Annotated in this window: 55 protein-coding genes and 1 tRNA gene (1 of these 56 running past the window's edge); 28 read left to right on the top strand and 28 right to left on the bottom strand. The window is 65.6% G+C overall.

Features of this window, described 5'->3' with window-relative positions; all coding sequences use genetic code 11:
• Positions 1-52, bottom strand: the start of a protein-coding gene (gene egtD, locus K2Y56_RS08520; protein WP_292506943.1) for an L-histidine N(alpha)-methyltransferase. Its footprint begins 923 nt before the window's first position; only the first 52 of its 975 coding nucleotides appear in the window; its start codon is at positions 50-52; its stop codon lies off the left edge, out of view.
• A 43-nt stretch (positions 53-95) separates the two neighbouring features.
• Positions 96-1,358, bottom strand: coding sequence for an ergothioneine biosynthesis protein EgtB (gene egtB / locus K2Y56_RS08515; protein ID WP_292506942.1), 1,263 nt, complete (start codon positions 1,356-1,358; stop codon positions 96-98).
• Positions 1,359-1,546: 188 nt separating this feature from the next.
• Here egtB and murI point away from each other — a divergent pair, with 188 nt between their 5' ends.
• Positions 1,547-2,431 carry a glutamate racemase gene (murI, locus tag K2Y56_RS08510; RefSeq protein WP_292506941.1) on the top strand — a complete coding sequence of 295 codons (885 nt, stop codon included), beginning with the start codon at positions 1,547-1,549 and terminating at the stop codon, positions 2,429-2,431.
• 177 nt (positions 2,432-2,608) lie between these two features.
• Positions 2,609-3,226 (top strand): 30S ribosomal protein S4, encoded by a 618-nt coding sequence (gene rpsD, locus K2Y56_RS08505; RefSeq protein WP_292506940.1) that lies wholly within the window; start codon positions 2,609-2,611, stop codon positions 3,224-3,226.
• 114 nt (positions 3,227-3,340) lie between these two features.
• Here rpsD and K2Y56_RS08500 read toward each other — a convergent pair whose 3' ends face one another.
• Positions 3,341-3,619: a hypothetical protein gene (locus K2Y56_RS08500; RefSeq protein ID WP_292506939.1), complete on the bottom strand. Its 279-nt coding sequence runs from the start codon at positions 3,617-3,619 to the stop codon at positions 3,341-3,343.
• A 110-nt stretch (positions 3,620-3,729) separates the two neighbouring features.
• The gene (locus K2Y56_RS08495) at positions 3,730-4,503 is read right to left on the bottom strand and encodes a cold-shock protein (RefSeq protein ID WP_292506938.1); all 774 of its coding nucleotides are present in this window, start codon (positions 4,501-4,503) and stop codon (positions 3,730-3,732) included.
• 357 nt (positions 4,504-4,860) lie between these two features.
• Here K2Y56_RS08495 and K2Y56_RS08490 point away from each other — a divergent pair, with 357 nt between their 5' ends.
• The 5 genes from K2Y56_RS08490 (at position 4,861) to K2Y56_RS08470 (ending at position 8,091) form a co-directional block, all read left to right on the top strand.
• A complete protein-coding gene (locus K2Y56_RS08490) occupies positions 4,861-5,328 on the top strand; it encodes a response regulator (protein ID WP_292506937.1) in 468 nt (155 codons plus the stop codon).
• 132 nt (positions 5,329-5,460) lie between these two features.
• Positions 5,461-6,561: a Ppx/GppA phosphatase family protein gene (locus tag K2Y56_RS08485; RefSeq protein WP_292506936.1), complete on the top strand. Its 1,101-nt coding sequence runs from the start codon at positions 5,461-5,463 to the stop codon at positions 6,559-6,561.
• On the top strand, positions 6,558-7,277 hold the full coding sequence (locus K2Y56_RS08480) for an RlmE family RNA methyltransferase (protein ID WP_292506935.1): 720 nt from the start codon (positions 6,558-6,560) through the stop codon (positions 7,275-7,277). Before K2Y56_RS08485 ends, K2Y56_RS08480 begins: the two co-directional genes overlap by 4 nt.
• Positions 7,278-7,392: 115 nt before the next feature.
• Positions 7,393-7,650: a hypothetical protein gene (locus tag K2Y56_RS08475; RefSeq protein WP_292506934.1), complete on the top strand. Its 258-nt coding sequence runs from the start codon at positions 7,393-7,395 to the stop codon at positions 7,648-7,650.
• A 201-nt stretch (positions 7,651-7,851) separates the two neighbouring features.
• Complete coding sequence (locus tag K2Y56_RS08470; RefSeq protein ID WP_292506933.1) at positions 7,852-8,091, top strand: hypothetical protein; 240 nt, start codon at positions 7,852-7,854, stop codon at positions 8,089-8,091.
• Between the two features lie 100 nt (positions 8,092-8,191).
• Here the strand turns inward: K2Y56_RS08470 and K2Y56_RS08465 are convergent, their stop codons facing one another.
• The 5 genes from K2Y56_RS08465 to K2Y56_RS08445 form a co-directional block, all read right to left on the bottom strand.
• Positions 8,192-8,890 (bottom strand): Crp/Fnr family transcriptional regulator, encoded by a 699-nt coding sequence (locus tag K2Y56_RS08465; RefSeq protein ID WP_292506932.1) that lies wholly within the window; start codon positions 8,888-8,890, stop codon positions 8,192-8,194.
• A 305-nt stretch (positions 8,891-9,195) separates the two neighbouring features.
• Positions 9,196-9,810 carry a hypothetical protein gene (locus K2Y56_RS08460; RefSeq protein WP_292506931.1) on the bottom strand — a complete coding sequence of 205 codons (615 nt, stop codon included), beginning with the start codon at positions 9,808-9,810 and terminating at the stop codon, positions 9,196-9,198.
• 523 nt (positions 9,811-10,333) lie between these two features.
• Positions 10,334-10,409: transfer RNA gene (locus tag K2Y56_RS08455), tRNA-Phe, on the bottom strand.
• Positions 10,410-10,512: 103 nt separating this feature from the next.
• On the bottom strand, positions 10,513-10,719 hold the full coding sequence (gene yacG, locus K2Y56_RS08450) for a DNA gyrase inhibitor YacG (protein ID WP_292506930.1): 207 nt from the start codon (positions 10,717-10,719) through the stop codon (positions 10,513-10,515).
• A complete protein-coding gene (locus tag K2Y56_RS08445) occupies positions 10,716-11,372 on the bottom strand; it encodes a Maf-like protein (RefSeq protein WP_292506929.1) in 657 nt (218 codons plus the stop codon). The genes yacG and K2Y56_RS08445 overlap by 4 nt, the downstream gene beginning before the upstream one ends.
• Before the next feature lie 477 nt (positions 11,373-11,849).
• Here K2Y56_RS08445 and msuE point away from each other — a divergent pair, with 477 nt between their 5' ends.
• From msuE to K2Y56_RS08410, 7 genes are all read left to right on the top strand, one after another.
• Positions 11,850-12,419: an FMN reductase gene (msuE, locus tag K2Y56_RS08440; protein ID WP_292506928.1), complete on the top strand. Its 570-nt coding sequence runs from the start codon at positions 11,850-11,852 to the stop codon at positions 12,417-12,419.
• A gap of 12 nt (positions 12,420-12,431) precedes the next feature.
• A complete protein-coding gene (locus K2Y56_RS08435) occupies positions 12,432-13,388 on the top strand; it encodes a sulfonate ABC transporter substrate-binding protein (protein ID WP_292506927.1) in 957 nt (318 codons plus the stop codon).
• A gap of 5 nt (positions 13,389-13,393) precedes the next feature.
• On the top strand, positions 13,394-14,224 hold the full coding sequence (locus K2Y56_RS08430; RefSeq protein WP_292506926.1) for an ABC transporter permease subunit: 831 nt from the start codon (positions 13,394-13,396) through the stop codon (positions 14,222-14,224).
• A gap of 33 nt (positions 14,225-14,257) precedes the next feature.
• Complete coding sequence (locus K2Y56_RS08425) at positions 14,258-15,118, top strand: ATP-binding cassette domain-containing protein (protein ID WP_292506925.1); 861 nt, start codon at positions 14,258-14,260, stop codon at positions 15,116-15,118.
• 24 nt (positions 15,119-15,142) lie between these two features.
• On the top strand, positions 15,143-16,306 hold the full coding sequence (gene ssuD, locus K2Y56_RS08420) for an FMNH2-dependent alkanesulfonate monooxygenase (RefSeq protein WP_292506924.1): 1,164 nt from the start codon (positions 15,143-15,145) through the stop codon (positions 16,304-16,306).
• Between the two features lie 25 nt (positions 16,307-16,331).
• Positions 16,332-17,303, top strand: coding sequence for a sulfonate ABC transporter substrate-binding protein (locus K2Y56_RS08415; RefSeq protein WP_292506923.1), 972 nt, complete (start codon positions 16,332-16,334; stop codon positions 17,301-17,303).
• Between the two features lie 281 nt (positions 17,304-17,584).
• Positions 17,585-19,198: a TolC family protein gene (locus tag K2Y56_RS08410; protein WP_292506922.1), complete on the top strand. Its 1,614-nt coding sequence runs from the start codon at positions 17,585-17,587 to the stop codon at positions 19,196-19,198.
• 122 nt (positions 19,199-19,320) lie between these two features.
• Here K2Y56_RS08410 and K2Y56_RS08405 read toward each other — a convergent pair whose 3' ends face one another.
• The 4 genes from K2Y56_RS08405 to K2Y56_RS08390 form a co-directional block, all read right to left on the bottom strand.
• On the bottom strand, positions 19,321-21,441 hold the full coding sequence (locus K2Y56_RS08405; protein ID WP_292506921.1) for a peptidase domain-containing ABC transporter: 2,121 nt from the start codon (positions 21,439-21,441) through the stop codon (positions 19,321-19,323).
• A 5-nt stretch (positions 21,442-21,446) separates the two neighbouring features.
• Positions 21,447-22,748, bottom strand: coding sequence for an HlyD family efflux transporter periplasmic adaptor subunit (locus K2Y56_RS08400; protein ID WP_292506920.1), 1,302 nt, complete (start codon positions 22,746-22,748; stop codon positions 21,447-21,449).
• Entirely contained in the window at positions 22,745-23,647 is a 903-nt protein-coding gene (locus K2Y56_RS08395) for a hypothetical protein (protein WP_292506919.1), read from the bottom strand. Before K2Y56_RS08395 ends, K2Y56_RS08400 begins: the two co-directional genes overlap by 4 nt.
• A 540-nt stretch (positions 23,648-24,187) precedes the next feature.
• Positions 24,188-24,364, bottom strand: coding sequence for a hypothetical protein (locus K2Y56_RS08390; RefSeq protein ID WP_292506918.1), 177 nt, complete (start codon positions 24,362-24,364; stop codon positions 24,188-24,190).
• A gap of 244 nt (positions 24,365-24,608) precedes the next feature.
• Between K2Y56_RS08390 and K2Y56_RS08385 the strand changes: the two genes are divergently transcribed.
• Both K2Y56_RS08385 and K2Y56_RS08380 read left to right on the top strand, forming a co-directional pair.
• Entirely contained in the window at positions 24,609-24,806 is a 198-nt protein-coding gene (locus tag K2Y56_RS08385; RefSeq protein ID WP_292506917.1) for a hypothetical protein, read from the top strand.
• A gap of 343 nt (positions 24,807-25,149) precedes the next feature.
• Positions 25,150-26,472 carry a UDP-glucose/GDP-mannose dehydrogenase family protein gene (locus K2Y56_RS08380; RefSeq protein WP_292506916.1) on the top strand — a complete coding sequence of 441 codons (1,323 nt, stop codon included), beginning with the start codon at positions 25,150-25,152 and terminating at the stop codon, positions 26,470-26,472.
• Positions 26,473-26,503: 31 nt separating this feature from the next.
• Here the strand turns inward: K2Y56_RS08380 and K2Y56_RS08375 are convergent, their stop codons facing one another.
• From K2Y56_RS08375 to K2Y56_RS08360, 4 genes are all read right to left on the bottom strand, one after another.
• Positions 26,504-27,097, bottom strand: a complete 594-nt coding sequence (locus tag K2Y56_RS08375; RefSeq protein WP_292506915.1) for a hypothetical protein — start codon at positions 27,095-27,097, stop codon at positions 26,504-26,506.
• Positions 27,098-27,149: 52 nt separating this feature from the next.
• A complete protein-coding gene (locus tag K2Y56_RS08370; protein ID WP_292506914.1) occupies positions 27,150-27,746 on the bottom strand; it encodes a hypothetical protein in 597 nt (198 codons plus the stop codon).
• Between the two features lie 108 nt (positions 27,747-27,854).
• The gene (locus K2Y56_RS08365; RefSeq protein ID WP_292506913.1) at positions 27,855-28,715 is read right to left on the bottom strand and encodes a universal stress protein; all 861 of its coding nucleotides are present in this window, start codon (positions 28,713-28,715) and stop codon (positions 27,855-27,857) included.
• Positions 28,716-28,803: 88 nt separating this feature from the next.
• Positions 28,804-29,892 carry an acyltransferase gene (locus tag K2Y56_RS08360; protein ID WP_292506912.1) on the bottom strand — a complete coding sequence of 363 codons (1,089 nt, stop codon included), beginning with the start codon at positions 29,890-29,892 and terminating at the stop codon, positions 28,804-28,806.
• A gap of 197 nt (positions 29,893-30,089) precedes the next feature.
• On the opposite strand from K2Y56_RS08360, the gene K2Y56_RS08355 reads away from it, so the two are divergent.
• Positions 30,090-30,791: a DUF4142 domain-containing protein gene (locus K2Y56_RS08355; RefSeq protein WP_292506911.1), complete on the top strand. Its 702-nt coding sequence runs from the start codon at positions 30,090-30,092 to the stop codon at positions 30,789-30,791.
• Positions 30,792-30,885: 94 nt separating this feature from the next.
• Here K2Y56_RS08355 and K2Y56_RS08350 read toward each other — a convergent pair whose 3' ends face one another.
• The 3 genes from K2Y56_RS08350 to K2Y56_RS08340 are packed head-to-tail and all read right to left on the bottom strand — an operon-like array spanning position 30,886 to position 32,880.
• Positions 30,886-31,557: a carbonic anhydrase gene (locus tag K2Y56_RS08350; RefSeq protein WP_292506910.1), complete on the bottom strand. Its 672-nt coding sequence runs from the start codon at positions 31,555-31,557 to the stop codon at positions 30,886-30,888.
• Between the two features lie 33 nt (positions 31,558-31,590).
• Positions 31,591-32,100: an NUDIX domain-containing protein gene (locus K2Y56_RS08345; RefSeq protein WP_292506909.1), complete on the bottom strand. Its 510-nt coding sequence runs from the start codon at positions 32,098-32,100 to the stop codon at positions 31,591-31,593.
• A gap of 9 nt (positions 32,101-32,109) precedes the next feature.
• The gene (locus K2Y56_RS08340; protein ID WP_292506908.1) at positions 32,110-32,880 is read right to left on the bottom strand and encodes a DUF429 domain-containing protein; all 771 of its coding nucleotides are present in this window, start codon (positions 32,878-32,880) and stop codon (positions 32,110-32,112) included.
• Positions 32,881-32,961: 81 nt separating this feature from the next.
• Between K2Y56_RS08340 and K2Y56_RS08335 the strand changes: the two genes are divergently transcribed.
• Positions 32,962-33,360 (top strand): DUF3775 domain-containing protein, encoded by a 399-nt coding sequence (locus K2Y56_RS08335; protein WP_292506907.1) that lies wholly within the window; start codon positions 32,962-32,964, stop codon positions 33,358-33,360.
• Positions 33,361-33,367: 7 nt separating this feature from the next.
• Here the strand turns inward: K2Y56_RS08335 and K2Y56_RS08330 are convergent, their stop codons facing one another.
• Entirely contained in the window at positions 33,368-33,715 is a 348-nt protein-coding gene (locus K2Y56_RS08330) for a hypothetical protein (protein WP_366848481.1), read from the bottom strand.
• A 237-nt stretch (positions 33,716-33,952) separates the two neighbouring features.
• Here K2Y56_RS08330 and K2Y56_RS08325 point away from each other — a divergent pair, with 237 nt between their 5' ends.
• A complete protein-coding gene (locus K2Y56_RS08325; protein WP_292506906.1) occupies positions 33,953-34,627 on the top strand; it encodes a transglutaminase-like cysteine peptidase in 675 nt (224 codons plus the stop codon).
• A gap of 96 nt (positions 34,628-34,723) precedes the next feature.
• Positions 34,724-35,077 (top strand): hypothetical protein, encoded by a 354-nt coding sequence (locus K2Y56_RS08320; RefSeq protein WP_292506905.1) that lies wholly within the window; start codon positions 34,724-34,726, stop codon positions 35,075-35,077.
• 29 nt (positions 35,078-35,106) lie between these two features.
• Here K2Y56_RS08320 and K2Y56_RS08315 read toward each other — a convergent pair whose 3' ends face one another.
• The 4 genes from K2Y56_RS08315 to K2Y56_RS08300 all read right to left on the bottom strand — a co-directional run bounded on the left by K2Y56_RS08315 (position 35,107) and on the right by K2Y56_RS08300 (position 40,325).
• A complete protein-coding gene (locus K2Y56_RS08315; protein WP_292506904.1) occupies positions 35,107-37,299 on the bottom strand; it encodes an EAL domain-containing protein in 2,193 nt (730 codons plus the stop codon).
• Between the two features lie 145 nt (positions 37,300-37,444).
• Positions 37,445-38,590 carry an ABC transporter permease gene (locus K2Y56_RS08310; RefSeq protein WP_292506903.1) on the bottom strand — a complete coding sequence of 382 codons (1,146 nt, stop codon included), beginning with the start codon at positions 38,588-38,590 and terminating at the stop codon, positions 37,445-37,447.
• 24 nt (positions 38,591-38,614) lie between these two features.
• Positions 38,615-39,076, bottom strand: a complete 462-nt coding sequence (locus tag K2Y56_RS08305; RefSeq protein WP_292506902.1) for a DUF4112 domain-containing protein — start codon at positions 39,074-39,076, stop codon at positions 38,615-38,617.
• Between the two features lie 94 nt (positions 39,077-39,170).
• Positions 39,171-40,325, bottom strand: a complete 1,155-nt coding sequence (locus K2Y56_RS08300; protein ID WP_292506901.1) for an aminotransferase — start codon at positions 40,323-40,325, stop codon at positions 39,171-39,173.
• 373 nt (positions 40,326-40,698) lie between these two features.
• Between K2Y56_RS08300 and K2Y56_RS08295 the strand changes: the two genes are divergently transcribed.
• The 7 genes from K2Y56_RS08295 to zwf all read left to right on the top strand — a co-directional run bounded on the left by K2Y56_RS08295 (position 40,699) and on the right by zwf (position 52,742).
• Complete coding sequence (locus tag K2Y56_RS08295) at positions 40,699-41,190, top strand: lipocalin-like domain-containing protein (RefSeq protein ID WP_292506900.1); 492 nt, start codon at positions 40,699-40,701, stop codon at positions 41,188-41,190.
• A gap of 156 nt (positions 41,191-41,346) precedes the next feature.
• A complete protein-coding gene (locus tag K2Y56_RS08290; RefSeq protein WP_292506899.1) occupies positions 41,347-41,487 on the top strand; it encodes a hypothetical protein in 141 nt (46 codons plus the stop codon).
• Positions 41,488-41,773: 286 nt separating this feature from the next.
• Entirely contained in the window at positions 41,774-43,165 is a 1,392-nt protein-coding gene (locus K2Y56_RS08285) for an MdtA/MuxA family multidrug efflux RND transporter periplasmic adaptor subunit (RefSeq protein ID WP_292506898.1), read from the top strand.
• Between the two features lie 40 nt (positions 43,166-43,205).
• Positions 43,206-46,325: an MdtB/MuxB family multidrug efflux RND transporter permease subunit gene (locus K2Y56_RS08280; protein WP_292506897.1), complete on the top strand. Its 3,120-nt coding sequence runs from the start codon at positions 43,206-43,208 to the stop codon at positions 46,323-46,325.
• Positions 46,322-49,636, top strand: a complete 3,315-nt coding sequence (locus K2Y56_RS08275) for an efflux RND transporter permease subunit (RefSeq protein ID WP_292506896.1) — start codon at positions 46,322-46,324, stop codon at positions 49,634-49,636. The genes K2Y56_RS08280 and K2Y56_RS08275 overlap by 4 nt, the downstream gene beginning before the upstream one ends.
• On the top strand, positions 49,636-51,150 hold the full coding sequence (locus K2Y56_RS08270; RefSeq protein ID WP_292506957.1) for an efflux transporter outer membrane subunit: 1,515 nt from the start codon (positions 49,636-49,638) through the stop codon (positions 51,148-51,150). Before K2Y56_RS08275 ends, K2Y56_RS08270 begins: the two co-directional genes overlap by 1 nt.
• Positions 51,151-51,236: 86 nt before the next feature.
• Positions 51,237-52,742: a glucose-6-phosphate dehydrogenase gene (zwf, locus tag K2Y56_RS08265; RefSeq protein WP_292506895.1), complete on the top strand. Its 1,506-nt coding sequence runs from the start codon at positions 51,237-51,239 to the stop codon at positions 52,740-52,742.
• Here zwf and K2Y56_RS08260 read toward each other — a convergent pair.
• The 3 genes from K2Y56_RS08260 to K2Y56_RS08250 form a co-directional block, all read right to left on the bottom strand.
• On the bottom strand, positions 52,668-53,504 hold the full coding sequence (locus tag K2Y56_RS08260) for a restriction endonuclease (protein WP_292506894.1): 837 nt from the start codon (positions 53,502-53,504) through the stop codon (positions 52,668-52,670). The two genes, zwf and K2Y56_RS08260, sit on opposite strands and share 75 nt — an antisense overlap.
• A gap of 324 nt (positions 53,505-53,828) precedes the next feature.
• Positions 53,829-54,329 carry a MucR family transcriptional regulator gene (locus K2Y56_RS08255; protein ID WP_292506893.1) on the bottom strand — a complete coding sequence of 167 codons (501 nt, stop codon included), beginning with the start codon at positions 54,327-54,329 and terminating at the stop codon, positions 53,829-53,831.
• Between the two features lie 411 nt (positions 54,330-54,740).
• Entirely contained in the window at positions 54,741-55,376 is a 636-nt protein-coding gene (locus K2Y56_RS08250) for a class II aldolase/adducin family protein (protein WP_292506956.1), read from the bottom strand.
• Positions 55,377-55,782: 406 nt separating this feature from the next.
• Here K2Y56_RS08250 and K2Y56_RS08245 point away from each other — a divergent pair.
• Positions 55,783-56,168 (top strand): CoA-binding protein (locus tag K2Y56_RS08245; RefSeq protein ID WP_292506892.1); only part of this gene is annotated, 386 nt, incomplete at its 3' end.

Here is a 56,168-nt window from a genome sequence, read left to right as displayed (position 1 = left end):
GCGGAACTGGTTCAACCGGCGCGGCATCGGTGAAGACGGGGTTGATGGTCAAGGGGTCGTCTCCAGCTACGCAGGGTGAAACGCTGCGCCGATCTTCAGGCGCGATAGTCGGACAGCCGGAGCCCAGTGAACTGCCAGCGCTGATGCGGATAGAAGAAGTTGCGGTAGCCGATCCGTGCATGGCCAACCGGCGTCGCCACTGACGAGCCGCGCAGAACGAACTGGTTCGACATGAACTTGCCGTTGTACTCGCCGAGCGCGCCTGAGACCGGGCGGTATCCGGGATAGGCGGTGTAGGCGCTGCGGGTCCATTGCCAGACTGAGCCGAAGGCGTCGGCGAGCGTGCCCTCACGGGCCGCGACTTCCCATTCGAACTCCGTCGGCAGGTCGCGCCCTGCCCAACGGGCAAATGCATCGGCCTCGTAATAGCTGATGTGGGTGACCGGCAAAGCTGGGTCGACGGGCATGAGGCCGGCCAGCGTCATGGTCATCCAGACGTCCGTTTCGCGGCGCCAGTAGCCGGGCGCTTCCCAGCCTTCCGATTGGGCTGCGATCCATCCATCCGAGAGCCAGAGCTCCGGACGAGTATAGCCGCCATCTTCCATGAAGGCCTGCCACTGCTCGTTGGTGACGAGTGCGCGGTCGATGGAACACGGCAGGATAAGCACGTCGTGGCGGGGGGATTCGTTGTCGAACGAGAAACCATCGCCCTCGTGGCCGATGCGGGTCACGCCGCCTGGTAGTTCGACCGTCCCGGCGGCCGGTTCAGGACGCGGAAAACGCCACTCGCCGTCGTAGGCCGGTGCGAGCGGGTTCTGACCGAAGGCGTGAAGGATATCGGTGACCAGCAACTCTTGGTGCTGCTGCTCATGATAAAGGCCGATCTCGACCACCGGCAGCATGGCCTCGAACGCCTCGTCCGATGCTTCTACGAGGAGTGTCTCGACCGCCCCGTCCACATGCGCGCGATACGCGCCCACTTCCTCTGACGTCGGGCGCGTGATGAGGCCACGCATGATCCGCGGTTGGCGCGGGCCGGCGGCGACGTAATAGGAATTGAAGAGGTAGTGCAGCCGCTCGTCATAGATGCGGTAGGCCGGCAACTGCTCGCGCAGCAGGAACTGCTCGAAGAACCACGTCGTGTGGGCCCGATGCCATTTGGTTGGGCTCGCATCGGCCATGGACTGGACCTGCTGGTCCTCCGCCGACAGCGGAGCTGCCCGCCGCTCGGTCTCGTCACGGACATGCCGGAATGCGGCAATCCAGGCTGCGCGATCGAGCGGCCGCGCCGATAGCGGCGGCGGCGGAAAGGCAGGGCGGGCGGGTCGAGAGTCGCGTAGAGCGGCCGTGGCTGCCATGTCGAACCATCCTCCATCGGGTGTGGAGGACATATGTTCCCGCGGCGTTTCGGCAACGGCCGCGCTGCGGTTACCTTTGCCGCGGCACTGCCGGACGCCGATACGGAGCCTTTTTCTTGCCCCGGTAAGCTGCCCTTAACCGCATGGCGCCGACATTCGTGTGTCATCGGGTGTCGCGCGAGACTCTCATGCCGATCGATCTCATGGCTGGAACCACTGCACTCGGGGCGGCGACGGAATCCATCCAGGAGCCGACGATTCTCCTGTTCGATTCAGGACTTGGCGGCCTGACCGTGTTCGAGCAGGTGCGCCGGGCAAGACCCGATGCCCGCTATCTCTACGTCGCAGACGACGCGGCTTTTCCTTACGGACGCCTTCCTGAGCCCATACTTATCGAGCGGGTCATCGCCGTCATGGAACGGCTGATCGGAAAGCATGCGCCGGATCTCGTCGTCGTCGCGTGCAACACCGCTTCGACACTCGTGCTGCCATCCCTGCGAGAGCGCTTCACGTCTTCCTTCGTCGGCGTCGTCCCTCCGATCAAGCCAGCGGCGGCGGCGACGCGCTCCAGTCTGATCTCGCTGCTCGCAACGCCTGGTACGGTGGCGCGAGCCTATACCCACGATCTCATCGCGACCTATGCTTCCGCCTGCAATGTCACGCTTGTCGGTGCACCGAACCTCGCCAATTTCGCCGAAGCCGAGCTAGCCGGTTCGGCAGTCGACGATGAAGCTGTTTCGCGTGAGATTGCCGGCTGCTTTGTGACAGCCGATGACGGACGCCGCACCGACGTGGTCTGCCTCGCCTGCACCCATTACCCGCTCTTGCTGCCAAGATTTGAGCTCCTGGCCCCGTGGCCAGTGACCTGGATCGACCCGGCTCCCGCGATCGCGAAGCGTGTCCTTCACCTCCTCGGAGCGTCTCCGCCCGAGCCAGACCGGATGAGCAAGCCGGTGCGTGCAATATTCACCGGTGGAGAAGGCGTAAGCACCGCACTGCGTCACTCGCTGGCCAGCCGAGGTCTGCGCGAAGTTGCGATCGAGGCGATGCCGCTGAGTGGCATCGCCTCCTGATTCAATTGACCCAAGGCTGCTTCTGAAGTACGGACGCGCTGCTGGCGGGGCTCCGATGAGGGGCCCCGTCGCATTTTCATACGCACCCGTGGGCGGCTTCGCGTCGCCCTGTCGTCCCGTTTCATCCGGGAAGAGGAGGGCGCGTTCCTCGTATCTCACTCGTTGAGAGGAATCGCGATGTCGAAACGCATTCAGGCGAAGCACAAGCTCGATCGCCGCATGGGCCAGAATATCTGGGGCCGCCCCAAGAGCCCCGTGAACCGGCGCGAATATGGCCCTGGCCAGCACGGTCAGCGCCGCAAGGGCAAGATGTCCGACTTCGGCACGCAGCTGCGCGCCAAGCAGAAGCTCAAGGGCTATTACGCCAACATCACCGAGAAGCAGTTCCGCCGCTACTACGCCGAGGCGATCCGTCTACGCGGCGATTCGGGCGAGAACCTCGTCGGCCTGCTCGAGCGCCGCCTCGATGCCGTCGTGTACCGCGCGAAGTTCGTACCGACCCCGTTCGCGGCGCGTCAGTTCGTCAACCACGGCCACGTCAAGGTCAACGGCGTGCGCGTCAACATCGCGAGCTACTTGGTGAAGCCGGGTGACGTGATCGAGGTGAAGGAAGCCTCGAAGCAGCTCGAGATCGTCGTCGTCGCTACGCAGCTCGCCGAGCGCGATGTCCCTGACTACATCGAGGTCGACCACTCCAAGATGACCGCCCGCGTGACCCGCGTGCCCGGTCTCGGCGAGGTTCCCTATCCCGTCCAGATGGAGCCGAACCTCGTGATCGAGTTCTACTCACGCTGAGTTCTGCGACGCGGTTTTTTCCGCTGTCGAGAATTGAAAGGGCCGCCCTGGGCGGCCCTTTTTTCGTCGTCTGGTCTCACACACCCGGCCGTGCCGGTGCGAAGGACCGTCCGATCAGGGAGAAGGTTTCACAGTCGTGCTCGACTGAGGCACGGCCTTCATGGCGCGCGCCGCGCTGGCAGCGCTCGGCGGCAGGTTCACCTCGTTGCCTGACGAGGAGTCCGGCGAAACGGACTTGAATGCCTCAGGGCTGTTCTGGCGATCGCGGCCGAAGGCGTAGCCCGCATTCACCCCGCCATATAACCCCGTGAAGTCGTCGGCTTTCGCTGTGCTCCCTCGATCGATCGAGAGAGCCGTCAGACAGGCGATGGCGCAAAGAGTCCGTCCAGGCATGCTTTCGCTCACTCCGGATTCCAACGAGAAACGGCGACCTCTCGGCCGCCGTTCTGTACCTTGCAGATCATGATGACGGTAACGGGGCGAACCCTATCACCAAGAGACGATCAATCGTCGACCTGAACGCTCTGGGCTTCGCGGCCCTTCTGACCTTCGACGACGCCGAGTACGACCTGCTGGCCTTCGGCCAGCGAATCGAGGCCAGCACGTGACAGGGCCGAACGGTGAACGAAGACGTCCTTGCCGCCGTCGTTGACAGACACGAAACCGAAGCCCTTGGCCGGATCATACCACTTCACAGTGCCGGTCATCTCGGTGGAGGGGCCGCTGGCGAAACGCCCACCACCGCCACCGCCACCGCCGCCACCGCCACCGCCGTAGCGGTCGCCACCGCCACCGCCGCCATAGCCGCCACCGCCGCCGCCGTAACGGTCACCACCACCGAATCCGCCGGTGCGGGGTCCGCGGGCCTCACGCGGCGGGGGAGCCGCTTCAGCCGTGGACGTGTCGACGCTGGTCACGTCGGTCACCTGGGGACCCTTCTGGCCTTGAGCGGTATGAACCGTCAGGCGGGTGCCCGGAAGGAGGTCGGCATGACCCGCAGCCTCGACGGCGCGGATGTGGAGGAAGGCATCGCCCGAACCGTCGGCCAGCTCGACGAAACCGAAGCCCTTCTCCTTGTTGAACCACTTGACCGTCGCGTCGCGCTCCGGTCCGGAGGGGGCTGCCGCTGCGCGCGGGGGACCACGGTCGAAACCGCCGCCACCGAAGCCACCGCCGAAGCCACCGCTCGGGGGAGCCTGATCCGGCCACCGAGGCTCGGCTCCACCCTCATCGAAGCCGCGCTTCTGCGGCCCCCTGAAATCACGACCACGTCCCATCGAAAGCTCGCCAAAAACCGTTCCGCCGTCCATTAGTCTTCAAGACACCGTGAACGCGCCGTCCCAGACAGGCCGCGAAACACAGAATCGTTACCCTCGGCAGCGGTAACCAAGAATAACGCCCTAGTCCTGACCGAAAGCTGCCGCAATCGCAAGACGCATCTGGTGTCGGAGTGGCCCGTTCCTGCACTTTCCGGCCTAGCCTCCCGCTTTTTTGCAGGTTCGCGCAACCCTTCTGCAGATGGCTGCGAGGATACCGGACGATTCGAGCGATCACATTAGGAAAGAAAAAAGGCTGGCCGGGCTAGGGTTTCGGTGACGCGCTGAAGAGCCTGCGCGAGGCCGAACACACGATCGATGATCGCAACCCCGTCATTTCCCGACCTGTCGGCCCTTGTCGTCGACGAAAGCCTGTATATCCGGCGTATCGTGCGCGACATGCTCATGCGCGTCGGGATCAAGCGGGTTCTCGAGGCTCCGGACGGCGCTGAGGCGCTCGGCGTACTGGCCGAGAGCAAGCCCGACCTCACGATCATCGACTGGGATCTCGCGATCCTCTCCGGCGAGGAGTTCATCCGCCTCGCCCGCACGCCGATGACGTCTCCCTCGCCGACCGTGCCGATCATCTTGATGCTGGCGCAGCCGCGCCGCAACGTCGTTGATCGCGCCATCTCCATCGGCGTCAACGAGATCATCGCCAAGCCATTCTCTCCGAAGACGCTTTGGTCGCACCTCGACGAGGTGATCAACCGGCCGCGCCCCTTCTCGCAGGTCAAGAGCCTGTTGCGACCGGTGCCGCGGATGGCGGCTGGCGGCAAGGGCTGAGGGCTCCCCGGCATTGTCCCGGAGCGCTGCCGCAGGAACTCTTTGCAGTTCCCCGCAAGCCCTGTAGTTTCGGTCACGAATGATGGCCGGGGCGGCGCGCCCCGAGCCGCGACCGAGGAATCTGGCGCCCCGATGAGGGAAGAGAGTGCGGCGACACTGCCGGCCCCGCCCGCCGGCCAGCCGACGGGCGACGAGGTTTCCGGTGCCCGGCTCGTCACCTCGGGCGGCCCAACGCGTATTGGCCGCCGCAATGCCTATGCGGCCCTCGATCTCGGCACCAATAACTGCCGCCTTCTGATCGCGGAGGCTGCCGCATACGGCTTCCGGGTCGTGGACGCCTTCTCACGGATCGTCAGGCTCGGGGAAGGGCTCGGCACCTCCGACAGGCTGAGCGAGGCCGCGATTGCCCGTACTCTCGAAGCCCTCAGGATCTGCCGCTCGAAGATGGAAGCCCGCGGCGTCGTCCGGGCCAAGATCATCGCCACCGAAGCCTGCCGTCTCGCCGTGAACGGCGCAGATTTCGTCGAGCGTGTGCGTGACGAGGTCGGCCTCGATCTCGAGATCGTCGATCGCCAGACCGAGGCCTATCTGGCCGTTACCGGCTGTGCCGCGCTGGCCGATCCTTACGCGGAATCCGTGGTGATCTTCGATATCGGCGGCGGATCCACCGAGATCGCATGGCTCGATGGCGCCGCCACCAACCCTTCGACCGATCCGACGTTGCGCATCCGCGCCTGGGATTCGCTTCCCGTGGGCGTCGTGACGCTGGCCGAGCGCCATGGCGGTGCCGAAGTGACGCGGCTGATGTTCGAAGGCATGGTCGAGGAGGTCGCGGACCTCCTGTCGCGGTTTGCCATCCGTGCGGCCCCCGCGGCCAATGCCCGCCATTTCCACCTGCTCGGAACCTCCGGCACGGTGACGACCCTCGCCGCCATGCATCTGCGCCTCGCCCGCTACGAACGTCGACGCGTCGACGGGCTGTGGATGAGCGACGGCGAGGTCAGCGGCGCGATCGACGATCTCCTCGATACGCGGCTCGACCAGCGAGCCGACAACCCCTGTATCGGACGAGACCGCGCCGACCTCGTCCTCGCCGGCTGCGCCATCCTGGAAGCGATCCGCCGCGCTTTTCCGTCTGAACGCCTGCGGATCGCTGATCGCGGCCTGCGTGAAGGTCTGTTGATGAACATGATGCGTGAGGACGGCGTCTGGCGCCGTGGATCTGGCCGGTGACAGACAGGAGAGGCGCCGGAGGCGGCCTTCGCGGCGAGCTCAAGCAGCGGGTGAAGACCGGTCGCGGGCGCACCGCGTCGCAGAAGCGATGGCTGGAGCGCCAGCTCAACGACCCCTACGTAGCACGGGCCAAACGCGAGGGTTACCGATCCCGCGCGGCGTTCAAGCTCCTCGAGATCGACGAGCGCTTCAAGATCCTGAAGCCCAACCAGCGGATCGTCGATCTCGGCGCAGCGCCGGGCGGTTGGTCGCAGGTAGCGGCGAAGGTCGTCGGCCCCGGCGGCCGCATCGTCGGGATCGACCTCCTGGAGATCGAGCCGATGGTGGGGGTCGAATTCATTACCCTCGACTTCCTCGATCCGGCGGCGCCGGAACGGCTCACGGACCTCCTGGGCGGGAAGGCGGATCTTGTCCTGTCCGACATGGCGGCGAATACGACAGGCCACAAGCAGACCGACCACCTGCGCATCATCGGCCTCGCCGAGACCGCGGCTGAATTCGCACGCGAGATCCTGGCTCCCGGTGGCGCCTATCTCGCCAAGGTTTTCCAGGGCGGTACCGAAGGTACGCTGCTTGCCGACCTCAAACGAGATTTCGCGGTGGTCCGCCATGTGAAGCCGAATGCTAGCCGTGCGGATTCGAGCGAGTTGTACGTCCTCGCGACCGGCTATCGCGGCCAGAGCCTGCAGGACCGTACGATCGAAGAGAAGAGTTGAGGCGATCCCGACAGACGGATGGTTCTTGGTGGGGAACCCCGCGTGGCTGTGAGCGCTGTTCAAGCCGATGGCCCCATGCAGGCCAGTTCAAGGTGATGAACCAAGAGGTGGCACGATGCCCCGATATTATTTCGGTACGCAGATCGGCGAGGTCCATATTACCGATCCGAGTGGGCAGCAGCTTCGTGACGCCGACCATGCCTGGCAGACGGCCCGCGATACGATCATGGCGACGTTGCGTGAAGCGAAGGATCAGCCTCGACTGTTCTCGGCCGTCCTCGTGGTCACGGACGAAGATGGAGAGATCGTCTTCGAATTTCCGTTCGCCGAAGCGATGGCGTTAGAGACCACCCAGGATGCCGTCTTGCACTGACCATCCGCATTGAACGCTTTTTCAAATAGAGTCTCGACGGTTAGCTTATCGACACGGTCCGTTCCGCTTCCGAGAAACGATCCTTTCGGGCGTTCTGGCGCCGAAGGTTCCGTCCGCCGATGACGATCGGATATGCGTGATCTGGAAACCGGCCCCGTTACTGGAAGTTAAAAGTGAGAGGTCTCGGTCGGGAGTCATAGTGTGCCGCGTTATACGATTGACACGAATGACGACGAATTGCTGGTCGAAGGCGACGATGCCGAAGGCCTGACGGATGTGGAGGCGGCTCGGAGAGCTGCGCTCTCGGTGCTGCCCGACATGGCTCGCGAGAAGCTCCCCGATGGAGACAGGCGAACCTTCTGTGCCAGCGTTCGCGACGAAGAGGGACGCGTAGTCTACAAGGCGACCCTCACGCTCGTCGGAGAGTGGCAAACCTTGTGATCGCAGCAAGGGGCGATGCGACTGTCGGCGACGCTCGCGGCTTCCAGGGCAATTCATTCCTTCATCGTCGGCCAAGTTTTGATAGCCGTGCGCGGTTCGGTCAGTCGTCGAGATGAAGATAGGCCGGGTCGTATTGCGCCAATCTCACCAGCGCCCCCCAGTCGCGGATCACCAGATCGTTGCCATGGTATGCGATCAGCCCGTTGGCTCTCAGGTCTTGCAATACGCGATTGACGTGGACGTTCGACACGCCGATCGCATCGGCGATCTCGTTTTGGGTCGGCGCCATCTCGCAGCGGTACTCGCTGGCGAGGCCAACCGCATGCAGCTTCAGGTAGATCTCGCAGAATAGGTGGGCGATGCGGCCATGGGTCGACCGGCGGCCGATATTCGTCATCCACTCGCGTGCGATCGATGAATCGATCAGGGTGTCGCGCCAAAGCGCCATCGTCAGCCCGGGAAAGCGGGCCGTGAGATCCCGAAGGGCATCATGGGGGATGAAGGCGACTGTCGAGGGCGTCAGAGCCGCAAGGTTGTGATCCATCACGCGCAGGTGCAGGCTCTGCAGATCGGGAATATCGCCTGGCACGTACAGCGAAAGGATCTGTCGCTTGCCGTCGTCGAGGAGCTTGTAACGGAAAGCCCAGCCCTGCAGGAGCAGGCAGCATTGCGACGGCCTGTCGCCTTCGCGCACGATGTCTTCATGCGCGTCGATTCGCTTGCGGGTTATGGGGAGGCTGTCCAGGGCCTGCCGCTCATCGGGTGAGAGCTGGGCTATGCTCTCTAGCTTTCGGATCATTGGAACGATGTCGGCGCCCGATGCAAAGGCCATGTATGCTGCACGGGGGTTGCAGGCGAAAGCGCACGCGGCTCCCCTCATCCGCGCCTGCTATCGATAGCGGATGATGAGTGAAGCTATCACGAACCGAAATGACCTCGGCAAGAGTTCGCCTCCTGTCACAAACCTCCTGGTGGTTGTACGCCTCTAGCCGCCGCGAAGCCGCGGCTCCGTCCATCGAACCTTGGAGAACCCCGGAGCCCCTCTGAAGCAGGTGCTATCCTCGCGAGAAGTCGCGGCGCGTGAGCGCCGCGTCGACGAGAACGTCATTTCGGCATCAGATCCTGGGCCTGCTTGACCGCCTCGCGGCAAGACCCGTCTCCCTTGGCATTGAGGTCCACCGCCCGCTGCAGTGCCATCTTTGCCTGGGACGTCTTGTCCTCTGATGAGAGGCTCGCTCCGGCCGATGCTGTTCCGCCCTGGGCTGCCGCTGCGGCGGCCGTAGGCCTGTTCTCCGACTGACGGCGGACATCTTCCGGTGAGGTTGCGATCCGGCCGCTCCCGACCGCATCCGCCTGACCCGCTCCGGTGGCAGCGCCCACCGATCCGGAAACACCGCCGACTGTGCCCGGCGATCCACCGCTTTCGCGGGAGGCGCCGCCCTTCTGTGCCCGATCCGTCTCCGACGTTCCGATAGGTTTATCCGTGCTACCTGTCGTGCCGGCTGTCGCGCCTTGACCGGACGTATTGCTCGGACCCTTCCGCTGGCCGTAATCGGGTTCGGATACCGGTGCCCCAAGGCCGACCTGGGTACCAAGCGTCCGTTTCACCTTGGCAATATCGTCGGTGCAGGGGCCGCCTTCCTGCGCATGGGAAGCCACACTCGACAGGCTGGCAACCGAGAGCACCGCCGCTCCGAAGATCATGTTGAACCGCGCCATGTGCTTTCCTCCAAGCATTATCGTGATTTCTCATCAACCTCCGACAGAAGGGAGGTGTTCATCGTGGAGGATGCCGATGCGTCGAGCAGCAACGATGCGGTGACGTCACGTCGGCGGCCGGACCATTCCAGACCCCATGACCGTGAGAAGAGGAACGTCGGGTCTGGGGGCGAGGTTGGCCGTTAGTGGAGGGAGGCCGCAATGACGGATCGGGAAACGACGAAGCCGGCTGACGAGGCCGTACCGGGAACTGAGGGCACCGGCGAAGACCTATGCCCAGCTTGCAGCGGGTCTGGAAGCATCGACTCGCGGCCCTGTGTCGATTGCGATGGCACGGGCAAGATTACGAGCGGGATCGGCGGAGGGTGAGCGCATAGCCGCCCAATTCGCGGGTTTGGATTGGCTCTCTGCGAAGGGCGCCCGCACCCGGGTCTTGTCTGAACACGACGGTACGCAGCCGAAACTCGTCTCCGGCTCAGCATGTTCGACGATTGCCGGCGATCGGCGAGGCTCAGTAGGAGCGTGGTGCCCAGGGACGGAATCGAACCGCCGACACTGCGATTTTCAGTCGCATGCTCTACCAACTGAGCTACCTGGGCAAAGGCAAAACCGCTCGGCGGCTCGGCCTGAGTGGCGCGTATAAGGAGTGAGAACCGCCGTGTCCAGCCTCGTCGTGCACGGTCCCTTTGGAGCGTTTCCGGACTATTGCGACGGTTCGGTCCCTCCCGGCTTCGGGGCGTCCTCTTCTTCGTCGATCGGGGTCGGGATAGCGTAGCGGTCCGTCAGCCAGCGTCCGAGATCGACGTCGGCGCACCGCGCCGAGCAGAACGGCTGGAACTCGGGTTTCGCCGGCTTGGCGCAGACAGGGCAAGGCGGAGTTGCCACCGGCGAAAACTTTCGATCGTTCATTCGACGGCTCCCCACCTCTCGCGTATCGGAAATCCCTCGCCCTCGAGCAATGCCAGCGTCTCGTAGAGCGGAAGGCCGACCACGGCACTGTGCGAGCCCACCAGCTTCACGACGAAGGAGCCGGCGAGCCCCTGGATGGCATAGCCCCCCGCTTTGCCGCGCCACTCCCCCGAAGCGAGATATCGTTCGATGTCCCGCGAGGAGAGGCGCTTGAAACGAACGCGTGTCTCGACCAGTCGTTCGCGACGCTGATCCTTCGGCGACAGCATGCAGATCGCCGTGAAGACGCGGTGCTGGCGCCCGGACAGAAGCCGCAGGCAATCGGCAGCCTCGTCCGGCAACTCGGCTTTGGGCAGGATTCGCCTGCCCACCGCGACGACGGTGTCCGCCGAGACGATGTAGGCCTCGCGCATGTCGTCGCGCCGGCGCGCGGCCTCCGCCGCGACCGTCAGCTTGGCACGAGCGAGACGACGAGCATGTTCGCGCGGCGATTCGCCCTTCAGCGGGGTCTCGTCGACATCTGCCGGCAGCAGCGCCGAGGGCTCGATGCCGGCCTGCTGCAGCAGCGCGAGGCGGCGCGGGGAGGCGGATGCGAGGACGAGCCGGTTCTGCTGAACGGCGGGGGCGGGGACGGGCGGCTCGGTCTGGTTCATCGTGGCAGGCAAGCCGGCATGGTGTGTCTGGTCCATCGCAGGAAAGGGGAAGCCGGTCGATGCCGGGGTGCCCCAAGTCGGGCGGCGCCTCGGCGGAGCGGCGGGACGCTACTGGAAAGCGGGCGGCTTGTGAACGCGCAGCCGCGACGACCCGGTCGGCGAGGGAGGAGCGACAAGAGCACCGAGTTCGATGTGCGTATGCCCATCGTGCGCATCACGGGCCGCCCGGGGGGGCTCGCACAGAATGTTCTAGCCATCTGCATGCAGGCAATAACTTTAGTCTTCCGATGTCAGAAAATAAATAAATCAGATCTTTTGACACGGAAGTCCCGGTGTTTATCTTCCAGGAAGATCGAAAATCGATCGATGTAGGCAGCTTCTGCTTCACTTCAGGGTGATAGAGGGCTGCAATACGGTCGGCATGCAAACCGGAAACAAGCCGGTTCGATCTCATCCTCATCGTTAGAGACGCCCCTGATGCCCCTTCGGATCGTCGCCTTTTCCGGCAACACCCATCGTCCTTCGCGGACGCGCGCTCTCGTCGAGACCATCGCGGCGGAGGTCGGGCGGCTGCGGCCGGCCGAGTGCAAGATCTACGATCTCGTCGATGCGGGGCCGGGGATCGCCGTGGCGAGCCGCTCGGCGCTGCCGCTTCCTGCAGCGCGGATCATCGAGGCGATCGAAGGCGCCGATGCGCTGATCGTCGGAACGCCGGTCTACAAGGGTTCCTACTCGGGCTTGTTCAAGCACATCTTCGATTTCGTCGAGCCGGACGCGCTCGCGGGCAAGCCGGTCATTCTCGCCGCCACTGGCGGTGGGGCTCGCCACGCCCTCGTCGTCGAGCATGCCTTGCGGCCGCTCTTCGGATTCTTCACTGCCCATACCGCGCCGACCGCCGTCTATGCCGGCGATGACGACATCGTCGACGAGGTCGTGGTCGATGGAGGGGTACTGGCACGTGCGCAGGCCGCTGCGGCCGATCTCGGCCTTCTTCTCGATGCGGGCCGGCTGTCGCTGGCCGGCCTCGCCGCCGTCGCCGCACGCTAGGACCGGGCTCACATGCTGACCCGACGCTCACTTCTGGCGACCGCGCTCGTGGGCGCTGCCCTGCCGCATGCAGCCCGCGCTGCGGACACGACCTTCCGCATCGGGTACCAGAAGAACGGCATCCTCGTCGTCGCCAAGGAACAGGGTGCGATCGAGGCCAAGCTGAAGCCCCTCGGCGTCACCGTGAGCTGGGTCGAGTTTTCCTTCGGCCCGCCGCTCCTCGAAGCCCTCGGCCTCAACAGCATCGCCTTCGGACAGACCGGGGACGCGCCGCCGATCTTCGCACAGGCGGCTGGGTCGAATCTCGTCTATGCGGCGGCCCAGCCGGGCGGCGGTTCGGGCTCGGCGATCCTCCTGCCGAACGGCTCGCCGATCCGAACCCTGGCCGAGCTCAAGGGCAAGCGCGTCGCCTTCGCCAAGGGATCGAGCGCACACAACTTCATCATCGCCGCGCTGGAGAGCGCGGGACTGACCTACAAGGACATCGAGCCCGTCATCCTGGCGCCTGCCGACGGCGCCGCCGCCTTCGCTCGGGGCGCTGTGGATGCCTGGACGGTATGGGACCCCTACTTCGCCATTGCCGAGCGGGGGGAGGGCGTGCGGGTCCTCGTGCAGGCCTCGGACATCATCCCGACGAACAACTTCTTCCTCGCCAACAAGACCTATGCCCAGGCCAATCCGGCCATCGTCGCCGCCGCCATCGAGGCGCTCAGCGAGGTCGCCGTCTGGTGCGAGGCCAACAGGAGCAAGGTCGCGTTCAGCCTGTCGAAGGTCACCGGAGTGCCCCTCGATGCCACCGAGCGAACGGTCGGGCGCATCCGCTACACCATCGCGCCGATGAACGCCGGCGTCGTCGCCGAGCAGCAGCGCATCGCCGACCGCTTCCACGCCCTCGGCGTGATCCCGCGACCGATCCGCGTCGCCGACATCGTCTGGACGCCGCCCGGCGAAACGCCGGGGAACGGGTGAGCGCCATGGCTGATTCCGCGATTCCCTACCCGACCCGCAATACTGTTCTGCCGTCCCGGATCAGGCTTCCGCGGCTCGACCTGCGGGGCTTGGTGCCCTGGCTCCTGCCGGCGGCCGTGATCTTCGGCTGGCAGGCCGCCGCCTCGCTCGGGCTCGCCTCGACCCGTTTCATGCCTGCGCCCCTCGACGTGGCGGCCGCCGGCTGGAATCTCGGGCGTACCGGAGAACTCTGGACCAATCTCTGGGTCAGCTTCGCGCGGGCCGCATCCGGGTTCCTGGTGGGTGGCGGCATCGGACTGGCGTTCGGGCTCGCCAACGGCCTCTCCCGGATCTCCGAGAGGCTCACCGACACGACGCTGCAGATGGTGCGCAACGTGCCCCATCTCTCGCTGATACCCCTGGTGATCCTGTGGTTCGGCATCGACGAGGGCGCCAAGCTCTTCCTCGTGGCTTTGGGCGTGTTCTTCCCGATCTACGCCAACACGCTGCACGGTATCCGCTCGGTGGATCCGCAACTCATCGAGATGGGCCGGGTCTACGGCATGTCGCGCTTCGAGCTGTTCCGCCGGGTGGTTCTGCCCGGCGCGTTGCCCTCGATCTTCGTCGGCCTTCGCTATGCCCTCGGCGTCATGTGGCTGACCCTCATCGTCGCCGAGACGATCGCGGCCAATTCCGGCCTCGGCTACATGGCGATGCAGGCCCGCGAGTTCATGCTCGTCGACACCGTCGTGCTGGCGATCCTGATCTATGCCGCCCTCGGCAAAGCCGCCGACAGCCTGACGCGGCTCCTCGAGCGGACCTGCCTCTCCTGGAACCCGGCCTATCGCAACGCCTGATCCGCCAGACCCGCGCCCCTCGACGAGATCACCATGACCGCATCCGCAGCCTTCCATTTCCGCGACATGGCCGGCCAGAATCGCGCTGAGCAGGCAAGGACCGAGCGGGAGGGGAACGAACGAGCCCGTTTCGCCAGCGGCCCACCCCTTCGCCAGACGGAGGGCAGAGGCTCGGCCGTGACGCTGCGGGGCGTCACCAAGGCGTTCGAGGGCGGCGCGCCGGTCATCAAGAATCTCGACCTCGATATCCCGGCGGGGCAGTTCGTTGCCATCGTCGGCCGCTCCGGCTGCGGCAAGAGCACCCTGCTGCGGCTCATCCTCGGCCTCGAGACGCCTAGCGCCGGAGAGGTCACGGTCGGTGACGGGAGCGGGCGTTCGACGCAGCGGATCATGTTCCAGGAGCCGCGCCTCCTCCCCTGGGCACGGGTCATCGACAACGTCGCCGTCGGGCTCGATCGCAGCGGCGGCCGGGTGCAGCGCCGGGCGCGGGCCAGTGCGGTGCTCGACGAGGTCGGGCTCGGCGCGAAGGCCGGCGTCTGGCCCGCGACCTTGTCGGGCGGTCAGCGCCAGCGCGTGGCCCTGGCGCGCGCCCTCGTCAGCCGCCCCGCTCTCCTCGCCCTCGACGAGCCGCTCGGCGCCCTCGACGCCCTGACCCGCATCGACATGCAGTCGATGATGGAGCGGATCTGGCGGACGCAAGGCTTCACCGCCATCCTCGTCACGCACGACGTCGGCGAGGCGGTGGCACTCGCCGACCGCATCCTCGTTATCGAGGCCGGTGGCATCGCCCTCGACGTTCCCGTGGACGCCGCCCGGCCGCGTCGCCGCGGCGATCCTCATCTTGCGGCGCTGGAAGGCCGCATCCTCGATCATCTGCTCGGCCGCCGCGCCTGAGCATCGTTCCCTTTGGAGTTACCGATGACCGGACAGACCGACGTTCTCTGGTTCCTGCCGACACATGGCGACGGGCGCTATCTCGGCGCCGCCGAGGGCGCCCGCGAGGTCTCGCTGAACTATCTGCGTCAGATTGCGCAAGGAGCCGACGACCTCGGCTATTACGGCGTGCTGCTGCCGACAGGCCGCTCCTGCGAGGATTCCTGGGTCGTCGCCTCCGCGCTGGTGCCTCTCACCAAGCGCCTGCGCTTCCTCGTCGCCGTCCGCCCCGGCCTGCAGGAGCCCTCCATGGCCGCGCGCATGGCCGCGACGCTCGACCGGCTTTCCGAGGGCCGCCTCCTCATCAACGTCGTCACCGGCGGCGATCCGGTGGAACTGCGCGGCGACGGCGTCTTCCTCGACCATGACGAGCGTTACGCCGTCACCGACGAGTTCCTCCACATCTGGCGGGGCCTGATGGCCGGCGAAACCGTCAGCTTCGAGGGCAAGCATCTCAGGGCCGAGAACGGCCGGGTTATCTTCGGGCCGGTGCAGCAACCCTACCCGCCGCTCTATTTCGGCGGCTCCTCGCCGGCAGGGATCGAGGTCGCAGCCGAGCATTGCGACGTCTATCTCACCTGGGGCGAGCCCCCGGCCGGCGTCGCCGAGAAGATCGCCACGGCCCGTGCCGCCGCCGAGAAGCGGGGCAAGTCCTTCTCCTACGGTATCCGCCTGCACGTCATCGTCCGGGAGACCGAAAGCGCCGCCTGGGAAGCGGCCGAGAGCCTGATCTCGCGTCTCGACGACGAGACCATCGCCAAGGCGCAGGCGACGCTCAAGCGGCAGGATTCCGTCGGCCAGAGCAGGATGATGGCGCTGCATGGCGGCGACCGCTCGAAGCTCCTGGTCTCGCCCAACCTCTGGGCGGGCGTCGGCCTCGTGCGCGGCGGCGCCGGCACGGCCCTCGTCGGCTCGGCAGACCAGGTCGCAGACCGGATGAAGGAGTACATCGAGCTCGGCATCGATCGCTTCATCCTGTCGGGCTACCCGCATCTCGAAGAGGCCTACCGCTTCGCCGAGCTCGTCTTCCCGAAGCTTCCCCTGCGCTCCACCACGGGTGCCGCCCGCGGCAATGCCCGCAACGACGGGCCGTTCGGCGAGGTCATGGCCAACGACCTCGTTCCGACGCGCCGCATTTCCGCTCACTGACCGCTCGCTGAGAAGGACCGATCCGATGCCGACCTCCACCCGCGTCCTGCGCGGCCTCGCACGTCGTTCCTGGCGGCTCCTCGCGGTCTTCCTTCTCGCCTGCGTCGCCGTCGGGACGGCGCAGGCGCAGGAGCGTGTGATACGAATCGGGTATCAGAAATACGGCACGCTGGTCCTGCTCAAGGGGCGCGGCACCCTGGAGCCCCGGCTCGAAGCCCTCGGTTACCGCGTGGCATGGTCGGAATTCCCCTCCGGGCCGCCGCTTCTGGAAGCCCTGAACGCCGGCGCCATCGATGTCGGCGCCGCCGGCGAGACCCCGCCGATCTTCGCGCAGGCAGCGAGCGACGTCCTGACCTATATCGGCCACGAGCCGGCAGCGCCGCGCGGCGAGGCCATCCTGGTCCCCAAGGGGAGCCCGATCCAGTCGGTCGCCGACCTCAAGGGTCGGAAAGTCGTCCTCAACAAGGGATCGAACGTCCACTACCTGCTCGTGCGGGCGCTGGAGCATGCCGGCCTCTCGCTCCGCGACATCACGCCGGTCTATCTCGCCCCTGCCGACGGGCGGGCGGCCTTCGAGCGCGGAGCGGCCGATGCCTGGGTGATCTGGGATCCCTTCCTCGCAGCGGCCGAAGCCGCGACCGGCGCGCGCGTTCTTGCCGACGGCACCGGGCTCGTGCCGAACCACCAATTCTACTTCGCCTCCCGGAGCTTCGTGAACGAGCAGGCGCAGGCCCTCGATGCGGTCATCGCCGGCATCGGCGAGATCGACGCCTGGGCGAAGGACAACACCGATGCCGTCGCTCAGGAACTTGCACCCTCGGTCGGCATCCCGGCCCCGATCCTGGCGGTTGCGCTGAAGCGTCAGGCCTACGGGATCCGGCCCCTCGACGCGGACGTCATCGCCGGCCAGCAGCGCATCGCCGACACGTTCCGGGATCTTGGTCTGATCCCGAGGAGCGTCGTCATCGCCGATGCCGTGCGGAAGAGCGGTCGCTGACGCATCGGTCCGGCATAGGGCCAAGACGCCGGCTGAGTCCGGTCGTGAGGGCAAGACGGGTCATTTCTCAACGACGATCAACAGCTTGGTCCGACCGGGCCAGCGCCGCAATTGGTCAACCGATCCGCCTCCTCAGGTCTGTTCCGGGCGATCATGGTTAAGGATTTTTTAGCGGCGTACCAACCATAACATAGGTGTAGGCACTGACCCGCCGATCTCGCCTTGCCAATCGATCGAGGAGTCTGCGTCCGGTGCGATCGAGGGAAGTCGCGAGATGCGGTGTGCGTCGCCGGAGATGCGGGACCGCCCGCCCTCTGCTGGCGGCTGCGATCGCAGTCGCCGCCGGTCTTCCGGCGATGGCGCAGGATCTCGACACCTCGCAGCTCTGGGCACTCGATCAGAGCTTCGTGCTGCGATCCGACACGGCGCGGCAGGAGGGAGCGGAAGCGCGCCTGCGCGGCAGCATCGACGCATTTCTCCCGAGCGTGGCGCTCGTCGGCTCGAAACCGCTCGCCAGCAAGATCAAGTACCATCCCGACCTGCCGGTCTTCGATGCAGGGGTCGATTCCACGCCGCGCTATCGGCCGAACCAATACGGGATCACCGTCGACCTGCCGCTCTTCGACGGCTTCCAGCGCTGGAACACGCTCCTGTCGGCGCGGACCCTGGCCGATGCCGGCCGGCACATCACTCAGGACGTGCGCCAGCAACTCCTTCTCGAGACGGCGTCCGCATACCTGGCGGTCATCCGAGACCGCAAGATCCTCGGCCACCGCCAGCTTCAGAGCATCCTGTTCATCCAGCGGGGGGTCGAGGCGCAGGTTGCCGTCAACGACGCGACCCTCACGGATGCCGCGCTCGCCGCCTCCCGAGTCGCCGATGCGCGCGCGGGCGTCGAGCTCGCCGTCGCCGACCTCAGGGCGTCGGAGCTCGACTTCACCCGCATCACCTCGTTGCCGGCCGATCGTCTGGCGCCGCCGCGCTTGCCGCCGCTTCCGCGTAGCGAGGTGGAGATCGCCGCCATCGTCAGAGGCGAGAACCCGCGCCTCGCTGCCTCGCGCCTCGATGCTCAGGCGGCCGGGTACCTCGTCGAAGCCGCCAAGGGGGCGCTCCTCCCCACCGTCGGCCTTCAATTCACCCATGGGCGCCAGACCGACATCACCCCGACGCTTCGCAGCATCCGCGAGACCACGACCCAGATCCAGGCCCGGATTCCCCTCTACGAACCCGGCGCGTTTCCGAGGATCGCCGAGGCCTCGGCCCTCGCCAGACAGAAATGGTACGACACCGAGGATGCGGTGCTGCGTGCGGTGACCAGCGCTCGGGTCGTGTTCCAGCGGCGCGCCGCCTACCAGGCGCAGGTCGCGACATTGGCCGGCCGGGTCGCAGCGCTGCGCGCAGCAGTCCGGGGCTACGAGATCGAGCGCGGAGCGGGGTTCCGCACCGTCATCGACGAACTCAACAGCCGCTCGGAACTCGCGATCGCCGAGATCCTCCTGGCCACGGGCGAGGCCGAGCGCGACCGGCTCGCCTACGTGCTCGCCGCCGCCATGGGCCGGCTCGGCCCGGCCGGTCCCGGCCTCGACGGCCCGATTGCCCTGCGCAGCCCGGTGGCCGATCCGTTCACGACGGGAAGCATCGCCCGGACCGCATCGGCCGCGAAGCCGATTCCCGGAATCCCTCAGGCGGCACTGGAGCGTTCCGGCCTCTCGCTTCCGTCGTCGCTGAGGCCGGCTCCGTTGCCGGAGGCGAAGATGCCGGCGATCAAGCCGGCGTCCCCGAAGGCGGTCGCACCGGCGGTGGCCCTGCGCGGCGGACAGGAACCGCTTCGGCTGCGCCCCTTGCGCGAGCACGTCGCCGGGCTTGGTGGACCCGCTCCCTTCCTGCGTCGCTGAGATCGCTTCCGGGCTCGGTCAGGATGTTGCGCCCTCTACCGGTCGCTGAGAGCCATAAGCGGAAGGTGATCCCGGGAGTAGTATGCTGACGAGACTTGTCAGCGGTACGGTTCGACCGCGTCTCAGGCGCTGAGCGCCATCGGCGGGCGTGTAACCTCGACGAGCCTCCCGTCCTGGACCCGGAAGGCGCGGTCGACCTGGTCGAGCAGCATCTCCGAGTGGGTCACGAAGATCTTGGCGGCCGGCACCCGTTTCAGGCCCTCCACCAGCGCGCGCTCGGTGGCCGGGTCGAGATTGGCCGTGACCTCGTCGAGGAGGAGCAGGCGCGGCTGACGGCACAGGGCGCGGGCGAGAAGCAGGCGGCGGCGCTGGCCGGTGGAGAGGATGCTGGATTCCTCGGAGACGAGGGTGGCGAAGCCCTGGGGCAGCCGCTCGATCTCCTCGGCGAGGCCGACGGTCTCCAAGGCCTTGACCATGGCCGCCATCGACACGTCCGGATCGAACATCGCAAGGTTGTCGGCGACGGTGCCGGCGAAGACGCCGTCATCGGCGAAGACCGCGCCGAGATTGGCTCGGAACTCCCGCTTGCCGAACTGGCCGATGGGCTGGCCGTCGACGAGGAGGCGGCCGTCAGCCGGCTCATGCAGGCTGGCGATGATCTTGAGGAGCGAGGACTTACCGGAGCCCGACAGGCCGAGGATCGCGATCGACTCCTTGCGTTCGAGATCGACCGTGAGGTTGACGTCCTGAAGCAGAGGCCTGTCCGCGCGGCCGAACCGCACCATGACGTTCTCGAGGCTCACCGAGCGCCGGATGCGCCGGTCCATGGCGGCGACGTCGGCGTTGGGCTCGACCTCCTCGCCGATCACGTCGTCGAGGCGCTTGAAGTGCACCTTCATGATCGAGAACTGCAGGAGGTTGGTGGTGAGCAGGTTCACGATCTCGAAGAAGTGGTTCCTGAGCGCGAAGAAGGCGTAGAGCATGCCCACCGAGAGCGTGCTCTTCATCACCGCGGTGACGCCCATGTAGAGGGTGAGCACCGTCGAGAGCACGATCGCCACATGGATGAACAGCTCGGTGGCGATGGCCGCCTTCCGGGCCTGGAAGTCAGTATTGGCGAAGCGCACGAAGCTCTCGAACCACCGCATGGTGAAGAGCTCGGCGGTGTTGTGCGCCTTGAGGGTCTCGATCCGCCGAAGGCCGTCGAGGAGCAGCGAGCGTTCCTGCGAATGGGCGTCGAGCGAAGCGTCCGTATAGCGGCGCAAAGCCGGGAAGGAGACGAAGCGCAGAGCCAGCACCGCCACCAGGGTGAGCAGCGAGACCATCGTCATCGCAGGCGAGTAGTAGAACATCAGCCCGACGATCAGGACCGACATCAGCGCGTCCGCCACCGAGGCCACGAGGCCGCCGACGAGGCTCGCCTTGACGTGTTCGATCGAATCGAGCCTTACGACGAAGTCGCCCGGATGACGCGACTCAAAGAATTTCAGAGGCAGCCGCATGGCATGGCCGACCACGTTCCGGGTGAACGCGATCTGCAGCAGGATCGAGGAGCGCAGGGTGATGTAGTCGCGCAGGCCCTTGGCGATCGCCTCGAACACGAGGAAGAAGCCGAGGCCGATGGTGAGGACGGTGAGAAGATCGAGATCCGTCTGCGGAATCACCGTGTCGAGGGCGATCTCGAGGAGAATCGGGGTCGAGAGCGCCAGCAGCCCGATCGCGAGCGACACGATCGTAATCTGGCCGAGCACGTTGCCGAGGCCGCGGATCGAGCGGAACAGCTCGAAGAAGCTCGTGGCCGATTTCGCCTCGACCTTGCTGAAATCGATCCGCGGCTCGAATTCGAGGGCGACGCCGGAGAAGTAGCGCTCCATGTCGGCGCGCTGGTAGAGACGCAAACCGAATTGCGGGTCCTGGACGTGGTAGGTGTCGCCGACGATGCGCTCCAGCACCACGAAGTGGTTGCCCTGCCAATGGAGCAGGGCGGGGACCGACAGGTTGGCGAGCTCGCCGACATTGCTCAGCCCGTAGCCCTGGGCGTCGAGGGAGAGCGAGCCGGCGACCTCGACGATGTTGGCAAGCGTCATCCCGCTGCGCGAGAGCGGGAACAGGGTCCGCATATAGGTCAGGTCGACGTCGTGGCGGTGGTAGTTTGCGATCATCGCCAGGCAGGCGAGGCCGCATTCGTTGGCCTCGCTCTGCAGGATAGGCTTGACGGCCCGGCGCCGGCTCAGGAACGACATCGTCTTCAACCCCGCCCGCGCATGGCCCGGATCGGGTCGAGGACCCAATCGATCAGGCGCCGGCGCTCGATCACGATATCCGCCGACAGGGTCGAGCCGAGGGCGATGGCCTCGTCGCGCCCATAGGCGTGGATCACCTTGGATTCCGGCTTCACCTCGACCCGGAACACCGATTGCTGCGCCATGGCCTGTGCGGCGGCCGGGCGGCCATCGGTCATGCCCTCCTTGTCCGACGTCACGGTCGGCGCCTTGATCGGCGAGGAGGCGATCGACGTGATCGTACCGTGGGAGACGCCGAAGACCTTGAATGGGAAGGCATCGTATTTCAGCACCACGCGCTGGCCGACCTTGGCGAGGCCGATGGCGCGGGACGGCACCTCCAGCACCACGACCGGCTCGGCGGCGGGATCGCCGACCACGGCCACGACCTGCTCGGCCTGGACCGCGGAGCCGACCTCCGCCATCAGCCCCGCGACCTGCCCGGCGAAGGGCGCAATGATCTGGATCTCCGATTGCGCGCTGGTTCCGGCGAGCTGCGCCTCGACGAGGCCGAGCTCGCTGTTGATGGTCGAGAGCTGCGACTGCTTCTCGAGGACGAGCTGCTGAAGCGTCCGGACGCGCTCGGTGCTCTGCTGGGTCAGCTCTGCCCGCCGCACCCGGATCTCGGAGAGCTGGCGGGCGTAGTCGAAGGCGGTGCGCTCGTAGCTGTTCAGGGCATCGCGGGTCGCGTAGCCGGCGGCGACGTATTTGCGCACCCGGCGGACCATCTCTTCCTGGCGCCCATGGGCCCGGCGGATGTCCTCCTCGTTCTGGATCGTGGCCTTGATGACGTTGTCGAGGGTTTCTGTGAGTTGGCTGCTGTCGCCTGCGCTCGATTCGAGGAAGGCGTTGAGGCGTGTCCGGCTCTCGATGAGGTTGGCGCGCTTCTGGCGCAGGCTCGCGGCGGCTGCGCCGACGGTCGAGATGCCGTTGCTCGTGACCTCCCGCAGCCGGATCGTGAGGATCGGCTGCCCGGCGGCGACGAGGCCGCCGAGGGGCACATGGACCGCCTTGACCACGCCGTTCACCTGCGCGTCGAGGCGCGACAATCCGGAGGCTGCAGAAGTGTAGCCGCGAACCGCCTCGGTTCGGGCGAAGTGGCCGAGCGTGGTGACGAAGATCAGGACGACGACGAGGGCGCCGCACAATATCGCTAGCCAGGTCGTCGCGCGGTCCTGACGGACATGGATCGACGAGCCGAGCGCCCGGGCTGCGTTGCCCAGGCTCGGTGGCGCGGAAGCTGGCGAGTCGGGGGCAGCGGAGGTCATTCGGCGGCTTCCGGCGCGGCGATGGAAACGGGAACGAACTCGTCGAGGCGCGGCCAGAGATGCCACTGCCCCGGTGCCCGAAGGATCGCGCCCTCCACATGGCGCGAGACCAAGCCAGCGATCCGCATGCGTTCGGCACGGCCGACATCCACGACCTCGAAGGCCCGCCCGACATGGACGGTGTCTCCGATGAGGGACGACGTGACGGAGAGCGGCACCACCGTCGCGTTGGCGACGCGGGCCAGCGAGTCGATGCCGAGGGCAAGCTGCATCGGCTGCCCGAGCAGGTTCACGTCGACGGGGCCGCCATAGCTCGGCGGCAGATCGATGAAATAGATGACGACGGCACCCTGGCGCACGAAGCGCACGGCCTCGGCGTAGCTCGCCTTGTCCGAGACCTGCAGGAAGCGCATCTCGGTGCCGATCTCCCGGATGCGTTCCATCACCCGGGTGTCGGCCTCGTGGTCGTCGCGGGCGCGAAGGATCAGCATCCGCCGGCCGGGAAAGTAGGTCCTCATCGTGGCAGCGAGGCCGAAGACGTAATTGCCCATGTGGAGCGGCGCGAGGATCACCGGCGCTCCGGATGCGGCAGCGCGGGCCAGGGTGGCCTCGCCCTCGGTGCTGACGTGGCGTGCATCGGCGATGAGCTCGTCCGTGCTGCGGACGAGCAGGGAGAGCCACTCGAGTTCGGTCAGGGTGTCGTGAAAGGCGATTTCTCGGTCGAGGCGCCGGGATTCGCGGTTACCGAGCCGCAAGGTTTTGCAGAGCGTCGTGTCGAGGCCGAAACCGCCATGTCGGCCGAAGCCGGTTTTGACGAGCCACGATGCCCGCAATGCATGTCGTCGGGCTGCCAGTGGCAGGCTCGCGATGCGTCGATGAAGGGCGGGTATCTCGTCCATGGTGACGACATCCCTAACGCAACCCGCTTTTCGACAGGTTAAGAGTGCCGTCCCAGCGCAACGGATGCTTGTAAGTGCCGGCATGCGGGAGGAGCCTCCCGCATGCCGAAGCTCTTAAAGGATCAGGACTTGTCCTTGCCCTTGCCGCCCTTGCCGTGGCCCTTGTCATGGCCCTTGTCATGTCCGTAGTTCTTGGTGCCGCCGGAAACGGTCTTCAGGGTATCGAGGTCGAGCTTGCGCATGTGATCAATCCTCAGGTGGTCGACGGAGCTATTAGGGTTAACTCCGTGCCTCTCAGTGCACACTGAATTAAGCGTCGTCTACCCTAGGATGAATATTGTTGAGGATAAGTAGAATTACGTAAGTAGATTAACGCGCTCGCAATGCGCGACTACGCAGTCGATCACCAGGGAGTCGCAATGGACCGCGACGGCCTAGAGAATGAAATCAATCGACGTCTGCCGTCCTGCACTGCATCGACCGTTGAATGGCATGAACGCTCGCTTCAGCGAGCGTTCACGGTCTCGATCGGCGAGGCGATCAGGACTTCTTGGACGAGCCGCTGTTCGAGCTCTGGTTCGTGGTGTTGCCGTAGGCGACGTAGTTGCCGTTGCCGTTGATCGCGACACCGCCGTTGCTAGCCTTGCCGCCGCCGCCGCCGCCGCCGTAGCCGCCGCCGGAGATCGTGGTCATGGTGGTGAGATCGAGCTTGGTCATGGGTTGCCTCCTTGCAATCGAGTAGCTGTGATCGAGCCAACCCTCTTCGAGGACCGACCCGGCTTGCCCGCTCCGCGACCGCATAACGGCGCAGCCATTAGGCTGCCACCGCGATTGGCGGTTGCGAGGGGTAGGTGACTGCCGACGCAGCGCGGTTTCGCGGTCGTGCAGAATTCTGCGATGATGGGCGGATTTAGGACTTTCGGCTGGATCGGCCCCTGCCGCGCGTCTGGGATCCATTGCCTTGAGCTCCACCCACGGCATTGGCGCCACGGACGACTTTGCTGTCGCCATTGATCGCAACACCGCCGTTGCTCGTGACGACCGTTCCCCCGTCAGAAAGCGAAGCCAGAAAGTCGTGCTCGACTCTAATCATTGTTTTCAAGAGCCTGTATCGGCGAAACCAGATCAACTGACGTCGTTATCAATTGATAGGATTTGATGGCGAAGTCTAGCGCGAATTCAACGTGGAATAGTTTATGATTAATTTACCTAAGTAGGATTTTGTGCTTACGTAATCGGATTACGCATGCTCGCGGGAAGGCGTTCAGCCGCTGGCAAAGATTTTCGAGCCAGGACGCCGAGAGCAAGGTTGCTCCCCGAAGGACCCTCGTCGAGCCATGCCTTTACCCAGGGCGGCGGGTGACATGGCGACGCGGTACCCCTATCAGGGCGCGGGTTTTCTCAACTGCGGCATGCTCGGCCGCTGCCCGGGCGTGCGATGGCGCCGGTGACGCCGAGCCTTGCGAAGCGACGGTTCGGCTCAGGCGGGAAGGTCGGGAACAATGCGCATCACGATGATCGGCTCGGGCTATGTCGGCCTGGTGTCGGGCACCTGCTTCGCCGATTTCGGGCATGACGTGACCTGCGTCGACAAGGATCCGTCCAAGATCGAGGCGCTGCAGGCCGGGCGGATGCCGATCTTCGAGCCGGGTCTCGAAGCGCTCGTCGCCGAGAACGTGCGGCGCGGGCGCCTCGGCTTCACCACGGAGTTCGCGCCCGCGGTCGCTCAGGCCGATGCGGTGTTCATCGCGGTCGGCACCCCGTCCCGCCGCGGCGATGGCTTTGCCGACCTGTCCTACGTCTTCGCGGCGGCCCGTGAGATCGCCGAGTCGCTGTCCGGTTACACCGTGGTGGTCACCAAATCGACGGTTCCCGTGGGCACCGGCGACGAGGTCGAGCGCATCATCCGCGAGGTCCGGCCCGATGCCGAATTCTCCGTGGTCTCCAACCCGGAATTCCTGCGCGAAGGCGCGGCGATCGAGGACTTCAAGCGGCCGGACCGGATCGTCATCGGCACCGAGGAGGAGCGCGCCTCCGAAGTCATGAGCCGTGTCTACCGCCCGCTCTACCTCAACCAGGCCCCGATCCTCGTCACCGGCCGGCGCACGGCCGAGCTGACGAAATACGCCGCCAATGCGTTCCTCGCCACCAAGATCACTTTCATCAATGAGATCGCGGATCTGTGCGAGCAGGTGGGCGCGAACGTGCAGGAGGTCGCCCGCGGCATCGGCCTCGACAACCGAATCGGGGCGAAGTTCCTGCATGCCGGCCCCGGCTATGGCGGCTCGTGCTTCCCCAAGGACACGCTGGCTTTGGTCAAGACGGCGCAGGATGCCGGCACGCCGATGCGGCTCGTCGAGACGGTTGTGGCCGTCAACGACAGCCGCAAACGGGCCATGGCCAGGAAGGTGATCGCGGCCTGCGGCGGCTCGGTCAGGGGCAAGACCGTCGCGATCCTCGGCCTGACCTTCAAGCCGAACACCGACGACATGCGCGACGCCCCCTCGCTCTCGATCATCGCCGGCCTTCAGGATGGCGGAGCCCGGATCGTCGCCTACGACCCTGAGGGGATGGATCAGGCGCGGCTCGTCCTGTCGGACGTGACGTATGCGGAGGATGCCTATGCCTGCGCGCAAGGTGCCGACGCCGTCGTCATCGTCACGGAATGGAACGCCTTCCGGGCCCTCGATCTCGACCGCCTGCGAGGGTCGATGAACGCCGCGGTGCTCGTCGACCTACGCAACGTCTATCGCCGGGCCGAGGCCGAGCGGCACGGCTTCACCTATCGCTGCGTCGGTATTGCTGACGCCGACGGGCAGGACTGAACCTTTCGCGACGGGCTGCGCCCGGGGGCCCTCACATCGAGGGTGTGGTGCCGTTGCGGCCGACGATGATGAGCACCGCCTCGCGCTTGCCGCCGGCGACAGCCTTGGTGACCGCCACGACCTTGGCGCCCTTGACGATCAAACTCTTGTCGCCGGGTTCGAGCAGGGAGACGGGCACGTCCGGCGGCACCGCGATGGTCTTTTCGCCGCCCTTGTATTGCACCGTGACCGTCCGGCCGCTTCTGCCCGAAAGCCTGCTGACGGCGCCATTCGTCACGGTCGAGGTGGTGCCGAGATCCCATGAGTTGTGACCCGGCGCGGTTCCACGCAGGCTTGAGGCGAAGACCGTGACCTGCACCGCCTTCAGCGTGCCGTCCGGTTGCGGGATTGCGGCGCTGCCGATGTAGCTCTCCGGCTTGATGTCGGTGAGCTTGCCGTCGGTCGCCGCGAAGATCTTCGCACCCTCCGCAATGGCAAAACCCACCGGCTCTCCGGTCTGCGGCCGGACCTTCAGCGTCGTACGGTCGGTCGCCTCGATCGTCCCACGGAACCGCGCGACGTCGTCCGCCCGAGCGGAGACCAGTCCAGACGCCAGCGCCAGCACGGAGAGGGTGGTCTTCAGCATGGAAACTCCGATCTGTCGGACGACGAGGCGACGGGCTGACCGGCAGTAATCGTCACATGGGCGGTACGGTGCCGTTCTCCCCGACTATGAGCCGTTCCGCCACGACATTGCCGCCAGCATCCTTGCGGGTGACGGCGACCACGCGCGCACCGGTCTTGACGATACTCCGATCGGAGGGTGCGAGAGCTACGATCGGGGCGCCTTCCGGCACCGTAATGGTCTTCTCGCCGCCCTTGTAGCCCACCGTGATGGTGCGGCTCGTCGTTCCCGTCAGCGTGCCGACGGCACCGTTGGTCATCGTGTTCTCGGGCTCGAGATCCCAGGGGTAATGACCCTCGCCGGTGCCACGCATGCTCGGAGCGAAGACGGCGACTTCGAGGGCCCGGAGGGAGCCGTCTGCCTGCGGCGTCGCGGCGGTGCCGATATAGCTGTCCGGCTTGATATCGGCGATCTCGGCCTTGTTGGCGCTGGCAACCTTCACGCCCTCGCCGAGCCTGACGGTCACGGGCTCGCTGGCGCCGCCCTTGATCGTCAGGGTCTCGCCGTCGATGGCCGTGATCGCACCGCGGATCCGCGTCACGGGGCCGTCGGCACAGGCCGGGCCGGCGAGGCCGAGCGCCATGGCGCAGATCAGGATCTGTCGTTGCATGCAATATCCTCTTGAGTTGCCGTGCGATCGGAGCCGATGAGGCGGAGTCTGCCTCATGGCCTGAGCGCGCAAGTCAATTGTGCGCTACCTCGAACTCGGCACGAGCGCTCAATGGGCCATCAGCATCGGGATCTCGGCGGAGGCCAGGAGATGGGCCGTGGGGCCGCCGAAGATCATTTGGCGCAGGCGGCTCTGGGTGTAGGCGCCCTTGATCAGAAGGTCGCAGCCGAACTCCTGCGCTTCAGTGAGGAATACCTCCCCAGGGGTCCGGCGGCCGGCCGGGAGTGCGCGGTAATCCGCGTCGATGCCCTCGCAGGCCAGCGCTCGCGCGAGATCCTCTGCGCTCGGACCGGGCACCGTGCCGCCCTCGACGCTGATGACACGAATGCGGGTGGCCTTGCGCAAGAACGGCATCGAGAATGCGACAGCGCGGGCGGTTTCGGTCGATCCGTTCCAGGCGATCAGGACCGCCTGGCCGAGGCTCGTCGGAGGTGCTGGGGGCGCCACGAGGATTGGGCGCCCAGATTCGAACAAGGCCGTTTCGAAGGTCGTCATGCGGGGGCTGCCGTCGTCGGTACCGGGACGGCCGACGATGGTTGCCGTGAACAGTCGCGCATAATGGCCGAGGAAGGCATCGCCGGCGGGAACGTCCGGCCGCCAGCGGTAGCGCGCACCGGCCTGCGCCACCGATTGCGGCGTGCAGGGACCGTCCTGGGCAAGGGGTAGGCCGACCCTCGTCATGAAGGCGACGAAGCGTTGGCCCGCCTGATCGGCCTCTGCCTTGTCGGCTTCCTCGTCACGCAGCCACGTCATGCCGCCGACCATGTCCACGGGGACATATTCCGCGAGGGCCGGGCGCAGGGATACGCCCTCGACCAGGCTGCCGAACATCCCGGCCGCGAGGCGGGTCGTTTCAAACACCGAGTCGAGGGCGTCGTGGAGGGCCACCGGGACGAGCAGGGTCTTCATGGGCGTTTCAACCTTCAACCGCGGGAACGGCCGTCCCCACGGAGGCTAATGCCGATTCGAGCCCTAGGAAACTCGGGTCCGGGCTCCGTCACGCGGCTTTTTTGCGCTCCGGAGCGGCGGAGGTCTTCGGATCGAGCAGAGCCCTGGCGCGGCGCGTCATCGGCCGCTCGACGTAACGCTGGATCGGAAGGGCGGCCAGGGTCGCGAGCGCGATCATCAGGAGGGCCGCCGCCCAGGGCGGCGTCGAAGGAGCGAGGGCGGCGATCGCCGGGCGGCAGGCGCGGAGCACGAAGGGATGGACGAGGTAGAGGGCGTAGGACGCATCGCCGAGATGGATCAGGGCGCGGCGGACAGGAGCGACGGATCTGCCGGCGGTATCGGGCGCGCCCAGCCCTGCCGCGGCCACGAGGAGCATCGCCGGCAGCCCGAAGACCAGGGGGCGTGTCAGGATATCGGGCTCGTCGGCCACGGCGAGCAGCGACAGTCCGGCAAGGGCCAGGCCAAGGCGCGGCAGGAGCGACAGCCGCAGGCCCTCGGCGCGTGCGAGGCCGATGGCGGCGCCGAGCGAGAATTCGATCATGATGGGTGCGGACCAGAAGGCGAGGGGCGTCGGCAGCCCCGGCACCAGGACGTGAATTGCCGCGAGCAGGCTCAGGGCTCCGGCGATCCAGGCGAAGGCGCCTCTGCGTCCCCAGCCGAGAGCAAGCGCGAAGAGCAGGTAGAACGCCATCTCGCATTGAAGCGTCCAGCCGAGCGAGTAGAGCGGCTGCGCCCGGCCCTCCGTATCGAGTGCCGGCCAGAACAGGAAGGATGCGGCGACGAAGCCGGGCTCGGGCGCTCCACGCCCGCCATTCGAGACCAGCCCCGGTGCGGCGAGGACGACGCCGAGATAGGCCGCGCTCGCCAGCCAGTAGAGCGGCACCAGGCGGGCGACCCGGTGGGCGAGAAAGCGCCTCCAGCTTCCCTCGACGCCGTAGAGGGGTTTCGCCGCGTGGACGATGATGAAGCCCGAGATCACGAAGAACACGTCGACGCCGGCCGGCCACGGCATCAGGCCGGCAAATCCGAAAACGTTGCCCTGGCGCGCGGCGAGGATGAGCGCCTCGGCCTCGGCATGGTGGATCACCACCATCAGCGCCGCGACGGCCCGCAGGATCTGGATCGATCCAAGTCTCACGCCGCAAGATCCATGACATTTTTGCCCGTCGGCGACAAAGCTTGGCTATAGATCGGATAAAGCCACGGCTTATAACTGATTTGTGTGAAGGAACCGATGCAACTCGCCCTCGTTGTCCGGCTATAGTGGCGGTTGCAGCCTGGCCTCATGGGTTGGGGTTGATTTGGCACGCCGCGATCACTGATCCGAGGACTTTCATGATGAAGAACTACGCTGCACTGGCCGCTGTCGTGGCCGCGATCTCGACCCCCGCCGCCGCCCAGACGATGCAGGGCGACTTCCGCCTCGCCGCCATGCAGGCGAACGCCTTCGAAATCCAGTCCAGCCAGATCGCCCTCGACAAGAGCCGCAACCCTGCTGTCCTGCGCTTCGCCCGCGAAGCCATCCGCGATCACCGCGCCGCCAACGTCGCGCTGGCCGGCGGCGAGCGTGAACTGATGTCCCGCGGCGGTCCGGGAGGCTTGATCGAAGCGCCCCTCGCGGTGGCGGGCGGCGCGGTCGGCGCGGCCACCGGTGCTGCGGCAGGTGTCGTCGGCGGAACGCTCAGCGGCGGTCCGGTCGGCGCCGTCGAGGGCCTCGGCAGCGGTGCTGCCCGCGGGGCGGCGGCCGGAAGCCGTGCATTCAACGGCGATGTCGAGACGACCGCCGGGACCACCATCGTCCCGCCGAACCCGCAGCAGCAGCAGATGCTGTCCGAGCTGGCCGCCACGCCGGCCGGCCCTCGCTTCGACCGTCTTTACGGGCAGATGCAGGTTCAGTCGCATGAGATGACGATCGGCATGTATCAGTCCTACGCGCAGACCGGCACGAACCCAGCGCTGCGCGCCCATGCCGAGCAGGCGCTGCCGGTGCTGCAGAGCCATTACCGCATGGCTCAGAGCCTGCCGGGCGCCCGCTGAGCGACGCCCCTTCGGAATGGGCCTAGGGCACCTTGGCGGTGCCTTAGGCCAAAAAGCGAATGGCGGGCCTTGCGCGGCCCGCCATTCGCGTCTCTCAGCTATCGGTGCAGTTGATCAATGATGTCGGCCTCACCGCGCCGCCCTGCTGGTCAACGGCCGGTCCGAAGACCCCCGTCTGCGGATCGCGGATCAAGAGCTCGCCGCGTGCGATGCCGAAATGCGCGCCGTGCAGCTTGAGCTTGCCCGCCTCGACCCTCTCCTTCACGAAACCGAAGGTCATCAGGTTTTCGAGGCTCTGCGCCACCATCGCGTATTCGAGGCGCGTCAGGTAGTCGGGCCCGCTCTGGGTGTCGGCCTTCTCGGCCGCGGGGCCGACGAGCGACACCCACTTGCCGATGAAGTTGCCCGACGAGAGCGGTTTGGCTTGCGACGCATAGGCCTTGATACCGCCGCAGGTGGCGTGGCCCAGCACCACGATGTGCTTCACCTCCAACGACTGGACCGCGAACTCGATGGCTGCTGACGTCCCGTGATACTCGCCGCCCTCCTCGTAGGGAGGCACGATGTTGGCGACGTTGCGCACGACGAAGAGCTCACCCGGTCCCGTATCGAAGATCACCTCCGGCGAGACCCGGCTGTCGCAGCAGCCGATGAGCAGGATCTCCGGGCTCTGACCCTCGGCGAGCTTGGCGTAGCGCCTCACCTCACCCGGCAGGCGCTCGTCGAGGAAGGTACGGTATCCGCTGGTGAGTGCCTCGGGGAACATGCGCTACGTCTCCTTGATGGTGGTCGGCCGGTGTCAGGTGAGATGCCAGTTCAAGGCCACGGGTTCGTCCGGGACGTCGCCTGATACGATCCTGCGGGCGAGAGCCGACAGGCCGAGCGGCTCGATCCGCTCCGCACTGGCATCGAGCGCGTCGAGCGTCCACCAGCGCACGCCCCGCACCGGGTTGTCCTCGGTCTCCGCGAGCAGGCTGGTATCGACGCGATCGTCGGGTAGCCGAACGACGAAGTAGCGCTCATGTGCGATCCGCGGTGTCCGGAAGAGATGGAACGGGCCGTCGCAGGTCGCCACGAAGGGGCCGATCGGCAGGTCGGCGACTCCGATCTCCTCGGCGAGTTCGCGTCGGCAGGCCTCGATATGCGTCTCCCCGGGCTCCAGGCCGCCGCCCGGCATGAACCAGAATCCGCGCCTCGACGGATCTGCCGGATCGAACGGGCGGACGGCCTCGTACTCGATCAGCAACAGGCGGTCGGCCGGATCGAAGACCAGGGCTCGGGCGATGTCGCGATGGGGCGCTTCCGTCATGCACACGCTTTAGCAAGGAATCCCGCCGCCGCCAGCCATCCGGCCAGGCGAAGCCGGCATCCAGATGACGATCGGCAGGCCGTGCCCGTCGGTCTCGGACGGGTCCGGCATCGGAACGGCCCCTCCCTCGACGATGTCGCGAGCCACGACGAGTGCCGCCATGGCGTCGAGGTGATCGTCGGCGCCGACGCCTCGCGGCGGGTTGGAATGCACGAGCGCCGATGGGAGGCCCGCCGCAACGAGGAGCCGGCGGCGCTCGGCGAGTCCGGCCGCCCTCTCCGGTCCCTTCTTGCCCGCGACGAGCGGCATGTCCCGGTTCAGGCGGCGGAACGCGACCTCGGGATGGACCTCGCGCAGGCGCGAGGCGAGTTCCGGCCTTGCCCGCAGCAATCCGTCGACCTCGCGGATGGCGCCGGTGATGTTCCAGCATTGGATCGAGGGCGCGAAGGGAGGATCGCTATGGGCGCGGCAGAGAGCCTTGGCGGTCTCGTAGTCGGCTGCGTAAACCGCTGACCGCGGCGGCACCGGGAAGACGCTGGAGCGGCCCTTCCCGAGATATGCGCGGGCGGCCCTGTCGGCGGTCCGGCCGCCTCCGTTCACCCGGTCCGGCAGACCGATTGGTATGTCGATCCCGATCATCACGGGCGCTTCGCCGCTGTCTACGAGATCCGCCACGGAAGCGACACTGAGGCTGCGGTGTCCGCCGCCCCCGTCGAGGTCGAGCAGCACAGCGGCCCATCCACCTCGGCATCCGTCGAGCCCGGCGATCCAGCGCGTCACGGCGAAACCGAGAGCGCCTCGCCGGGTTGTCGCTGTTCAGGAGGCCGCCCGTTGTGGCCTCGCGCCAAAGGGTCAGTCCACATGGATATCGCCGTCGATACGGTCACCGAAATCATCCTGCGCCTGCGGGCCGTCGACGTGAAGGAGGGGCCGACCGATCCCGATTCCGGCTCCAACCCCATCGATGACGGCGCAACCGACGTACTCATGTCGGGAACCGACGACGCGACCGAGGAGGAGGTGCGCAGCATGATCGGCGCCCTCAACGACGACCAACGGGCCGAGCTCCTCGCCCTTCTGTATGTCGGCCGCGGCGACATGGAGCCCGAGGAATGGGACGAGGCCGTCCGCTTCGCCCGGGAGCGGGAGGCAGCCGGGGAGGGCGCCGTCCGCTCCATCCTCGGCAGTCCGATCGCTGGCGACCTTCTCGACGAAGGGCTCGCCAACCTCGGCATCGCGCGTGGCCTTCCGCAGGCCTGACGACCCGTCAGAGGCAAGGCAACGCCAGGGCGGCGCCCGCGATGAACTCGGCAGTATCGCGGGTGGTTGCCGGCTCCGACGGATCGTCCGCGACGAGCGCCGCCTCGCGGTTAAGCCGATCGTTGCAGGCACAGGTGCCGATCTGGCCTCGCGGCGGCGAACAGCTGTCGTGATGCATGCAGGCGACATCCAAGGCATCCACCGGCTTGAGCGGCGAGCGGTTGCCCGGCCCGCAATAGTTCCCGTGAACCAAAATGGCATCGTACCGCCTGTCGATGACGAGACGGTCCTGCGCGACGACCGGCACGGCGCCGAGAAACATGGCTGCCGCAATTGGGATGACGTTACGTATCACGAGCGATTCTCCATCGATCGGCGTCCCCTCACCCGCCAAGGTGGTGGATGGGTTCGGATCGGCAAGGGGTGACTTCTCAGATCGGTACCGCGTCGCACCATCGGCCAGTCAGGGCCTCCGATGGCGATCTGCGCAATGCGATCCACTGCGTTAACCTTTTGTTAACTTGGCGATTGCGGTGGAACCTTCGCCGTGAGACCGTTCGTTAACGGCAGATTAACGAGACGGGCAGTGGTCATGCAGATCGCGATTTCGATGGGTCAGGAGGCTTTGTCCGGTCTCGTCAGGACTGCTCGCCGCGTCCTCGGTTTCGGTCTCCCGCTCGCCGCCGTCCTTGCCTCCGCGCCGGCCGCGACAGCCCAGACTTTCGCGGCACTTCCTTCGGTTCCCAGCGTGATCGTCGCCGGGGGAGAAGCCAAGCCAATCTCCGCCTGGACGGACTTCTGCCTGGGCTACCCGTCGGAATGTGCGGTGAATACCAGTGAGTCGGCGGCGATCACCCTTACCCCTGCGGTTTGGAACACCATCGTCAGCGTGAACCGCAAGGTGAACAAGTCGCTGCGCGCCGTCACGGACCTCGATCATTGGGGCGTGCCGGATCGCTGGGACCTCGCCGAGGACGCCGCCGGCGATTGCGAGGACTTCCAACTCGTCAAGCGCAAGATGCTGGTCGAGGCCGGCCTGCCGCGCCGGGCGATGCGGATGACCGTCGTCATCGACGAGAAGGGCGAAGGCCACGCGGTGCTCACTCTCATCACGGATCGGGGCGACATCATCCTCGACAACAAGACGAGCAGCGTCCTTCCGTGGCGCCAGACCGGCTACACCTTCATCAAGCGCGAGAGCCAGTCCACCGTCGCCTGGGTTTCTCTCGGCCGTGCCGCCTCGCCGGTGACCACCGCCAATCGCTGAAAATCGTCCCGATACGGGACGACGGCGGAAGCTTAACATTAAGGAAATCTTTAGTCTGCGCTTGCCATGTTGGCCCCCTTCGACGGGGTGCAGCCCATGACAACGCGCGCCTGGACCGGCATCATCTTCCGCCCACGACTCTTCCTGGTTGCGAGCGTCGCAGTGGCGAGCCTGTACGTCGGAGCGGCACAGGCTGGCGAAGTCGCCGAGCGCCATTCCGAATGGCGCGGGTGCCTGCATCGCACCTTCGCATTTCAGGCCGCCCTCACGGGTCGCGCCATGGCGGCAGACATCACGCTCAAGACCTGCCGCCTCCGCGAAGAGGCCTACCTCGCAGCCCTCGCATCGTCGCCCCTCGTCGATGGCGAGGACGTCGCCCGTGTTCGGCCTGCGCTGCTTCAGCGCGCCCGCGATTGGCTGATCGGCGGGCCGGCGTCACGCCCGCTCTGATCTCCGCCGTTCCGCTCAACGCACGGCGGTCACGCGGCATTCTCTCGAAGGGCGGTGACCGGGCCCTGCCGGACGAGGCGCGCCACGGCGTCTGGTTCGATTGCCTTGCCGTAGAGGTATCCTTGACCCTCGCGGCACCCCATTTCGCGCAGGATCGCCTCCTGCTCTCGCGTCTCGATCCCTTCGGCGATCACGTCGAGCCCGAAGCTCTCGGCCATGGCCAGGATGGCGCGTACGATCTCGGCGTCGTGACGATCGGTAAGGATGTCCCGTACGAAGCTGCGGTCGATCTTCAATCGTGTCAGTGGAAATCGCTTGAGCGAACTCAGCGAGGCGTAGCCGGTCCCGAAATCGTCGAAGGCGATCGCGACGCCGTGTCCGTGCAGTTCGCGGATCGGATCCAGGATGGAATCGTCGGCCTGCAGCGCGATCCGTTCGGTGACCTCGATCTCGAGTGTGCCCGGTTCGAGGCGATGCTCAGAGAGGGCGGCCATGACCTCCTGCGCCAGGGTCCCGTCCCTCAGGTGCGAGCCGAACAGGTTCACTCCGATACGGATCGGCGGCAGCATCTGCGATCGCCACAACGCGGCCTGGCGACAAGCCTCCGCCACGATCCAGCGTCCGAGCGAGACGGCGAGGGGATGTGCCTCGACGGCATCGATGAACACGCCGGGCATCAACAGACCGCGCTGGGGGTGCTGCCAGCGCAGCAGGGCCTCGACACCAATCAGCCGACCGGACTCGAGGGAGACCTGCGGTTGATAATGCAGGACGAACTCCGACGCTTCGAGGCCACGGGTAATGTCGTCGTGAAGGGCGCGGCGAGCGACGACGGCGCTACGCATGGTCGGGTCGAACAGACGAAAGCAGCGCCGTCCGTCACGGCGTGCCTGATAGAGGGCGAGATCCGCATCCGCGACAAGGTCGTCGCCTGTCGTCTCGGCTCCCGTTCCGATCGCTGCACCAATGCTCAAGCCGACATGAAAGGTATGCCCGCTGACCTGAAAGGGCATCTGGAAACTCTCCAACAGCCCGGCCGCACAGCGTTCTGCCGCGATCGGATCTTCCGCCCCACGCAAGAGGAGGCCGAACTCATCGCCACCGAAGCGGGCAACGACTGTATCTGGGCCGACGCAGCTTGGGAGCCGAACCGCAACCGCCTTCAAGAGCGCCTCACCCGTGCTGCTGCCGAGACTGTCTGTGACCTCTTCGAAACCATCAAGGTCGAGCAGGATAACCGTCGCGGATTGCCCTCCACTCAGCGCTGCCTGCAACTGCTCGTCGAAGAAGGCTCGGCTGGCGAGGCTGGTCAGCTTGTCCTGATGAGCCATCTGCACAAGGCGGGCGTCGCGTTCCCGCCACTCGCTGATATCGCGGATGATGGCACCGATACCGATGCCGGCGGCGTCGTTCCAGACCGACATCGAGAACTCGATGGGGAAGATCGTGCCGTCGCGGTGCTGCGCCGTCAGCTCCATGGTTCGGCCGGCGAGCTTAGACGGGCATCCTGCCGCGATGCGAGCCAGCCCAACCTTGTGCGCCTCCCGAAACGGCTCGGGTATGATGATGTCGATCTCCTGGCCGATCATTTCTCCAGGCGAGTATCCGAATAGCGCTTCGCCGGCCGGATTGACGAAGGCAATGGCACCCTTCCCGTCGACGGCGATGAAGGAATACTCCGCCGCTTTCGCAAATCCCATCGAAGCGGCGCTTTCGAATCCTGCACGGCGCAGTTCGAGATGCTCCATCGCAAGGGCAGCGAAGCTCTCCAGGAGCCGCAACTGTCCCTCCGAGAAGGTTGATCGCGGAGTCGGGTCTGCGATGCAGAGGACACCGATACGATCGCCGCGCGCCGCGGTCAGCGCGGCTCCGGCATGGAACCGAAGACCGCTCAATTCAGGGCGGAACTGGACCTTGGTGAACCAGGGGTCGGCATCGAGGTCGGGGATGACGAACGCTCCCCTTCCGGAAAGGACGGCCTCACACGGCGAAGTCGATTGCCGCATAGAGATCCGATCGTTCCCGACGCAACCTAGCTGCCGGCACGAATCGGCATCGAGGAAAGCGAACCAAGCTCGCGAAACGTCAAGACTCGCGCATGCCAGGGCAGCGATCCGCTCGAGCCCGTCGATCCGCGCGGCATCGACGACCCGGTACGACCTCAGGGCAGCGAGGCGCTGGTCTTCGATCGTACTCGCGAGGCCCGGGATGTGCTTCGTCATGGCTGGGACCCATCAGCGGCGGCGCGGTCCACGACCTTTGACAAAAAATCCTAACACACTTTATCGTGATCTCTCGAAAACGGCAGCTTTCTGCGACTCTGCGGATTTTACGCGATCGTTTCCCGTATCGGCGGCCACGTCCGGATCAGGCGAATGTCTTGCGGGGATCGAAGGCGTCGCGCACGGCCTCGCCGGCGAAGATGAGCAGGCTCAGCATCATCGCCACCACGAGGAAGCCGGTCAGCCCGAGCCAGGGCGCCTGGATGTTGTCCTTGCCCTGCGCCAGCAGCTCTCCGAGGGAGGCGGAACCAGGCGGCAGTCCGAACCCGAGGAAGTCGAGCGACGTGAGCGTGGAGATAGAGCCGTTCAGGATGAAGGGCAGGAAGGTCAGCGTCGCCACCATGGCGTTCGGCAGGAGGTGCCGGCTCATGATCCGGATGTTGGAGAGGCCGAGCGCCCGCGCCGCCCGGACGTACTCGAAATTGCGCGCCCGCAGAAACTCCGCCCGAACCACGCCGACAAGTGCCACCCACGAAAACAGCAGCAGGATGCCGAGCAGCACGAAGAAGCCGGGTTCGATGAAGGCCGAGATGATGATGATCAGGTAGAGCGTCGGGATTGCGCTCCAGACCTCGATGAAGCGCTGCAGCGACAGGTCGACCCAGCCGCCGAAATAACCCTGTATCGCACCTGCGATCACGCCGATCACCGAGGAGATCGCTGCCAAGATCAACCCGAACAGCACCGAGATCCGGAAGCCGTAGATGATGCGCGCCAGGACGTCGCGAGCGGTGTTATCCGTGCCGAGCCAGTTCCATTCGATGTCGCCGCAGCCTTTGCCGCCGATGCGCTCGGCGACCGGACGGCATTGGTCGTCGGTGAGCATCCAGGTCGGCGGCGACGGCGATGGGGTCGGCAGGCCGTTGATGATGGTGTCGTAGGAATAGGGGATCGGCGGCCAGACCGCCCAGCCATTGTCGGCAATCTCCCTGCGGGTCTCTGCCGAGCGGTAATCAGGACGGGCATAGAAGCCTCCGAACTTCTCGTCCGGATAGTCGATCAGGACGGGAAACAGGATCTCGCCCTTGTAGGAGACGACGATGGGCCGATCGTTGGCGATGAACTCGGCGAATAGGCTGGTCACGAACAGCGCCGTGAAGACCACGAACGACCAGAAGCCCAGCCGATTGCCGCGAAAATTCGCAAGCCGGCGTCGGTTGAGCGGCGACAGTCCGCGTCGCGTCCCAGCAGGAACGATTACGGAATCGGGGATGCGCGCGGTTTCGTTCACATCCCCGCCTTAGCAACCGCGGCTTCAGCCGTCGATGCGGCGCGCGGTTCCCTCGATCACACTGGGCCTGACTCCGGCATGACGCTCGAGGTATTGGCGCAGCAGCCGGACGTTGCGCAGGTTGCCCTTGAACGCTGCGTCGAACAGGTCGCCGGCCAGCGGGACGATGCCGACTGCGCCGTCGAAGGCAACGTTCATCGCCATCCGGGCGATGAGCCAACGTGGCGCGCCGAGGCGCTTGGCCTCGTAGACGATGTAGGACGACAGACAGACGCCCGCGAGGTCGCCGATGCCAGGCACGAGGCCGAGGATCGCGTCGAGGCCGACCCGGCGGTTGATGCCTGGTATCACGAAAGCCGCGTCCATGAGATGCGCGAGTTGCTCCAACCGCTGCAGGCCGGCCTCGGCGTGCGCCCGCCGGTCGTCCCGCGGAATGCGGGCGTCCTGGCCGAAGCGGCTGGTCTCGACGGTCTCGATGAAGGCCATCAGGGATCTCCGAACTGGGCGCGGCACGCGCGCTTGTCGAAGATGTGGTCCCGGCCCGCCGGACCTGCAAGGCGGGTCCTGTTTCACCTCTTCGTCAGGTTCGACAGGATGCCAGCCCTTCAAGCCGGTCCAGGGCGGCATCGAGCGTGGCGTCGGCCTTGGCGAAGCACAGCCGTACGACGTGGCGCACCGGATCGCGCGGGTAGAAGGCGCTCACCGGGATTGCCGCCACCCCACGCTCGGTGACGAGCATCCGGCAGAAGGCGACGTCGTCCGAGACGTCGAGGCCTGCAATGTCGATGTTGAGAAACCAGGTTGCGTGAGCCGGAAGGACACGGAAGCCCCGCTCGGTCAGGCCAGAGGCCAGCCTGTCGCGGGACCGGGAGAAGCCGTTCCGCATCCCCTCGAAATACGCCGTCTCCTTCGCGAGACCGAAGGCGGCCCCTTCCTGCAGGTTTGGCGGCGTCGTGAACGTGAGGAACTGGTGGGCCTTGGCGAGGACGCGCATGATCGGCGGAGCCGCCATCACGAAGCCGACCTTCCAGCCGGTCAGGCTGAAGATCTTTCCCGCCGAGCCGATCTTCACCGTGCGCTCGCGCATTGCGGGCATCCCGAGGAGGGGAACGTGCCGCCGCCCGTCGAAGATGACATGTTCCCAGACCTCGTCGCAGACCGCGATCACGTCGAACCGATCGCAGAAGGAGGCGAGCAGCGCGAGATCATCTCGGCTGAACGCCGTCGCGCTCGGATTGAGCGGGTTGTTGAGAACGACGACTTTCGTCTTATCGCTGAAGGCTTCCGCCAGCGCCGCTTCGTCGAAGCCGAAGCCCGGTGGTTTCAGTGTGACGAAGCGCGGAATTCCACCGGCCTGCCGGACCAGCGGCAGATAGGCATCGTAGGCAGGTTCGAACAGCACGACCTCGTCGCCCGGCTCGATCAGGGCGAACAGGGCGGCGGCGATGGCCTCTGTCGCCCCGGACGTCACCATCACCTCCGTCTCGGGATCGAGGTCGAGACCCTGGTGGAGGCCGTAATGGTCGGCGATCGCACGGCGCAGGACCGGTAGGCCCATCATCGGCGGGTATTGATTATAGCCGTCGCGAAGGGCCGCCGCCGCACGCTCTCTGACGTCGATCGGTCCCGGATCGTCGGGGAAGCCCTGGCCCAGATTGATCGCACCGTGATGGCGGGCAAGGCCGGACATCGCCTCGAAGATGGTCGTCGGGAGATCGGCGAAGACGGGATTCATGAGGCGGCCCTAGCATGCCCGCAGCGCGCGAGAAATCATCCCGAGAGATGTTTGCCGGGTGCGGCGGCGCACGACCCGCGACCGATCTCGTCTGAGACCGCCTGACGATTGTTGACTTTCATCAGTCGTGAATTAGCTTCGGCTTACGGCTGGAGCGGCGCCGCTTGAACGGAACTCCGCCCCCTCGTTCTGTTCTGGCGAGGCGCCGCTTCGGTCGTGAAAGTTGGCCGCCCTCGAAAGAGGGCGGCCTTTTTCGTAGGTCTTTGTCGAAGTGGTTGTCCGGTAGGCTCGATAAATCTCGACAGAATTGATTCTGCCGGAAAAGATCCTCCTACGATCGCACAAAGCGAATCGGGATATCTGGGAGGGTGATATGAAATCAGTAATTACCAGCGCTGCTTTCTGTCTGTTCGCGACGTCTGCCTCCGCGCTCGACACCCAAGATATCGTAGGAACCTGGCGTCTTGGAGCAGCGACACGATTGCTCGTCGATACGAACGAGATTGTCGACGCCTATGGCGGCCCGCGCCCTAACGGTTGGCTCACCTACGACAAGGACGGGAGGATGACGGTCATCTGCGCTTTCCAGGGCCGTACGAAGCCAGTTGCCAATGACAAGATGACCGATGAGGACAGGGTCCACCTGCACAAGACGTTTTTCGCTTATGCAGGGACTTACAAGCTGGATGGCAAACAGATCTCACATAACATCGACACGTCGTGGAATGAAGTTTGGTCAGGAACGTCTCAGGTGAGGGAGGTCGAATACAAAGACGGCAAGTTGGTCATCAAGACACCGCCATTTCGCTTCAACGTGGATGGAAAGATGAGTGTCATCACACTCGTGTGGGAAAAGCATCCCTGACACCGGTGGCTTCAGGCGACTTGAACCTCGACGACGGTCAAGCCTAAAGTCGAGGCCGTCAGATCCATCGGATGTCTCTATTGGAGCCGTCCAAACGCTTGCTCTTCGTTGCAGGCGAAGCGCTCATACGATCTCCGATCGCCTGGAGCCGAGATATTGCGTGCCACTAGCTGCATCCTTTTCGGCGTCGCGGCCGCCATTTTCGGAGCGTGCCTGCGTCTTGCCGTGCCGGTGACGCCGGTGACCGAAGAGTTCCGCGAGGTGGTCCGCTTCCATCAATCGATCGGACGGCCCTGAACCCGCAGCAACCTCTCGGAAACGCCCGCGCCGCACTGGTGACGCATTGGCGCGAGAAGGGTCGCGAGGTTCGAACTGCGACATCGGTGATGGATGTTCAGCCACCCCCGTCATCCCCACCTGCAGGGATAAAGATCTGCGCTCCGGACGATTTCGGTAGGACAATCGAGAATGTTTCCAGCCAAGCCGCATCGATCTGCCTATGCTTCTCGTTGGGCAGCGGACCTCGCGGCTGCCGGCCGGCACTCTTCGCGTCCGAGGGCTTGAGGCGGTCGGATTTCAGGGAATGAACGAGACCTCACCGATTCGGACGGAGACCGCTCGGGAATTTCCCGTCGCCGCGCCAGTCGTCGCGCCGCGTCGGGGCCGCGGACTGCTCTGGTTCATCGTGTTCGCGGCCATCGCCGGAGTCGCGTGGTACGGCTACAAGACCTATTACGTCCCCAAAACCCAAACGGCCGGCGACTCTGCCCCGGCGCGCGGAAAGGGGCGGGGTGGGCGCATGGGCGACCAGCCGCAGGCGGTGGGCGTCGCCCGCATCGTTTCCGGCGACATTCCGGTCGTGCTCTCCGGCCTCGGCACGGTGACTCCGCTGGCCACCGTCACCGTGCGTTCGCAGATCAGCGGCTACCTTACCGAGATCGGCTACCGCGAAGGGCAGATGGTGAAGAAGGGCGATTTCCTCGCCCAGATCGATCCGCGGATCTACGAGGCGCAGCTTGCCCAGTTTCAGGGCCAGCTCCAGCGCGATCAGGCCCTCCTGCAGAACTCGAAGCTCGATCTCGCCCGCTTCCAGCGCCTCGCTCAGCAGGATTCGATCTCGAAGCAGAACGTCGATACGCAAGCAGCTCTGGTGAAGCAGAACGAGGGCACGGTCGCGGCGGATCAAGCACTTGTCGACCAGCAGAAGCTCAACATCGCCTATACGCGGATCACATCGCCGGTGGATGGCCGCGTCGGCCTGCGTCAGATCGACCAGGGGAACTACATCACCGCGGCTTCGACCAACATCGTCGTGGTGACCCAGATCCATCCGATTTCGGTGGTCTTCACTCTTCCCGAGGACGACGTCTCGCGGGTGATGAAGCGAGTGCGCTCGGGCGCAAAGCTCGCGGTGAAAGCCTATGATCGCGGCGATACCGTCGAAGTCGCGAGCGGGGTCCTCGACACGGTCGACAACCAGATCGACAACACCACCGGCACGGTGAAACTGCGTGCCCTGTTCCAGAACGAGGACGACTCGCTATTCCCGCAGCAATTCGTGAACGCCAAGCTCACCGTGGACACACTGGCGAATGTGCCGATCGTTCCAACGTCCGCAATCTTGCGCGGAACGCCGGGCACTTACGTCTACCTGCTCGACGGCGAGGACAAGGTTGTGGTTCGCCCGATTAAGCTCGGCGAAACAGATGGGCCGAGGACGGCAATTCTCTCCGGATTGTCTGTCGGCGACCGTGTCGTCGTCGACGGCACCGACCGTCTTCGCGACGGCGCTCCGGTACGCGTCATCGAGGATGGCAAGGTGGGAGCGTCGAAGCCCGACGATGCCCAGCCCGGCACGCCCGGTTCCGAAGGTGCCGCCGCCGCGACAGGCGCGACGATGCCGGCTGCGCAGGGGCAGCCTCCGGGCGAGCCTTCCCGCCGCGAGCGTCGCCGCCGCGAGCAGGCGACACCGTGATGGGTGTTGAGCGTCGCGCGCCTGGTACTGTCGGCGCCCCATGAACCCGTCGCGCCTCTTTATCCTGCGGCCTGTCGCGACGACGCTGCTCATGCTCGCGATCCTGATCGTCGGCATGGTGTCCTACGTGAACCTGCCGGTCTCGGCCTTGCCGGCGGTCGACTACCCGACGATCCAGGTCCAGACCTTCTATCCGGGTGCCAGCCCCGAGGTGATGACCTCGGCCGTGACGGCTCCGCTGGAGCGGCAATTCGGCCAGCTCGCCAATCTCAACCAGATGTCGTCGCAGAGCTCGGCCGGCGCCTCGGTCATCACGCTGCAATTCAACCTGGATCTTCCCCTCGACATCGCCGAGCAGCAGGTCCAGGCGGCCATCAACGCTGCCGGCAATCTGCTGCCCAACGACCTTCCGGCCCCGCCGATCTACGCCAAGGTCAACCCGGCGGATGCGCCGGTCCTCACCCTGGCCCTGACCTCGAAGACGATGCCGTTGACCCAGGTCCGCGACCTTGCCGAGACGCGGCTCGCGCAGAAGATCAGCCAGGTACCCGGCGTCGGCCTCGTCAGCGTCGGAGGGGGTCAGCGCCCGGCCCTGCGGGTGCGCTTCAATTCCCGCGCTCTGGCCGCCTACGGTCTCAACATCGACGATCTGCGCACCACTATCGCCAACCTCAACGTCAATACGCCGAAGGGTACCATCGACGGACCGACGCAATCCTACGCCATCAACGCCAACGACCAGATCCGCGATCCGAAGGCCTATGACAACGCCGTCATCGCCTACAAGAACGGCTCGCCGGTGAGGATGTCGGACGTCGCCGACGTGGTGGAGGGGCCGGAGAACACGAAGCTCGGCGCCTGGATGGACGAGACGCCGGCCGTCATCCTGAACATCCAGCGACAGCCCGGCGCCAACGTCATCGCCACTGTCGACAAGATCAAGGCGCTGCTGCCGCAGATCCAGGCGACCTTGCCCGCCGCCATCACGGTCACGGTTTTGACCGACCGGACCACGACGATCCGCGCGTCGGTGCATGACGTGCAGGTCGAACTCGCGCTCGCCATCGGCCTCGTCGTTCTGGTGATCTTCCTGTTCCTCAGGAGCTTCTCCGCGACGCTGATCCCGAGCCTGTCGGTGCCGCTCTCGCTCGTCGGCGCCCTGGCGATCATGGATCTCTACGGGTTCTCTCTCGACAACCTGTCGCTGATGGCGCTCACCATCGCCACCGGCTTCGTCGTCGACGACGCCATCGTCGTCATCGAGAACATCGCCCGCCACGTGGAGGAGGGCGATCCGCCCTTCGAGGCGGCGCTGAAGGGCAGCCGCGAAATCGGCTTCACCATCATCTCGCTGACCGTGTCGCTGCTGGCCGTCCTGATCCCGCTCCTGTTCATGGGCGACGTCATCGGTCGGCTATTCCACGAATTCGCGATCACGCTCGCGGCCACGATCGTCATCTCCGGCGTCGTCTCGCTGACCCTCGTGCCGATGATGTGCGCGCGCCTCCTCAAGCACACTCCCGGGCGCGTCGCCAAGCGCGAAGGCCGGCTGGCGCGCCTCGGCCGCCGGTTCAGCGAGGGCACCATCTCCGCATATGGCCGGGCGCTCAGGGTGGTGCTCGCTCACCAGGGCCTGACGCTGCTCGTCACGCTCGGAACGGTGGCGCTGACCGCCTACCTCTTCGTGGTCATTCCGAAGGGGTTCTTTCCAGTCCAGGATACAGGTGTGCTCCAGGGCATCACCCAAGCCGACCAAACGGTGTCCTACGCGGCCATGGCTGAGCGCCAGCAGAAGCTGGCGGCGATCGTCCTTGAGGATCCCGACGTCGTCAGCCTGTCCTCGTTCATCGGGGTCGACGGCCAGAACGTCACGCTCAATTCCGGCCGCTTCCTCATCAACCTCAAGCCGCACGCCGAGCGCAAGGACACTGCCTCGGCGATCATCCGGCGGATCAGGGCGGCGACCGCAAATGTCGCTGGCATCCGCCTCTACATGCAGCCGGTGCAGGACCTGACGATCGATACGGCGGTGAGCCCGACGCAGTACCAGGTCATCCTCGAGAATCCGAACCTCGACGCCTTCAACACCTGGGTCCCGCGCTTCGTGCAGGCGCTGCAGCGCTCGCCTCTCCTCGCCGACGTGGCGAGCGATCTCCAGAGCAACGGGCTCTCGGCCTACATCACCATCGATCGCTCGACCGCGGGGCGCTACGGCATCACGCCGGCCACCGTCGACAACGCGCTATACGACGCCTTCGGGCAGCGTATCGTCTCGACGATCTTCACGCAGTCGAGCCAGTACCGCGTCATCCTCGAGGCCGATCCGGAGCAGCACCGGACGCTGGACAGTCTGAACAACATCTACCTGCCATCCTCGACCGTCGCCTCGGGTCAGGTCCCGCTTTCGGCCATCGCCCAGGTGAGCGAGCGCCGCGCGCCGCTGCTCATCAGCCATCTCGGCCAGTTCCCGTCGAGCACCGTCTCGTTCAACCTCGCCCCCGGCGCCGCCCTCGGCCAGGCGGTCGCCGAGCTCGAGCGGGTGCGCAAGGAGATCGAGCTGCCGTCGAGCTTCCGCATCGTCCCGCAGGGCTCGGTCTTCGCCTTCGAATCCGCCCTGTCGAACCAGTTCTTCCTTGTGCTGGCTGCCATCGTCACCGTCTACATCGTCCTCGGCGTTCTCTATGAGAGCTTCATCCACCCGATCACCATCCTCTCGACGCTCCCCTCGGCTGGGATCGGCGCACTGATCGGCCTGATGATCTTCGGCCTGTCGCTCGACATCATCGCGATCATCGGCATCGTGCTCCTCATCGGTATCGTGAAGAAGAACGCGATCATGATGATCGACTTCGCGCTCCAGGCCGAGCGCGAGGACGGCCGCAGCCCGCGCGACGCGATCTACGAGGCCTGCCTCCTGCGCTTCCGGCCGATCCTGATGACGACGCTCGCTGCGCTCTTCGCCGCCGTGCCGCTGATCTTCGGCACCGGTGTCGGGTCGGAGCTGCGTCAGCCCCTCGGCATCGTCATCGCCGGTGGCCTCATCGTCAGCCAGGTGCTGACGCTCTTCACGACACCGGTGATCTATCTCGCCTTCGACCGCCTTGAACGGCGCCTCAAGGGTCGCCGCGGCGATGCGCCTTCGGCCGAGGCAATTCCGTGAACGTCTCGGCCCCGTTCATCCGACGACCGATCGCGACGACGCTCCTCACCCTCGGCGTGCTGCTCGCCGGCCTTTTCGCCTTCACCAAGCTGCCGGTAGCACCGCTTCCGCAGGTGGATTTCCCCGTCATCCTCGTCCAGGCGATGATGCCCGGTGCCTCGCCCGAGACCATGGCGACGACGGTCGCGGCACCGCTGGAGCGACGCCTCGGCGTCATCGCCGACGTCAGCGAGATGACATCGACGAGTTCGACGGGCTCGGTCCGCATCGTCCTGATGTTCAACCTCGACCGGAACATCGACGGGGCCGCCCGCGACGTCCAGGCAGCCATCAACGCGGCCCGTGCCGATCTGCCCGCCGCCCTCCGGCAGAACCCGACTTACCGCAAATTCAATCCGGCCGATTCGCCCATCCTGATCCTCGGGCTGACCTCCGATACGCTTTCCCCCGGACAGCTCTACGATTCCGCCGCGACCATCGTGCAGCAGAAGATGGCGCAGCTTCCGGGTGTCGGGAACGTCGATGTCGGCGGCTCATCGCTTCCGGCCGTCCGCGTTGAGCTCGATCCCAAAGCCCTGTTCAATTACGGCATCGGCCTCGAAGGGATCCGCGCGGCGCTCGCCTCCGCCAACGCCAACTCGCCCAAGGGCGCGATCGAGACGGAAGCCCGTCACTACCAGCTCTATGCCAACGATCAGGGCCGCGTCGCTGCAGATTATCGCGAGATCGTCGTCGCCTATCGCAACGGCGCAGGGGTCAGATTGTCGGATGTCGGCCAGGTCGTCGACGGCGTCGAGGATAAGCGAAATCTCGGGCTGATAGACGGCAAGCCCGGCGTCATCCTGTTCATCTACAAGCAGCCAGGCTCCAACGTCGTCGAGACGATTAACGGCTTGAAGGCGGCGCTGCCTCAGGTTCAGGCCGCGTTGCCGGGCGATATCAACCTGACCGTCGCGGGCGATCGGAGTGCCACCATCCGCGCCTCGCTCGCCGAGACCGAACACACGCTGATCATCGCCGTCGTGCTCGTCGTCGCCGTCGTCTTCATCTTCCTGCGCTCGGGACGGGCGACCCTGATCCCCGCCGTGGCCGTGCCGATCTCGATCATCGGCACCTTCTCGGCGATGTACCTTCTCGATTACAGCCTCGACATCCTGTCGCTGATGGCGCTGATCATCGCCACCGGCTTCGTCGTCGACGACGCGATCGTCGTGCTTGAGAACATCCAGCGGCACATCGAGGAGGGCAAGCCGAGGGTCGAGGCGGCTTTGCTCGGGTCGCGCGAGGTCGGCTTCACCGTCATCTCCATGAGCCTCTCGCTGATCGCGGTCTTCCTGCCGATCCTGCTCATGGGCGGCATCGTTGGACGCCTGTTCGAGGAATTCGCCGTCACGCTCTCGCTGGCGATCCTGATCTCCCTCGTCCTGTCGCTGACGACGACACCGATGATGTGCGCGATCTTCCTCAAGCCCGAGGGACACCGTTCGGACGGGCCGCCGGGTAAGCGGCCGAACCTCTTCCTGCGCATGCTCGAGGGCGGATTCGACGGGATGCTGCGCGGATACGAGCGTACCCTTCGCATCGCCCTGCGGCATACGCGCATCGTCATCCTGGTGCTGCTCTCGACGGTCGGTCTGAACGTCTACCTCTACGTCATCGTGCCCAAGGGCTTCTTCCCCGACCAGGATACCGGGCAGATGATGGGCGGCATCCAGGCCGACCAACGCATCTCCTTCCAGGCGATGAAGCAGAAGCTCGAACAGGCGAGCGCCATCGTCCAGGCCGATCCGGCGGTCGAGAGCGTCGTCGGCTTCACAGGCGGTCGAGGAACCAATTCCGCCAACGTCTTCGTCGGCCTCAAACCGCTCGGCGAGCGGGCGCCTATGAACGTCGTCCTTAACCGGCTGAGGCCGAAGCTCGCGCAGGTCCCCGGGGCACGCCTCTATCTCACGGCCCGCCAGGATCTGCGGATGGGGGGACGCCAGAGCTTCGCCCAGTATCAGTACACCCTCCAGGGCGACACGGCCGAGGAGGTCTACGCGGTGGCTCCGAAGCTCGTTCAGGCACTGCAGCGCGACCCGACCTTCGCCGATGTCACATCCGACCAGCAGGAGGGCGGCCTCGAGAGCCGCATCGTCATCGATCGCGCCACGGCCTTTCGCTACGGCATCACGCCCGACAAGATCGACAATACCCTCTACGACGCCTTCGGGCAGCGCCAGGTTTCGACGATCTACAACCCCCTCAATCAATATCACGTCGTGATGGAGATCTCGCCGCGCTACCTGCAATCGCCGGAGACGCTGAAGCTGATCTACGTCTCGACCTCGGGGGGGAATGCGCGTGGCTCAGCCACCACCAACGCGGTGGCGGGGACCGTCATCGCCGAGACGTCGGGAACGTCGAATGTCGCGGGGGCGAGTTCCGGCACATCCACCGCCATCAACCCGGCGACGGATTCCGCGCGCAATGCCTCGGCAAACGCTATTGCGGGCGGCAGGGGAGGGGCCTCGTCGAGCGCACCGGTGAGCAGCACGAAGGAGACGATGATCCCGCTTTCGGCCTTCGCGCGGTTCGAGACCGGCACCGCCCCCGTCCAGGTCAGCCATCAGGGTCTGTTCGTGGCGACGACGGTCTCCTTCAACCTCGCCGATGGGAAAAGCCTGAGCGACGCGACCGTCGCGATCGATCGGGCGATGGCCGAGATCCGCGCGCCCGCAACCGTCCACGGCGAATTCGCCGGGACCGCCAAGACCTTCCAGGCCTCGGCCTCGCGCCAGCCGTTGCTGATTCTCGCAGCGATCCTCGCCGTCTACGCGATCCTCGGCATCCTCTACGAAAGCTACGTCCACCCGATCACGATTCTCTCGACGCTGCCCTCGGCCGGCATCGGCGCGCTGCTGGCGCTGCTCGTCTCGGGCACCGAATTCACGGTGATCGCCCTGATCGCGGTGTTCCTCCTCATCGGCATCGTGAAGAAGAACGCGATCATGATGATCGACGTCGCCCTCGACGCCGAGCGTACCCGCGGCGCGAAGCCCAAGGATGCGATCTTCGAAGCCTGCCTCTTGCGCTTTCGGCCGATCATGATGACAACGCTCGCCGCATTGCTCGGCGCCGCGCCACTGATCTTCGCCGGCGGCGAAGGCTCGGAACTTCGCCGCCCGCTCGGCATCGCCATCGTCGGCGGATTGATCGTGAGCCAGATCCTGACCCTCTACACAACGCCGGTCGTCTACCTCTACCTCGACCGCCTGCGGCGCCGGCCCAAGGCGGCGGGCGGTGCCGTACAGGCGGCGCCGGCCGAATGATGGTCTCGTCGTCGAAGGCACGCCGAACCCTCCGCGTCGCGACCACCCTCGCCCTCGCGGCAACCACGTCGGGCTGCCTCGTCGGCCCCGACTACTCGCGCCCCTCCGTCGAGACGCCGCTCGGGTTCAAGCAGGGCGGCGCCCGCGAGGACAGCGCCGCCTATGTGGCGAGCCGCAAGGGCTGGCGCCCGGCGCGGCCCAATGACGGCGCCGAGCGGGGAGATTGGTGGCGTGTGTTCCGCGATCCGGCCCTCGACCGACTGGTCCGGCTCGTGGACGTCGACAACCAAAACCTTCGCGTCTCGGTCGCGACCTACGACCAGGCCCGCGCCTTCGTCGCCCAGGCCCGCGCCGCGCTATTCCCGACCGTCATCGGCGCGCCGAGCATCACGCGCTCGCGGTCCCTCGGAAACGAGCGGACCAGCATCTCGCTGCAGGGTCAGGCCTCGTGGGAGCTCGACCTCTGGGGCCGCATCCGGCGCAATATCGAGAGCGAGGTCGCCACCGCTCAGGCGAGCGCCGCGGACCTCGCCGCCGTGCGTCTCTCGATCCAGTCCGAGGTCGCCACGAATTACCTCTCGCTGCGCTACCAGGACTCCCTGCAGCGCCTCCTCAACGAGACGGTGGAAGCCTACAAGCGCAGCCTTGCCATCGCCGAGAACCAGTACAATGCCGGGGTCGCGGCGCGCTCGGACGTCATCACGGCGCAGACGCTGCTGCAGACGACGCAGGCACAGGCCATCGCTGTCGGGCTCCAGCGGGCCACCTTCGAGCACGCGATCGCCACCCTGATCGGGCGCCCGCCCTCGGAGCTGTCCCTGCCGGTGGCGTCCCTCGCCGCCAAGCCGCCCGCCGTCCCGGTGGGCGTTCCCTCCGATCTCCTCGAACGGCGTCCCGATATCGCCCAGGCCGAGCGCAACGTGCAGTCCCAGAGCGAGCAGATCGGCGTGGCCGTCGCGGCCTTCTACCCGACCGTGACCCTCTCTGCCTCCGGCGGCATCTCGGGCCTGACCCGCAATGGCGTGTTCTCGGCCGCCAACCAGGTCTGGTCGATTGCCGCGGCCGGCAATCAGATCCTGTTCGACGGCGGGGCACTCGCCGCCGGCGTGCGGATCGCCCGCGCCGCCTACGACGCCAGCGTCGCCACCTACCGGCAGACCGTTCTCACCGCCTTCGCCGAGGTCGAGAACGGGCTCGCGGGCGTGCGTATCCTCAACCGGCAGCAGGCGGTGCAGGACGAGGCGGTCGTCCTCGCCCGCCGCGCCGTCGAGATCACCCTCAACGAGTACCGAGCCGGGACACAGAACTTTACCACTGTGGTGACCGCGCAGGCGACGGCGCTCAACAACGAGGTCTCCGCCCTCCAGATCCGCCTCAACCGCTTCACAAACGTGGTTTCGCTGATCAGGGCACTCGGCGGTGGTTGGGACGTGCGCAGCCTGCCGACACGCGAGGAACTTGCCGCGTCGCGCCTTCTAATCGATTCCGGTGCGGCGGTTCGTACCGACGAGTAGAGGTACGCCAGGCGCGTGGGAACGCGGGATCGGCCCTCCCGTTGACGGACGAGGCCCCGCGAGTCTGCATGCACCGGACCCCGACGATGTCAGAGCCGCTCCGTACCGAGACCCCCATGCACGTCGGGCCGGCGCCTCCCTGCACCCTCGTGATCTTCGGCGCCCATGGCGACCTGACGAAACGCCTGCTGATGCCGGCGCTCTACAATCTCGTCGTTGCGGGGCATCTGCCGGACGCTTTCCGCATCCTCGGTGTCGACCATAACCACGATAGCGACGAGGGCTGGCGCCGATTGCTTACCGAGACGATCCATGGCTTCGCGAAGGATCCCACGGCGGAATTCCATCCCGACCGAATCGATGAGGGAGCCTGGGGCTTCGTGCGTGATCGCCTCGACTACCAGAAAGGTGACTTCGAGGCGGAGGAGACCTATCGCTCTCTCGCCGCATCGATCGACGGAAACGCAATCTTCTATCTCGCTGTCTCCGCACGATTCTTCGGACCGATCGTCGATCGCCTCGGTGCTGCGGGGCTACTGAGGGAAAGAGAGGGAGCCTTCCGCCGTGTCGTGGTGGAAAAGCCCTTCGGCAGCGATCTCGCCTCGGCACGCGACCTCAATGCCCGGCTTCTCGCGCAAGCGGGGGAGGGCCAGATCTTCCGGATCGACCACTTCCTCGGCAAGGAGACGGTACAGAGCCTCCTCGTCCTGCGCTTCGCGAACCGGATTTTGGAGCCCGCCTGGAATCGCGATCATATCGACTGCGTGGAAATCACCGCGGCAGAAACGATCGGCGTAGAGGAAAGGGGCGGCTTCTACGAAACGACCGGGGCCCTCCGCGACATGGTGCCGAATCACCTCTTCCAACTGCTCTGCATGGCGGCGATGGAGCCGCCAGCCTCCCTCGCATCAGAAGATGTTCGCGATACCAAGGCGGCCTTGATCCGGTCCATCCGGCCTGCCGTTCCGTCGGAGGCCGTCCGAGGGCAGTACGGGGCGGGCGACGACGCCGGCCACTCAGTCTCCGCCTACCGCGACGAGCCAGATGTGGACCCTGGTTCGACTACAGAAACCTACGTGGCACTCAGGCTTATGATCGATTCGCCGCGTTGGGATGGCGTGCCGTTCTACCTGCGAACCGGCAAGCGTCTGAGCGGGCGTCGCACCGAAATCGTCATCCACTTTAAGGATCCCACGACGGATCTCTTCGATGCTGAGGCTGGTCTTCGGAGCGGATTCATGCGCCTGCGAATCGACCCGGAGCATGGCGTCGCCACCACTCTCAACGCAAAGCGGCCGGGGCCGGGCATCTCGCTCGGTCAGGTGATCGCGGGGTTCGACTATGGCGACTTCTTCGCTGAGAAGCCCACCGTGGGCTATGAGACGCTGCTCTACGACTGCATGGTCGGCGACAGCACGCTATTTCAGCGCGCCGACATGATCGAAGGCGCCTGGGCGATCGTCGATCCGCTGATCCAGGCTTGGCGAGCCGCGCCCGTCGTGAGCTACCCAGCGGGTTCAGACGGCCCCGATGCGGCGAATGCTCTTCTGGCTCCGGACGGACGAGCTTGGTCTCGGCTCGACGGGCGATGACGCCGCCACTTGGAGTTTCTCGGGCTCGAAGTCGACCAGGTCGTCGTGATGAAGCAGCAGGACGTCGGTGGCGGCGGCGAGCTTGCGCGCCGACGGCGTGAAGCCCGCATTCGAGACGACCGCCGCGTGATCGCCGGACCAGAACCTGCAGGCGGCAGCAGCCTCCTGGACCGCTGCGTTGCCGACCGGTTTTCCGTAGCGCTTGCATTGGATGATCAGACGAAGGCCATCACGTTCCGCGACGATGTCCGCGCCCTGGTCACCGCTCGCCTGTGTCGGCCAGGCGCGCCACCCGGCCTTGAGAAGCCGCGCGACGCAAAAGCGTTCATAGGCGATGCCGTCCTCCGGAAGATCGTCCTCATCGGGTAGACAGGCGGCTTCTGCCACGGCCTCGATGATGGCGAGAATGTCCGGCCATAAACGGTCGGCCTCTGTCCCGAGCCCTCGTTCCTCTAGTTCGCGAATGACCGTACGCTCCGCGAAATAGGCACGCTCCCGGTACCAGCCGTCGCAGATCAGGTTGCCGTAGGCATCGACGAAGCATTCCTGACGCCGCCTTCGCGCTAGAATACCAGCATGGGGCAGTACGACACGGCGGATACGTCGCTTAAGGCGGCGGGGGCGGTCGAGGTGCCAGAGTATCAGTGCGGCCACGACCACCGCGGTGCTGCCAAGGGCGATGGTTTCCCAGACCATTGCTGCGCAACCGCCCAGGACCGTCGTCCAGAACAGGCGCGAAACGAGGCTCGAACGAGCTGACATGACGATCCCGAGAAGGAGAGCGCTACCCGAACGATGAGGCACCCCCGTTTCGAAAGTGTCATGCTGCGGCTTGAGCGATCGCTAACGCCCTGCGGATCACTGGGGACAACCTCGTCGAGCGAGGGGTCAGCCCAGGCCTCGGACCGCATCGTCATGCAAACGATCATCGACAGCGTTAGGCCCACGCGCTCTGCGTGAGCCGACGCATAAAGACATCCACGGATGAATTTTCGTGGGCAAGTCTCGACCACCCTGATCCATGGCCGCTTCCGGAGGTCGATGGAACATGGTTCGTTGTCGACGGCCTAGTGAGCCCTCGGCATGTCAGCGTTCGGCTGCGATCTTCTGACGGCGTCCGCGAGGTGCTGCACTGGCGCTCAACGGCGCCTCGACGATGTCGACCTTGAGCCTGGACTTCCGACGCTGCTGACCGAGCCCCATGTTTCTGGCGAGAGCAGAACGAGCCGCCGCGTAATTCGGTGCGACCATGGGGTAATCTGAAGGCAGGTTCCAGCGTGCCCGATACTGCTCGGGGGTCATCTCGTATCGTGTACGCAGATGCCTCTTCAGGGATTTGAACTTTTTCCCGTCTTCCAGGCAGATGACGTAGTCGGGCGTGATCGAGCGTTTGATTGGTACCGCTGGTGTCAGCGCCTCCGCCTTCGCCTCGTTCTGACCACCCGAGAGCTGCGCGAGCGTCGCGTGAACGGACGCAATCAGCAGCGGAAGTTCCGTCACGGGCACGGAGTTGTTGCTCACGAAAGCGGAGACGATGTCCGCTGCGAGCTCGATGTAATCCGTCGACTTGCCGGTGCCCGACTCCATCCTCAATCTCCACTAGAAATTTGAATACATTCCAGACCAGATCTTGCCCGGTATTCTCTCGATGCAAGGAGGTTTGATCGATAAAATTAACGATGTCGTTAGTATGGCGTCTTTAATGGAAGCGCAAGAGGCCAGGTTCGCCGCTGATAAATTTGATACGGGACGGATTCGGAGGACGGCCCATGCATATTTGCCAATCATCGGCGCCTCACGGGATGCAGCTCTCTGCATTGATTGAGGTCGAATCGTTGGGAGCGGCGTGAAGACCGGAACGAAGCGCCGCAGAAGCACAGGTTCTATTTATAAAATCCATATTATGAAGAATGAATAAAGTATATATTCTTTCTGATATTTGTAACCATGAGTTGTATAAGACTGGGTTCGGCGATCGGAAAAGGGATTCAAACCTATCTAGCGCGAGCGAGGTCCGTAGGATCTGAATCTCTCGACCGTGTGGGCAATCTCTGCATCCGAAAGGATCACCGGTTCGCCAATCTGAAGAGCCATGGCGTACTGGCGGCAGAGCGCCTCCATCTCGACAGCCAGCCACAATGCTTTCGGAAGGTCCGGGCCGGTTGCGATCATGCCGTGGTTGGCGAGCAGGCACCCGGTCCGGTTTTCGAGCGCGGCAAGGGCATGATCCGAGAGTTCTTGCGTTCCATAAGGTGCGTAGGGCGCGCACCGGATCGTCGGTCCTCCTGCCGCAGCGATCATGTAATGCACCGCGGGAATCTCTCGGCCACAGATCGCGAAGGCCGTGCAGTAGGTCGGATGGGCATGCACGACGGCGTTGAGTTCAGGCCTCGCCACCAGGATATCGCGATGGAAGCGCCACTCGGAGGAGGGCTCCAAAGGATGATCGTGGGCACCCGTCATCGACATCGGGACGATGTCGTCCGGCCGTAGGATCTCCGCCGGAATACCCGAAGGCGTCACCAGGAAGCCATCGCCGTGACGCACCGAAACGTTGCCGGCAGTGCCCTGGCTGAGGCCGAGCACGATGAGCTGCCGCATCGTCTCGACGATGGAAGACCGGATCTCGAACATGGTCGTCACCTCTCCGCGGAGCATCCGAACGTCACTCAGACGTCGGGTCTCGCCTTTACCGGAACCTTCGATCAGAGCGCGCCTTACCGCAGCGACGGTCTGGAAGGGAGGTTCTTGCAATGGCGGATAGCTGGATCGGCCTCGAGGAAGTCGCGCGGCAGCGATCGATGAGTTTAGCCGAAGCGCGCGCCCTTGCCTTGAAGATGCATTGGCCCTGCCTGTTCAGGCGGGGCGAAACTCTCGTTCTTCGCTCCGTATCAAAGCCTTGATCGCCCAGCCGCGGGCGGATCTTTAGGAGGGCAGGGGGATGGCTCGGTCCTGGTGTACCATTGCCGGCGTACCACGTTGTTCGTGCCGGCGAGGCCGGGGGACGAAAGCCATGGCGAGCGACGGGTAGTACGAGCCGATGAGTACATCCCGTTTCGAGGCCCTGCTGTCGCCGCGTTCCATTGCCGTGGTCGTCGCAGATGAGGCAGCAGCGACTCTCGGTCGAGCGTTGGTTTCGAATATCTCGGCCAGCGGCTTTGCCGGCAGGATCACCTTCGCCGGTGCTGGTCGTGGCGAGAGGGGGTATGGGATTGACCCGGCGGAGGCCGAGGCGCCGGACCTCGTCGTCATCGCCGCACCCGCCGACGCCGTACCGGAGCTCATCGAAAAGGCGGGTGCGTGCGGTGCTGGAGCTGCGATCGTCCTGAGCGCAGAGATGGGGAACGCAACCTGCGTCGAAGCCCTCAACGCGGCACGACGCTACGGCGTCCGTATCCTTGGGCCAGGCAGCATCGGCCTCTCCGT

It is taken from the genome of Methylobacterium sp. (assembly GCF_019745455.1).
Taxonomy (GTDB): domain Bacteria; phylum Pseudomonadota; class Alphaproteobacteria; order Rhizobiales; family Beijerinckiaceae; genus Methylobacterium.
Note: the sequence above shows the minus strand (reverse complement) of the source record. Positions and strands in the feature narration are given on the sequence as shown.

Bases quoted from the DNA above. Each gene is read 5' to 3' on its own strand.
- K2Y56_RS08345 (WP_292506909.1), bottom strand. From the start codon at position 32,100: ATGACGGAAGCGCCCCATCGCGACATCGCCCGAGCCCTGGTCTTCGAT.
- K2Y56_RS08425 (WP_292506925.1), top strand. From the start codon at position 14,258: ATGACCGCATCCGCAGCCTTCCATTTCCGCGACATGGCCGGCCAGAAT.
- K2Y56_RS08365 (WP_292506913.1), bottom strand. From the start codon at position 28,715: ATGAAGACCCTGCTCGTCCCGGTGGCCCTCCACGACGCCCTCGACTCG.
- K2Y56_RS08405 (WP_292506921.1), bottom strand. From the start codon at position 21,441: ATGTCGTTCCTGAGCCGGCGCCGGGCCGTCAAGCCTATCCTGCAGAGC.
- K2Y56_RS08280 (WP_292506897.1), top strand. From the start codon at position 43,206: ATGAACCCGTCGCGCCTCTTTATCCTGCGGCCTGTCGCGACGACGCTG.
- K2Y56_RS08355 (WP_292506911.1), top strand. From the start codon at position 30,090: ATGATGAAGAACTACGCTGCACTGGCCGCTGTCGTGGCCGCGATCTCG.
- K2Y56_RS08270 (WP_292506957.1), top strand. From the start codon at position 49,636: ATGGTCTCGTCGTCGAAGGCACGCCGAACCCTCCGCGTCGCGACCACC.
- K2Y56_RS08255 (WP_292506893.1), bottom strand. From the start codon at position 54,329: ATGGAGTCGGGCACCGGCAAGTCGACGGATTACATCGAGCTCGCAGCG.
- K2Y56_RS08485 (WP_292506936.1), top strand. From the start codon at position 5,461: ATGAGGGAAGAGAGTGCGGCGACACTGCCGGCCCCGCCCGCCGGCCAG.
- K2Y56_RS08445 (WP_292506929.1), bottom strand. From the start codon at position 11,372: ATGAACCAGACCGAGCCGCCCGTCCCCGCCCCCGCCGTTCAGCAGAAC.
- K2Y56_RS08300 (WP_292506901.1), bottom strand. From the start codon at position 40,325: ATGAATCCCGTCTTCGCCGATCTCCCGACGACCATCTTCGAGGCGATG.
- K2Y56_RS08415 (WP_292506923.1), top strand. From the start codon at position 16,332: ATGCCGACCTCCACCCGCGTCCTGCGCGGCCTCGCACGTCGTTCCTGG.
- K2Y56_RS08350 (WP_292506910.1), bottom strand. From the start codon at position 31,557: ATGTTCCCCGAGGCACTCACCAGCGGATACCGTACCTTCCTCGACGAG.
- K2Y56_RS08260 (WP_292506894.1), bottom strand. From the start codon at position 53,504: ATGTCAGCTCGTTCGAGCCTCGTTTCGCGCCTGTTCTGGACGACGGTC.
- K2Y56_RS08390 (WP_292506918.1), bottom strand. From the start codon at position 24,364: ATGACCAAGCTCGATCTCACCACCATGACCACGATCTCCGGCGGCGGC.
- ssuD (WP_292506924.1), top strand. From the start codon at position 15,143: ATGACCGGACAGACCGACGTTCTCTGGTTCCTGCCGACACATGGCGAC.
- K2Y56_RS08395 (WP_292506919.1), bottom strand. From the start codon at position 23,647: ATGGACGAGATACCCGCCCTTCATCGACGCATCGCGAGCCTGCCACTG.
- K2Y56_RS08460 (WP_292506931.1), bottom strand. From the start codon at position 9,810: ATGGCGCGGTTCAACATGATCTTCGGAGCGGCGGTGCTCTCGGTTGCC.
- K2Y56_RS08325 (WP_292506906.1), top strand. From the start codon at position 33,953: ATGCAGATCGCGATTTCGATGGGTCAGGAGGCTTTGTCCGGTCTCGTC.
- K2Y56_RS08320 (WP_292506905.1), top strand. From the start codon at position 34,724: ATGACAACGCGCGCCTGGACCGGCATCATCTTCCGCCCACGACTCTTC.
- K2Y56_RS08435 (WP_292506927.1), top strand. From the start codon at position 12,432: ATGCTGACCCGACGCTCACTTCTGGCGACCGCGCTCGTGGGCGCTGCC.
- rpsD (WP_292506940.1), top strand. From the start codon at position 2,609: ATGTCGAAACGCATTCAGGCGAAGCACAAGCTCGATCGCCGCATGGGC.
- K2Y56_RS08500 (WP_292506939.1), bottom strand. From the start codon at position 3,619: ATGCCTGGACGGACTCTTTGCGCCATCGCCTGTCTGACGGCTCTCTCG.
- msuE (WP_292506928.1), top strand. From the start codon at position 11,850: ATGCCCCTTCGGATCGTCGCCTTTTCCGGCAACACCCATCGTCCTTCG.
- K2Y56_RS08375 (WP_292506915.1), bottom strand. From the start codon at position 27,097: ATGCTGAAGACCACCCTCTCCGTGCTGGCGCTGGCGTCTGGACTGGTC.
- zwf (WP_292506895.1), top strand. From the start codon at position 51,237: ATGTCAGAGCCGCTCCGTACCGAGACCCCCATGCACGTCGGGCCGGCG.
- K2Y56_RS08400 (WP_292506920.1), bottom strand. From the start codon at position 22,748: ATGACCTCCGCTGCCCCCGACTCGCCAGCTTCCGCGCCACCGAGCCTG.
- K2Y56_RS08495 (WP_292506938.1), bottom strand. From the start codon at position 4,503: ATGGGACGTGGTCGTGATTTCAGGGGGCCGCAGAAGCGCGGCTTCGAT.
- egtB (WP_292506942.1), bottom strand. From the start codon at position 1,358: ATGGCAGCCACGGCCGCTCTACGCGACTCTCGACCCGCCCGCCCTGCC.
- K2Y56_RS08380 (WP_292506916.1), top strand. From the start codon at position 25,150: ATGCGCATCACGATGATCGGCTCGGGCTATGTCGGCCTGGTGTCGGGC.
- K2Y56_RS08370 (WP_292506914.1), bottom strand. From the start codon at position 27,746: ATGCAACGACAGATCCTGATCTGCGCCATGGCGCTCGGCCTCGCCGGC.
- K2Y56_RS08335 (WP_292506907.1), top strand. From the start codon at position 32,962: ATGGATATCGCCGTCGATACGGTCACCGAAATCATCCTGCGCCTGCGG.
- K2Y56_RS08490 (WP_292506937.1), top strand. From the start codon at position 4,861: ATGATCGCAACCCCGTCATTTCCCGACCTGTCGGCCCTTGTCGTCGAC.
- K2Y56_RS08250 (WP_292506956.1), bottom strand. From the start codon at position 55,376: ATGTTCGAGATCCGGTCTTCCATCGTCGAGACGATGCGGCAGCTCATC.
- yacG (WP_292506930.1), bottom strand. From the start codon at position 10,719: ATGAACGATCGAAAGTTTTCGCCGGTGGCAACTCCGCCTTGCCCTGTC.
- K2Y56_RS08305 (WP_292506902.1), bottom strand. From the start codon at position 39,076: ATGGCCTTCATCGAGACCGTCGAGACCAGCCGCTTCGGCCAGGACGCC.
- K2Y56_RS08430 (WP_292506926.1), top strand. From the start codon at position 13,394: ATGGCTGATTCCGCGATTCCCTACCCGACCCGCAATACTGTTCTGCCG.
- K2Y56_RS08475 (WP_292506934.1), top strand. From the start codon at position 7,393: ATGCCCCGATATTATTTCGGTACGCAGATCGGCGAGGTCCATATTACC.
- K2Y56_RS08315 (WP_292506904.1), bottom strand. From the start codon at position 37,299: ATGACGAAGCACATCCCGGGCCTCGCGAGTACGATCGAAGACCAGCGC.
- murI (WP_292506941.1), top strand. From the start codon at position 1,547: ATGCCGATCGATCTCATGGCTGGAACCACTGCACTCGGGGCGGCGACG.
- K2Y56_RS08465 (WP_292506932.1), bottom strand. From the start codon at position 8,890: ATGATCCGAAAGCTAGAGAGCATAGCCCAGCTCTCACCCGATGAGCGG.
- K2Y56_RS08295 (WP_292506900.1), top strand. From the start codon at position 40,699: ATGAAATCAGTAATTACCAGCGCTGCTTTCTGTCTGTTCGCGACGTCT.
- K2Y56_RS08285 (WP_292506898.1), top strand. From the start codon at position 41,774: ATGAACGAGACCTCACCGATTCGGACGGAGACCGCTCGGGAATTTCCC.